Origin of the sequence: Burkholderia sp. MSh2 (genome assembly GCF_000731655.1) — a bacterium.
In the GTDB taxonomy this organism is placed as follows: Bacteria; Pseudomonadota; Gammaproteobacteria; order Burkholderiales; family Burkholderiaceae; genus Burkholderia; species Burkholderia paludis.
This window is the reverse complement of record NZ_JPGM01000042.1, coordinates 1-56,162: the sequence shown is the minus strand read 5'-3', so window position 1 is coordinate 56,162 and position 56,162 is coordinate 1. Positions and strand designations below refer to the sequence as shown.

51 protein-coding genes, 1 pseudogene and 1 riboswitch (1 of these 53 running past the window's edge) are annotated in these 56,162 nt (G+C 68.1%); of the genes and pseudogenes, 30 read left to right on the top strand and 22 right to left on the bottom strand.

The window, feature by feature from the left end:
• The 18 genes from GQ57_RS25430 to GQ57_RS25345 form a co-directional block, all read left to right on the top strand.
• Window positions 1–519 carry the 3' end of a DUF3683 domain-containing protein gene (locus GQ57_RS25430; RefSeq protein ID WP_034199373.1) on the top strand. Its footprint begins 3,507 nt before the window's first position, so only the last 519 of its 4,026 coding nucleotides appear in the window; its start codon lies beyond the left edge, outside the window; the stop codon is at window positions 517–519.
• 85 nt (window positions 520–604) lie between these two features.
• Window positions 605–1,048 carry an HIT family protein gene (locus tag GQ57_RS25425; protein WP_031401111.1) on the top strand — a complete coding sequence of 148 codons (444 nt, stop codon included), beginning with the start codon at window positions 605–607 and terminating at the stop codon, window positions 1,046–1,048.
• On the top strand, window positions 1,045–1,458 hold the full coding sequence (locus tag GQ57_RS25420) for a gamma-butyrobetaine hydroxylase-like domain-containing protein (protein WP_034199372.1): 414 nt from the start codon (window positions 1,045–1,047) through the stop codon (window positions 1,456–1,458). Before GQ57_RS25425 ends, GQ57_RS25420 begins: the two co-directional genes overlap by 4 nt.
• A 52-nt stretch (window positions 1,459–1,510) precedes the next feature.
• Window positions 1,511–2,242, top strand: a complete 732-nt coding sequence (ubiE, locus tag GQ57_RS25415; RefSeq protein ID WP_031401109.1) for a bifunctional demethylmenaquinone methyltransferase/2-methoxy-6-polyprenyl-1,4-benzoquinol methylase UbiE — start codon at window positions 1,511–1,513, stop codon at window positions 2,240–2,242.
• 41 nt (window positions 2,243–2,283) lie between these two features.
• Window positions 2,284–3,315 carry a Tim44 domain-containing protein gene (locus GQ57_RS25410; protein ID WP_034199371.1) on the top strand — a complete coding sequence of 344 codons (1,032 nt, stop codon included), beginning with the start codon at window positions 2,284–2,286 and terminating at the stop codon, window positions 3,313–3,315.
• Between the two features lie 164 nt (window positions 3,316–3,479).
• Window positions 3,480–4,106 (top strand): ubiquinone biosynthesis accessory factor UbiJ, encoded by a 627-nt coding sequence (locus GQ57_RS25405; protein WP_031401107.1) that lies wholly within the window; start codon window positions 3,480–3,482, stop codon window positions 4,104–4,106.
• Between the two features lie 12 nt (window positions 4,107–4,118).
• Window positions 4,119–5,696 carry a ubiquinone biosynthesis regulatory protein kinase UbiB gene (gene ubiB, locus GQ57_RS25400; protein WP_034199370.1) on the top strand — a complete coding sequence of 526 codons (1,578 nt, stop codon included), beginning with the start codon at window positions 4,119–4,121 and terminating at the stop codon, window positions 5,694–5,696.
• Window positions 5,697–5,713: 17 nt separating this feature from the next.
• Window positions 5,714–6,340 carry a methyltransferase domain-containing protein gene (locus tag GQ57_RS25395; RefSeq protein ID WP_031401105.1) on the top strand — a complete coding sequence of 209 codons (627 nt, stop codon included), beginning with the start codon at window positions 5,714–5,716 and terminating at the stop codon, window positions 6,338–6,340.
• A 95-nt stretch (window positions 6,341–6,435) separates the two neighbouring features.
• A complete protein-coding gene (locus tag GQ57_RS25390) occupies window positions 6,436–6,783 on the top strand; it encodes an FmdB family zinc ribbon protein (RefSeq protein ID WP_031401104.1) in 348 nt (115 codons plus the stop codon).
• A gap of 61 nt (window positions 6,784–6,844) precedes the next feature.
• Entirely contained in the window at window positions 6,845–7,495 is a 651-nt protein-coding gene (locus tag GQ57_RS25385) for a DUF502 domain-containing protein (protein WP_011353157.1), read from the top strand.
• A 67-nt stretch (window positions 7,496–7,562) separates the two neighbouring features.
• Window positions 7,563–9,365 (top strand): aspartate--tRNA ligase, encoded by a 1,803-nt coding sequence (gene aspS / locus GQ57_RS25380; RefSeq protein ID WP_031401103.1) that lies wholly within the window; start codon window positions 7,563–7,565, stop codon window positions 9,363–9,365.
• A gap of 160 nt (window positions 9,366–9,525) precedes the next feature.
• A complete protein-coding gene (gene nudB / locus GQ57_RS25375) occupies window positions 9,526–10,020 on the top strand; it encodes a dihydroneopterin triphosphate diphosphatase (protein WP_031401102.1) in 495 nt (164 codons plus the stop codon).
• Window positions 10,017–11,291 carry a cardiolipin synthase ClsB gene (gene clsB / locus GQ57_RS25370; RefSeq protein ID WP_034199369.1) on the top strand — a complete coding sequence of 425 codons (1,275 nt, stop codon included), beginning with the start codon at window positions 10,017–10,019 and terminating at the stop codon, window positions 11,289–11,291. Before nudB ends, clsB begins: the two co-directional genes overlap by 4 nt.
• 200 nt (window positions 11,292–11,491) lie before the next feature.
• Window positions 11,492–12,091 (top strand): TetR/AcrR family transcriptional regulator, encoded by a 600-nt coding sequence (locus tag GQ57_RS25365; RefSeq protein WP_031401100.1) that lies wholly within the window; start codon window positions 11,492–11,494, stop codon window positions 12,089–12,091.
• A 58-nt stretch (window positions 12,092–12,149) separates the two neighbouring features.
• A complete protein-coding gene (locus tag GQ57_RS25360; RefSeq protein ID WP_031401099.1) occupies window positions 12,150–13,937 on the top strand; it encodes an acyl-CoA dehydrogenase C-terminal domain-containing protein in 1,788 nt (595 codons plus the stop codon).
• Between the two features lie 113 nt (window positions 13,938–14,050).
• Window positions 14,051–16,486: a 3-hydroxyacyl-CoA dehydrogenase/enoyl-CoA hydratase family protein gene (locus GQ57_RS25355; RefSeq protein ID WP_031401098.1), complete on the top strand. Its 2,436-nt coding sequence runs from the start codon at window positions 14,051–14,053 to the stop codon at window positions 16,484–16,486.
• A 70-nt stretch (window positions 16,487–16,556) separates the two neighbouring features.
• Window positions 16,557–17,756, top strand: a complete 1,200-nt coding sequence (locus GQ57_RS25350) for an acetyl-CoA C-acyltransferase (protein ID WP_031401097.1) — start codon at window positions 16,557–16,559, stop codon at window positions 17,754–17,756.
• A 92-nt stretch (window positions 17,757–17,848) separates the two neighbouring features.
• Window positions 17,849–18,616 (top strand): enoyl-CoA hydratase, encoded by a 768-nt coding sequence (locus tag GQ57_RS25345; RefSeq protein WP_034199368.1) that lies wholly within the window; start codon window positions 17,849–17,851, stop codon window positions 18,614–18,616.
• Window positions 18,617–18,636: 20 nt separating this feature from the next.
• Here the strand turns inward: GQ57_RS25345 and fdhD are convergent, their stop codons facing one another.
• Complete coding sequence (gene fdhD / locus GQ57_RS25340; protein ID WP_407638602.1) at window positions 18,637–19,449, bottom strand: formate dehydrogenase accessory sulfurtransferase FdhD; 813 nt, start codon at window positions 19,447–19,449, stop codon at window positions 18,637–18,639.
• A gap of 145 nt (window positions 19,450–19,594) precedes the next feature.
• Here fdhD and GQ57_RS25335 point away from each other — a divergent pair, with 145 nt between their 5' ends.
• Window positions 19,595–20,077, top strand: coding sequence for a nitrate reductase associated protein (locus GQ57_RS25335; protein ID WP_034199367.1), 483 nt, complete (start codon window positions 19,595–19,597; stop codon window positions 20,075–20,077).
• Between the two features lie 27 nt (window positions 20,078–20,104).
• Here the strand turns inward: GQ57_RS25335 and GQ57_RS25330 are convergent, their stop codons facing one another.
• Window positions 20,105–20,500: an acyl-CoA thioesterase gene (locus tag GQ57_RS25330; protein WP_031401093.1), complete on the bottom strand. Its 396-nt coding sequence runs from the start codon at window positions 20,498–20,500 to the stop codon at window positions 20,105–20,107.
• Between the two features lie 175 nt (window positions 20,501–20,675).
• Between GQ57_RS25330 and GQ57_RS25325 the strand changes: the two genes are divergently transcribed.
• The gene (locus tag GQ57_RS25325) at window positions 20,676–22,547 is read left to right on the top strand and encodes an ABCB family ABC transporter ATP-binding protein/permease (protein WP_031401092.1); all 1,872 of its coding nucleotides are present in this window, start codon (window positions 20,676–20,678) and stop codon (window positions 22,545–22,547) included.
• 118 nt (window positions 22,548–22,665) lie between these two features.
• Here GQ57_RS25325 and murU read toward each other — a convergent pair whose 3' ends face one another.
• Together murU and GQ57_RS25315 are read right to left on the bottom strand one after the other, a co-directional pair.
• Entirely contained in the window at window positions 22,666–23,385 is a 720-nt protein-coding gene (gene murU / locus GQ57_RS25320) for an N-acetylmuramate alpha-1-phosphate uridylyltransferase MurU (protein WP_031401091.1), read from the bottom strand.
• A 31-nt stretch (window positions 23,386–23,416) separates the two neighbouring features.
• Entirely contained in the window at window positions 23,417–24,466 is a 1,050-nt protein-coding gene (locus GQ57_RS25315) for an aminoglycoside phosphotransferase family protein (RefSeq protein ID WP_034199366.1), read from the bottom strand.
• Window positions 24,467–24,691: 225 nt separating this feature from the next.
• Here GQ57_RS25315 and GQ57_RS25310 point away from each other — a divergent pair, with 225 nt between their 5' ends.
• The 4 genes from GQ57_RS25310 to rsmA are packed head-to-tail and all read left to right on the top strand — an operon-like array spanning window position 24,692 to window position 30,340.
• Window positions 24,692–27,052 carry an LPS-assembly protein LptD gene (locus GQ57_RS25310; protein ID WP_031401089.1) on the top strand — a complete coding sequence of 787 codons (2,361 nt, stop codon included), beginning with the start codon at window positions 24,692–24,694 and terminating at the stop codon, window positions 27,050–27,052.
• A 51-nt stretch (window positions 27,053–27,103) separates the two neighbouring features.
• A complete protein-coding gene (locus GQ57_RS25305) occupies window positions 27,104–28,462 on the top strand; it encodes a peptidylprolyl isomerase (protein WP_031401088.1) in 1,359 nt (452 codons plus the stop codon).
• An 11-nt stretch (window positions 28,463–28,473) separates the two neighbouring features.
• Complete coding sequence (pdxA, locus tag GQ57_RS25300) at window positions 28,474–29,463, top strand: 4-hydroxythreonine-4-phosphate dehydrogenase PdxA (protein ID WP_034199365.1); 990 nt, start codon at window positions 28,474–28,476, stop codon at window positions 29,461–29,463.
• A 49-nt stretch (window positions 29,464–29,512) separates the two neighbouring features.
• On the top strand, window positions 29,513–30,340 hold the full coding sequence (gene rsmA / locus GQ57_RS25295) for a 16S rRNA (adenine(1518)-N(6)/adenine(1519)-N(6))-dimethyltransferase RsmA (protein ID WP_031401086.1): 828 nt from the start codon (window positions 29,513–29,515) through the stop codon (window positions 30,338–30,340).
• Between the two features lie 76 nt (window positions 30,341–30,416).
• On the opposite strand, the gene GQ57_RS25290 is transcribed toward rsmA, so the two are convergent.
• Window positions 30,417–31,352, bottom strand: a complete 936-nt coding sequence (locus tag GQ57_RS25290) for a DMT family transporter (protein WP_034199364.1) — start codon at window positions 31,350–31,352, stop codon at window positions 30,417–30,419.
• Between the two features lie 326 nt (window positions 31,353–31,678).
• Between GQ57_RS25290 and gloA the strand changes: the two genes are divergently transcribed.
• Window positions 31,679–32,068: a lactoylglutathione lyase gene (gene gloA, locus GQ57_RS25285; protein WP_031401084.1), complete on the top strand. Its 390-nt coding sequence runs from the start codon at window positions 31,679–31,681 to the stop codon at window positions 32,066–32,068.
• Window positions 32,069–32,169: 101 nt separating this feature from the next.
• Here gloA and GQ57_RS25280 read toward each other — a convergent pair whose 3' ends face one another.
• Genes GQ57_RS25280 through glyQ form a run of 5 tightly spaced genes read right to left on the bottom strand, consistent with a single transcriptional unit; the run spans window position 32,170 to window position 37,612 of the window.
• Window positions 32,170–33,057 (bottom strand): M48 family metallopeptidase, encoded by an 888-nt coding sequence (locus GQ57_RS25280; RefSeq protein WP_034199363.1) that lies wholly within the window; start codon window positions 33,055–33,057, stop codon window positions 32,170–32,172.
• A gap of 46 nt (window positions 33,058–33,103) precedes the next feature.
• Window positions 33,104–33,868 carry a lysophospholipid acyltransferase family protein gene (locus GQ57_RS25275; RefSeq protein WP_031401082.1) on the bottom strand — a complete coding sequence of 255 codons (765 nt, stop codon included), beginning with the start codon at window positions 33,866–33,868 and terminating at the stop codon, window positions 33,104–33,106.
• Window positions 33,869–33,911: 43 nt separating this feature from the next.
• On the bottom strand, window positions 33,912–34,475 hold the full coding sequence (gene gmhB / locus GQ57_RS25270; RefSeq protein WP_031401081.1) for a D-glycero-beta-D-manno-heptose 1,7-bisphosphate 7-phosphatase: 564 nt from the start codon (window positions 34,473–34,475) through the stop codon (window positions 33,912–33,914).
• 10 nt (window positions 34,476–34,485) lie between these two features.
• Window positions 34,486–36,585, bottom strand: coding sequence for a glycine--tRNA ligase subunit beta (gene glyS, locus GQ57_RS25265; protein ID WP_034199362.1), 2,100 nt, complete (start codon window positions 36,583–36,585; stop codon window positions 34,486–34,488).
• 22 nt (window positions 36,586–36,607) lie between these two features.
• A complete protein-coding gene (gene glyQ, locus GQ57_RS25260) occupies window positions 36,608–37,612 on the bottom strand; it encodes a glycine--tRNA ligase subunit alpha (RefSeq protein ID WP_081896768.1) in 1,005 nt (334 codons plus the stop codon).
• A 317-nt stretch (window positions 37,613–37,929) separates the two neighbouring features.
• On the opposite strand from glyQ, the gene GQ57_RS25255 reads away from it, so the two are divergent.
• Window positions 37,930–39,570 (top strand): tetratricopeptide repeat protein, encoded by a 1,641-nt coding sequence (locus GQ57_RS25255; RefSeq protein ID WP_034199361.1) that lies wholly within the window; start codon window positions 37,930–37,932, stop codon window positions 39,568–39,570.
• Between the two features lie 203 nt (window positions 39,571–39,773).
• Here GQ57_RS25255 and lnt read toward each other — a convergent pair whose 3' ends face one another.
• The 8 genes from lnt to GQ57_RS25220 form a co-directional block, all read right to left on the bottom strand.
• Window positions 39,774–41,435 carry an apolipoprotein N-acyltransferase gene (lnt, locus tag GQ57_RS25250; RefSeq protein WP_034199360.1) on the bottom strand — a complete coding sequence of 554 codons (1,662 nt, stop codon included), beginning with the start codon at window positions 41,433–41,435 and terminating at the stop codon, window positions 39,774–39,776.
• A gap of 52 nt (window positions 41,436–41,487) precedes the next feature.
• Window positions 41,488–42,375 (bottom strand): HlyC/CorC family transporter, encoded by an 888-nt coding sequence (locus GQ57_RS25245; protein ID WP_031401076.1) that lies wholly within the window; start codon window positions 42,373–42,375, stop codon window positions 41,488–41,490.
• A gap of 305 nt (window positions 42,376–42,680) precedes the next feature.
• Window positions 42,681–42,830 (bottom strand): hypothetical protein, encoded by a 150-nt coding sequence (locus GQ57_RS43435; protein WP_162836107.1) that lies wholly within the window; start codon window positions 42,828–42,830, stop codon window positions 42,681–42,683.
• Window positions 42,831–42,900: 70 nt separating this feature from the next.
• A complete protein-coding gene (locus tag GQ57_RS25240; RefSeq protein ID WP_034199359.1) occupies window positions 42,901–43,533 on the bottom strand; it encodes a gamma-glutamylcyclotransferase in 633 nt (210 codons plus the stop codon).
• A gap of 12 nt (window positions 43,534–43,545) precedes the next feature.
• On the bottom strand, window positions 43,546–44,322 hold the full coding sequence (gene ybeY / locus GQ57_RS25235) for an rRNA maturation RNase YbeY (RefSeq protein WP_031401074.1): 777 nt from the start codon (window positions 44,320–44,322) through the stop codon (window positions 43,546–43,548).
• A gap of 137 nt (window positions 44,323–44,459) precedes the next feature.
• On the bottom strand, window positions 44,460–45,506 hold the full coding sequence (locus tag GQ57_RS25230) for a PhoH family protein (RefSeq protein WP_031401073.1): 1,047 nt from the start codon (window positions 45,504–45,506) through the stop codon (window positions 44,460–44,462).
• A gap of 25 nt (window positions 45,507–45,531) precedes the next feature.
• Window positions 45,532–46,905: a tRNA (N6-isopentenyl adenosine(37)-C2)-methylthiotransferase MiaB gene (gene miaB / locus GQ57_RS25225; RefSeq protein ID WP_031401072.1), complete on the bottom strand. Its 1,374-nt coding sequence runs from the start codon at window positions 46,903–46,905 to the stop codon at window positions 45,532–45,534.
• A gap of 213 nt (window positions 46,906–47,118) precedes the next feature.
• Window positions 47,119–48,051, bottom strand: coding sequence for a LysR family transcriptional regulator (locus tag GQ57_RS25220; RefSeq protein ID WP_031401071.1), 933 nt, complete (start codon window positions 48,049–48,051; stop codon window positions 47,119–47,121).
• A gap of 143 nt (window positions 48,052–48,194) precedes the next feature.
• On the opposite strand from GQ57_RS25220, the pseudogene GQ57_RS25215 reads away from it, so the two are divergent.
• From GQ57_RS25215 to GQ57_RS25200, 4 genes and pseudogenes are all read left to right on the top strand, one after another.
• Window positions 48,195–49,375 (top strand): annotated as a pseudogene (locus GQ57_RS25215) (MFS transporter).
• Window positions 49,376–49,611: 236 nt separating this feature from the next.
• Complete coding sequence (locus tag GQ57_RS25210) at window positions 49,612–50,298, top strand: helix-turn-helix domain-containing protein (RefSeq protein ID WP_031401069.1); 687 nt, start codon at window positions 49,612–49,614, stop codon at window positions 50,296–50,298.
• 184 nt (window positions 50,299–50,482) lie between these two features.
• Window positions 50,483–50,631, top strand: a riboswitch (FMN riboswitch).
• A 118-nt stretch (window positions 50,632–50,749) separates the two neighbouring features.
• Window positions 50,750–51,463: a 3,4-dihydroxy-2-butanone-4-phosphate synthase gene (gene ribB / locus GQ57_RS25205; RefSeq protein WP_034199358.1), complete on the top strand. Its 714-nt coding sequence runs from the start codon at window positions 50,750–50,752 to the stop codon at window positions 51,461–51,463.
• Window positions 51,464–51,627: 164 nt separating this feature from the next.
• Entirely contained in the window at window positions 51,628–51,852 is a 225-nt protein-coding gene (locus tag GQ57_RS25200) for a hypothetical protein (protein ID WP_031401067.1), read from the top strand.
• A 98-nt stretch (window positions 51,853–51,950) separates the two neighbouring features.
• On the opposite strand, the gene GQ57_RS25195 is transcribed toward GQ57_RS25200, so the two are convergent.
• From GQ57_RS25195 to GQ57_RS25180, 4 genes are all read right to left on the bottom strand, one after another.
• Window positions 51,951–52,637: an HAD family hydrolase gene (locus GQ57_RS25195; protein WP_031401066.1), complete on the bottom strand. Its 687-nt coding sequence runs from the start codon at window positions 52,635–52,637 to the stop codon at window positions 51,951–51,953.
• A gap of 199 nt (window positions 52,638–52,836) precedes the next feature.
• Window positions 52,837–53,823 carry an inositol 2-dehydrogenase gene (gene iolG / locus GQ57_RS25190; RefSeq protein WP_034199357.1) on the bottom strand — a complete coding sequence of 329 codons (987 nt, stop codon included), beginning with the start codon at window positions 53,821–53,823 and terminating at the stop codon, window positions 52,837–52,839.
• 68 nt (window positions 53,824–53,891) lie between these two features.
• Window positions 53,892–54,719 carry a TIM barrel protein gene (locus tag GQ57_RS25185; RefSeq protein ID WP_034199356.1) on the bottom strand — a complete coding sequence of 276 codons (828 nt, stop codon included), beginning with the start codon at window positions 54,717–54,719 and terminating at the stop codon, window positions 53,892–53,894.
• 245 nt (window positions 54,720–54,964) lie between these two features.
• The gene (locus GQ57_RS25180; RefSeq protein ID WP_034199355.1) at window positions 54,965–56,032 is read right to left on the bottom strand and encodes a LacI family DNA-binding transcriptional regulator; all 1,068 of its coding nucleotides are present in this window, start codon (window positions 56,030–56,032) and stop codon (window positions 54,965–54,967) included.
• Window positions 56,033–56,162: the final 130 nt, after the last annotated feature.

Below are 56,162 nucleotides of genomic sequence, written 5' to 3'. Positions count from 1 at the left end.
ATCCACGAGTTCCTGCTCGAGAAAGGGATGAAGCTCGATGGCGTGACGGGCACGCGCTACATGTATCACGACCCGTGCCACACGCCGATCAAGACGATCGACCCGGTCAAGCTCGTCAACGAGCTGATGGGCGCGGAGAAGGACGGCTACAAGATCGAGAAGAACGAGCGCTGCTGCGGCGAATCGGGCACGCTCGCGGTCACGCGCCCGGACATATCGACGCAGGTTCGCTTCCGCAAGGAAGAGGAGATCCGCAAGGGTGCCGCGAAGCTGCGCAGCATCCCGGTCGTGGCCGGCAACGCGCCGGCGCCGGCTGCCGCGGCCGCGAACGGCCCGGACGTGAAGATCCTGACGAGCTGCCCGTCGTGCCTGCAGGGCCTGTCGCGCTACGGCGAGGACGCGAACCTCGAGGCCGACTACATCGTGGTCGAGATCGCGCGCCAGGTGCTCGGCGAGAACTGGATGGCCGACTATGTCGCACGTGCGAACCATGGCGGGATCGAGCGCGTGCTGGTCTAATGCGGGCATGACGACCGCCCGACCGGGCTGGGGATGAGCGGGCGCCGGCGCAATCGCGCCGGCGCCCGTCCACATGGGAGCGACGATGGAATGCGTGTTTTGCCGTGAAGACGGCGGCGAGGTGCTCTGGCAGGACGACGCGCTGCGTGTCGTCCTGGCGACGGGCGAGCACGAGTACCCGGGCTTCTGCCGGGTGATCTGGGGCGCGCACGTGGCCGAATTCTCCGATCTCGGCGAGCCTGAGCGGGAACACCTGATGCGCGTGGTGTATGCGGTCGAGCGGGCCGTGCGCCGCGTGATGCAGCCGAACAAGGTGAATCTCGCGAGCCTCGGCAACATGGTGCCGCACGTGCACTGGCACGTGATTCCGCGCTTCTCGAACGACGCCCATTTTCCGCAGCCCGTATGGGCGCCCCGCCAGCGCAGCGTGTCCGAGGCGCTGCTGCGCTCGCGCGCCGCGCAGGCCTCGCTGCTGCACAATGCGGTGCGCGAGGAAATTCAACGCCTGACCGATTCGAGGCAGCCATGAGCGGTTTGACTTCCACGACGCCGATTCCGTCCGGCGTCGTCGTGCACGCGGTGTCGCGCGTGCTCGAATTGCAGTACCCGAACGGCGACAGCTACCGGATTCCGTTCGAGCTGATGCGCGTCTATTCGCCGTCGGCCGAGGTGCGCGGCCACGGGCCCGGCCAGGAGACGCTGCAGACGGGCAAGCGCGAGGTGACGATCACCGCGCTCGAGGGCGTGGGCAACTACGCGCTGCAGCCGACGTTTTCCGACGGTCATTCGACCGGCATCTATTCGTGGGACCTGCTGTTCGAGCTGGCGACGCAGCAGGACGCGCTGTGGCGCGACTATTTCGACAAATTGAAGGCGGCGGGCGTCGAGCGTGACGCCCCGATGCCGGCGGCGAGTGCGTCGCACGGCCACTGCCACTGAAATCGACGGCGCCCGTTCGGCGCCGTCTTGCCATTTACTGAGGATCAACGCGATGAGCAAAACCCACTTCGGCTTCGAAAGCGTCGAGGAAAACGAAAAAGCGAAGAAAGTGGCGGGGGTGTTCCATTCGGTCGCGAGCAACTACGATCTGATGAACGACCTGATGTCGGCGGGCATGCACCGCGCGTGGAAGGCGTTCACGATCGCGCAGGCGAACGTGCGCCCCGGCTTCAAGGTGCTCGACATCGCGGCCGGCACCGGCGACCTGACCCGGTCGTTCGCGAAGGCGGCCGGGCCGACGGGCGAGGTCTGGCACACGGACATCAACGAATCGATGCTGCGCGTCGGCCGCGACCGGCTGATCGACAAGGGGATCGTGACGCCGTCGCTGCTGTGCGACGCCGAGAAAATTCCCTTTCCGGACAACTACTTCGACATCGTCACGGTTGCGTTCGGGCTGCGCAACATGACGCACAAGGATGCCGCGCTGGCCGAAATGCGCCGCGTGACGAAGCCCGGCGGCCGCGTGATGGTGCTGGAATTCTCGAAAGTCTGGGATCCGCTGAAAAAAGCGTACGATCTGTATTCTTTCAAAGTATTACCGTGGCTTGGCGACAAGTTCGCGAAAGATGCTGAAAGTTACCGGTATCTTGCTGAATCTATCCGGATGCACCCCGATCAGGACACGCTGAAGACGATGATGGAACAAGCGGGCCTCGACGCTGTCAAATATTACAATTTGTCAGGTGGCGTGGTAGCTTTACACCTCGGAACCAAGTACTAAGGGGTTCTTTCCATACATTTGTCTTACATCTGGAGAAGCTGATGTCCGAAACGCGTTCGTTGTTCAACCGTAGCAAGCCGTCGAAGCCGTGGGCTCGACGGGTCGGCACGTTGCTGATGGTCGGCCTGCTCACGGCCGGCACGTTCGCATCGCTCGACGCCGAAGCCAAGCGCGTGGGCGGCGGGCGCAGCATCGGCCGCCAGAATTCCACGGTCACGCAGCGCCAGGCCACGCCGCCCGCGCAGCAGCCGATGCAGCAGGCCGCGCCGTCGCAGGCGCAGCGTGCGAATCCGGCCGCACCCGCACCGGCCGCGCAGCCCAACCGCTCGCGCTGGCTCGGGCCGATCGCCGGCCTCGCGGCCGGTCTCGGCATCGCGGCGCTGCTGTCGCACTTCGGCCTCGGCGAGGCGTTCGCCGGCATGATGTCGAACATCATCGTGATCGCGCTGCTCGCGATGGTCGGCATCTGGCTGGTCCGCAAGTTCATGAATCGCCGTCGTCCGCAGGAGCCGGCTTACTCGGTCGGCGGCTCGGCATCGTCGTCGGGCAGCTATTCGCAAGGCCCGTCGTTCCAGCAGGGCGGCTCCGGCGGCAACTACGCGGGCAGCGGCAGCAGCTACGCGAACGAGGCGCAAGGCGTGTTCGGCGGCGGTGCCGCTGCCGCCGGCGCGGCTGCTGCTGCGGCAGCGCCGCTCCAGGTGCCGGCCGGCTTCGACACCGAGGCGTTCCTGCGCAGCGCGAAAGTCTATTTCGTGCGCCTGCAGGCCGCATGGGACCAGGGCAACCTGACCGACATCCGCGAGTTCACGACGCCCGAAATGTTCGCCGAGATCAAGATCGACCTCGATTCGCGCGGCGCCGAATCGAACCAGACCGACGTCGTGCAGCTCGAAGCGGAACTGGTCGCGATCGAGGACCGCGGCATCGAGCAGTCGGCGAGTGTACGTTTCCACGGCCTGATCCGCGAATCGGCGAATGCGTCGGCCGCGCCGTTCGACGAAGTGTGGAACCTGTCGAAGTCGGGCAGTCAGGGCTGGCTGCTCGCGGGCATCCAGCAGATCAGCACGCACTGAGCGTAAGCGGCGGTTCGCGCCGCCGCTCACCCGGGCGACGGCCGCCGCACTGCGACCGCTTGCCGCCCGGGTGTACGGTCAGGCACGGTCTACCGACGATCCGACGTTACAATAGAAACCCGCGTAGGCGCCCGGCCTGTGCGGGTTTTTTCTTTCCCAGCCCGATGACCTTTGCCGCCAAGCCTTTTGCTGCTGCCGTCAATCACCTGCTCGCCCGCGAATCGTGGGCGCGCGACCGCCTGATTCCCTATGCGGGCAAGACTGCCCGGATCGACGTGCCTCCCGTTACACTCACGCTGCTGGTGCAGCCCGACGGCTATCTCGCGGCCGTCGACGCGCATGACGCGCAACAGGTCGACGTGTCGATCGCGCTTGCGGGCGACACGGTCGCCGCGTTCCTGCAGGGCGGCCAGGCGGCGGTGATGAAGCACGTGAAGATCGAGGGCGACGCCGAGTTCGCGACGCAGATCGCAAAGCTGGCCGAGCATTTGCGCTGGGAACCCGAAGAAGATCTCGCGAAGCTGGTGGGCGACGCGGCGGCATACCGGATCGCGACCGTCGTGCGCGATGCCGGCGCGCGCGCGCGACGTACCGGCCGCAACGTGCTCGATTCCGTCGTCGAATACTGGCTCGACGAGAACCCGCAAGTCGTCCGGCGCGCGTCGCTCGGCGGCTTCGACGCCGAACTGGCGCGCGCGCGCGATGCGCTCGCGCGGGTCGAAAAGCGGGTCGAGCGACTCGAACAAAAAATCGGCGCGCGCGCGGGCTCCGGCTCGCGCGGCGCGCACTGAGGGCCGCAGGGCATGCGCATTTTCCGTTTCATCAAGATTGTCTACACCGTCATCCGCTTTGGTCTCGACGAAGTGATGCTGTCCCGGATCGACGACCGGCGCGTGAAGCTGCTGCTGCGCATCACGACGATCGGCCGCCGTTTTTCCGATCCGCCGGCCGTGCGGTTGCGCCACGCGCTCGAAAGCCTCGGCCCGATCTTCGTGAAGTTCGGCCAGGTGCTGTCGACGCGCCGCGACCTGCTGTCGGTCGATTTCGCGAACGAACTCGCGAAGCTTCAGGACCAGGTGCCGCCGTTCGAATCGGCCGTGGCGATCGGGATCATCGAGAAATCGCTCGGCGCACCGGTCGACGAGCTGTTCGACGAATTCGAGCGCGAGCCGATCGCGAGCGCGTCGATCGCGCAGGTGCATTTCGCGAAGCTCAAGCAGGGCCCGCACGCGGGCAAGTCCGTCGCGGTCAAGGTGCTGCGCCCGAACATGCTGCCGGTGATCGACTCCGATCTCGCGCTGATGCGCGACATCGCGACGTGGACGGAGCGGATGTGGGCCGACGGCCGGCGCCTGAAGCCGCGCGAGGTCGTGGCCGAATTCGACAAGTACCTGCACGACGAGCTCGACCTGATGCGCGAGGCCGCCAACGGCAGCCAGCTGCGCCGCAACTTCGCGGGCCTCGACCTGCTGCTCGTGCCCGAGATGTTCTGGGATTTCTCGACGTCGCAGGTGCTCGTGATGGAGCGCATGACCGGCGTGCCGATCAGCCAGGTCGAGACGCTGCGCTCGGCCGGCGTCGACATCAAGAAGCTCGCGCGCGAAGGCGTCGAGATCTTCTTCACGCAGGTGTTCCGCGACGGCTTCTTCCACGCGGACATGCATCCCGGCAACATCCAGGTGAGCCTCGACCCGAACACGTTCGGCCGCTACATCGCGCTCGATTTCGGGATCGTCGGCGCGCTGTCCGATTTCGACAAGAACTACCTCGCGCAGAACTTCCTCGCGTTCTTCAAGCGCGACTACCATCGTGTCGCGACGCTCCACCTCGAATCGGGCTGGGTACCGCCCGAGACGCGCGTCGAGGAACTCGAAAGCGCGATTCGCGCGGTGTGCGAGCCGTATTTCGACCGTGCGCTGAAGGACATCTCGCTCGGCCAGGTGCTGATGCGCCTGTTCTCGACGTCGCGCCGCTTCAACGTCGAGATTCAGCCGCAACTCGTGCTGCTGCAGAAGACGATGCTGAACGTCGAGGGTCTCGGCCGCTCGCTCGACCCCGAACTCGATCTGTGGAAGACCGCGAAGCCCTACCTCGAGCGCTGGATGACCGAGCAGATCGGCCTGCGCGGCTGGTACGAGCGCTTCAAGGTCGAGGCGCCGCAGTGGAGCAAGACGCTGCCGCAGTTGCCGCGCCTGATCCATCACGCGATGGCGGCGCGCCACGACGCGCCGCGCGCGGCGAGCGAGGACCTGATGCGCCAGATCCTGGTCGAGCAGAAACGGACGAACCGCCTGCTGCAGGCGTTGCTGATCTTCGGCCTCGCCGTTGGCGTCGGCGCGCTCGTCGCGCGCGTGCTGATCGTGCTTGCATACGGCACATGACCGACAGGAGCGGGGCGATGTCCGATCCGAAGCACCCGGCCGCACCGTCGGCCGCCGATTTCACGACGCGCGACCCCGGCGACGCGTCGTTCTGGGACGAGCGCTTCGAGCGCGGCGTGACGCCTTGGGAGTTCGGCGGCGTGCCCGAGGGCTTCCGCGCGTTTGCGCACCGGCGCGCGCCGTGCGCGGTGCTGATTCCGGGCTGCGGCAGCGCGCAGGAGGCCGGGTGGCTCGCGCAGGCGGGCTGGCCCGTGCGCGCGATCGATTTCGCCGCGCAGGCGGTGGCCGTCGCGAAGGCGCAGCTCGGCGCGCAAGCCGGCGTGGTCGAGCAGGCCGATTTCTTTGCGTACCGGCCGCCGTTCGACGTGCAGTGGGTGTACGAGCGCGCGTTCCTGTGCGCGCTGCCGCCCGCGATGCGCGCCGACTACGCTGCGCGCATGGCCGAGCTGCTGCCCGCGGGCGGATGGCTGGCCGGCTACTTCTTCCTGATGGCGAAACCGAAGGGGCCGCCGTTCGGAATCGAGCGGGCCGAACTCGATGCGCTGCTCGCGCCGCATTTCGAGCTGATCGAGGATCTGCCTGTGACCGATTCTCTGCCGGTGTTCGAAGGGCACGAGCGCTGGCTCACGTGGCGCCGCCGCTGATGCGCGGGCGTCGCGGCCATTGCCGGAGCGCGCCGGGGTTTCGGCTATAATTCAAGGTTTTGCAAGCCGTTTCCAGTTTCCGCGGGAAAAATATCATGCCGATCTACGCCTATCGATGCGAAGCGTGTGGTTTCGCGAAGGACGTGCTCCAGAAGATGAGCGACGCGCCGCTGTCCCAGTGCCCGGAGTGCGGGAAGGACGCGTTTCGCAAGCAGGTCACCGCTGCGGGCTTTCAGCTGAAGGGCTCGGGGTGGTATGTCACCGATTTCCGGGGCGGCTCGGGCGGCACCAGCGCCCCGGCGACGGCGGCAGGCGACGCGGCGCCGGCAGGCGCGGCGGACGCCTCGCCCGCAGCGGCCGCGCCGGCTGCTACGAGCAGTTCCGAAAGCACGACGACGAGCGCCGCGCCCGCCCCGGCTGCAGCGCCCGCCGCCGGCAGTTGACCGTCGCGGCCCGGCCGGGCCGCGACCAACCCGCGCCGCCGGCGCGGTTCATTGACGGCAGATGATGAAAAAGACGACCCTGAAATCGGTGTTTCTGACCGGCCTGCTGGTTCTCGTCCCGCTTGCGATCACGCTGTGGGTGCTGGGTCTCATCATCGGGACGATGGACCAGACGCTGCTGCTTCTGCCCGAATCGTGGCAGCCCGAGCGGATGCTCGGCTTCCACCTGCCGGGGATCGGCGCGGTGCTGACGCTCGCGTTCATCTTCGTCGTCGGGCTGGCCACGCGGAACTTCATCGGCCAGAAGCTCGTCACGTGGTGGAATGCGGTCGTGCGCCACATCCCGGTGGTCGGGCCGATCTACACCAGCGTCAAGCAGGTGTCGGACACGCTGCTGTCGAGCAGCGGCAATGCGTTTCGCAAGGCGTTGCTGATCGAATATCCGCGTCGCGGCTCGTATACGATCGCGTTTCTGACCGGTACGCCGGGCGGCGACGTGCTCAATCATCTGACGGAAGAGTATGTGAGCGTCTACATTCCGACGACGCCGAACCCGACGTCGGGCTTCTTCCTGATGCTGCCCAAGAGCGAAGTCATCGAACTCGACATGTCGGTCGATGCCGCGCTCAAGTACATCGTCTCGATGGGCGTGGTGGCGCCCCCGGCGCCGGCTCCTGCGCCTGCCCGCCGCCCCGTCGAGCCGCCGCTGTAAGTAACGAATCATCGCCCGGGCCGCGCGTTGCGGCGCCCGTTGATCAAACCGAACGAAAGCAAACATCATGTCGATGCGTACTGAATACTGCGGTCTCGTGACCGAACACCTGCTGGGCCAAACCGTGTCGCTGTGCGGCTGGGTGCAGCGCCGCCGCGATCACGGCGGTGTGATCTTCATCGACCTGCGCGATCGTGAAGGCCTCGTGCAGGTGGTGTGCGACCCGGATCGCGCGGAAATGTTCGCTACCGCCGAAGGCGTGCGCAACGAGTTCTGCGTGCAGATCAAGGGCCTCGTGCGCAACCGTCCGGAAGGCACGGTCAACGCCGGCCTGAAGAGCGGCAAGATCGAGGTGCTGTGCCACGAACTGAACGTGCTGAACGCATCGGTCACGCCGCCGTTCCAGCTCGACGACGACAACCTGTCGGAAACGACGCGCCTCACGCACCGCGTGCTCGACCTGCGCCGCCCGCAGATGCAGCACAACCTGCGCCTGCGTTACCGCGTCGCGATCGAGGCGCGCAAGTACCTCGACGAGCAGGGCTTCATCGACATCGAAACGCCGATGCTGACGAAGAGCACGCCGGAAGGCGCGCGCGACTATCTCGTGCCGTCGCGCGTGAACGCGGGCCAGTTCTTCGCGCTGCCGCAGTCGCCGCAGCTGTTCAAGCAGCTGCTGATGGTCGCGAACTTCGACCGCTACTACCAGATCACCAAGTGCTTCCGCGACGAAGACCTCCGGGCCGACCGTCAGCCGGAATTCACGCAGATCGACTGCGAAACGTCGTTCCTCGGCGAGCAGGAAATCCGTGACCTGTTCGAGGACATGATCCGTCATATCTTCAAGACGACGATCGACGTCGAGCTCGATGCGACGTTCCCGGTGATGCCGTACTCGGAAGCGATGGCGCGTTTCGGTTCGGACAAGCCCGACCTGCGCGTGCAGCTCGAATTCACCGAGCTGACCGACGCGATGAAGGACGTCGACTTCAAGGTGTTCAGCACGCCGGCCAATGCGAAGGACGGTCGCGTCGCGGCGCTGCGCGTGCCGAAGGGCGGCGAGCTGACGCGCGGCGACATCGACGGCTACACGGAATTCGTGCGCATCTACGGCGCGAAGGGCCTCGCATGGATCAAGGTCAACGAGAAGGCGAAGGGCCGTGACGGCCTGCAGAGCCCGATCGTCAAGAACCTGCACGACGCGTCGATCGCGGCGATCCTCGAGCGCACCGGTGCGGAAGACGGCGACATCATCTTCTTCGCGGCCGATCGCGCGAAGGTCGTCAACGACAGCCTCGGCGCGCTGCGCCTGAAGATCGGTCATTCGGAATTCGGCAAGGCGAACGGTCTGGTCCAGGCCGGCTGGAAGCCGCTGTGGGTCGTCGACTTCCCGATGTTCGAGTACGACGACGAGGATGCGCGCTACGTCGCCGCGCACCACCCGTTCACGAGCCCGAAGGACGAGCACCTCGAGTACCTCGAGACCGATCCGGGCCGTTGCCTCGCGAAGGCCTACGACATGGTGCTGAACGGCTGGGAAATCGGCGGCGGCTCGGTGCGTATCCATCGCGAGGAAGTGCAGAGCAAGGTGTTCCGCGCGCTGAAGATCGGTGCGGAAGAAGCGCAACTGAAATTCGGCTTCCTGCTGGACGCGCTGCAGTACGGCGCGCCGCCGCACGGCGGCATCGCATTCGGCCTCGACCGCATCGTCACGATGATGGCCGGCGCCGACTCGATCCGCGACGTGATCGCCTTCCCGAAGACGCAGCGTGCGCAGGATCTGCTCACGCAGGCGCCGAGCCCGGTCGACGAGCGTCAGCTGCGCGAGCTGCACATCCGTCTGCGTCAGCCGGAGCAGCCGAAGGCGTAACGCGCCGGCACCCCCGGCCGTGTGTGCGGCGACGCGCACACGACGCACATGAAAAAGGCGCTGCGATGCGCCTTTTTCGTTTTTTGCGGTACAGTCGCAGCACTTGCCGCACGTTCGGCGCAGATGCCCCGCGCGCGGCCCCGTGCCGCATGAAACCAAGATGACGAAGCCGCCGAAAATCCCCGAATCCGTTCTCGTCGTGATCTACACGCCCGACCTCGATGTGCTCGTGATCAAGCGTGCCGACCAGCCCGACTTCTGGCAATCGGTGACCGGATCGAAGGACGCTATCGACGAGCCGCTCGCGGTGACCGCCGCGCGCGAAGTGGCCGAGGAAACCGGCATCGCGGTCGGCACGCCGGACCTGCCCGCCGCGGCGCTCGTCGACTGGCGCCACCGGATCGAATACGCGATCTATCCGCAATACCTGCACCGCTATGCACCGGGCGTCACGCGCAACACCGAACACTGGTTCGGCCTGTGCGTGCCGCGTCGCGTCGACGTGACGCTGTCGCCGCGCGAGCATGTCGATCATGCGTGGCTGCCGTTTCGCGAGGCGGCCGCGCGCTGCTTCTCGCCGTCGAACGCCGAGGCGATCCTGCAACTGCCGGTGCGCACGGCACTCGCGCGCGCGCCGCACGGCTCGTCCGCATGACGGCGGAAGCCCGCAAGCGCTTTGCGCAATTGCGGCAGATGTTCCTGCAGGAACGCGGCTCGGCGTCGCGGCTCGCCTTCACGTCGGGCAATACCGTGCGGCTGTGCGAGGGCGGCGGCGAATTCTTCCGCGCATTGATCGAACGGATCGACGCGGCCCGCGAGCAGGTGATGCTCGAAACCTACATCTTCTGTGACGACGCGGCCGGCCGGCCGGTGTCGGACGCGTTGATCCGCGCGGCGCGGCGCGGTGTGCGCGTGCGCGTGATTACCGACGGCATCGGCACCGCGCGCCTGCCGCTGTTCGACACGTGGGAGGGAGCCGGCGTCGAGCACGCCATCTACAACCGCTTCCTGTTCGGCCGCTTCGGCTTCTCGCGCACGCACCGCAAGCTCGCGGTGATCGATCATGCAACCGCGTTCTGCGGCGGCATCAATCTCGTCGACGACTATGCGCAGAACGGCACGACGCTGCCGTTTCCGCGCTGGGACTTCGCGGTCGAGATGTCGGGGCCCGCGGTGTCCGACGTGCGCGCGGCGTTCGAGCTGCAGTGGCACCGGATCCGGTTCGGGCACAAGCCGTATGCGCAGTACGCGGCCGGCCTGCACGGCGGCGAGGCGTTTCCCGACATGTTCCGGCGCTGGATGCGCAGCCATCGCTGGATCAAGGCCGGCGCGCTGCGTGTCGTGACCGAGCCCAGCGTGGCATTCGTCGCGCGCGACAACGTCGTGAACCGCCGCGCGATCGAGAAGGCCTATCTCGCCGCGATCGGCCAGGCGCGCCAGCGGATCCTGCTCGCGAATCCGTACTTCATGCCGGGCCGCAAGCTGCGGCGCGCGCTGACGGGCGCGGCGCGGCGCGGCGTCGACGTGCGGATCCTGATCGGCCGCAATGAATTCGCCGCGCTCGATACGGCCGTGCCGTTCCTCTATCACGCGCTGCTGCGCGCGGGCGTGCGCGTGGCCGAGTACGACAGGACGATGCTGCACGGCAAGGTGGCCGTGATCGACGACAACTGGGCGACGGTCGGCTCGTCGAATCTGGACGCGCTGAGCCTGATGCTGAACAATGAGGCGAACGTCGTGCTGGTGCGCTACGATGCGGTCACGAACGAGCTGCGCGACGCGATCGCGGCGGCGTTCGCCGACGGCCGGGAGATCGACCCCGCCCGCTTCGCCGCGCGCCCGCGCATCGAGCGCATGCTGAACTGGCTCGCCTATACGGCATATCGCGTCGTGATGAAGGCGCTGACGGTCGGCGGTTACGACTGATACCGACTCAGCACTCGCTTCAAAAAATCTGTCCGCACGTTCGTGCGGAAAAGCCGCTCCGGTCCCGCCGGAATCGCGCAAAATAGCGGCTCGGTTAGACACCGGTTTCTAATAATTTCCTTGTTTCGCGAGCGGCCGCACTCAATAATAGTACGGCCGTTCGATTTTATTCGAACCCCCGAACGGTTACAGAAATAGCTATGCGAAAAGGCGAACAGACGCGTGCCGCGATACTTGAAGCTGCTTTGGATCTCGCCAGCCGTGACGGGCTGGAGGGGCTGACGATCGGCCTGCTGGCCGAGCGCATGCAGATGAGCAAGAGCGGCGTGTTCGCGCACTTCGGATCGCGCGAGGACCTGCAGGTCGAGGTCGTCCGCGAGTATCACCATCGTTTCGAAAACGAGGTGTTCTTTCCGAGCCTGCGCGAGCCGCGCGGCTTGCCGCGCCTCCGGGCGATGCTGTCCCGCTGGACGGAGAAGCGCATCCAGGAGGTGACGACGGGATGCATCTACATCAGCGGCGCCGTCGAATACGACGACCGGCCTGACAGCCCCGTGCGCGAGCAGTTGATCGCGAGCGTGACGGCCTGGCGTGCCGCGATGCTGCGTGCCATTTCGCAGGCGAAGGAAGAAGGCCATCTGCGTGCGGATACCGATCCGGACCTGATGCTCTTCGAGTTGTACAGCTTCACGCTCGGCCTGCATCACGACGCCCGCTTCCTGCATTCGCCGGACGCCGTGCGCCTCACGTGGGCCGCGCTGGAAAAGACGATTGTTTCGTATCAGAGCGAGAGCCGTTAGCGGCGCGTGACCCGCCCGCCAGGAGCTCGAGCCGTTTTGCCCACCTTTGGAGAGAGTCATGGGACAGTACGCCGCGCCGCTGCGCGACATGCAATTCGTGTTGCACGAGCTTCTGAACGTCGAAGCCGAAGTCAAGCAAATGCCCAAGCATGCGGACCTCGACGCCGACACGATCAACCAGGTCCTCGAGGAAGCGGGCAAGTTCTGCTCCGAGGTACTGTTCCCGCTGAACCAGGTCGGCGACCGCGAAGGCTGCACGTATGAAGGCGACGGCGTCGTGAAGACCCCGACCGGCTTCAAGGAGGCCTACCGGCAATACGTCGAGGCCGGCTGGCCGGCACTGGGCTGCGATCCGGACTACGGCGGCCAGGGCCTGCCCGCGTTCGTGAACAACGCGCTCTACGAAATGCTGAACTCGGCGAACCAGGCATGGACGATGTATCCGGGCCTGTCGCACGGCGCCTACGAATGCCTGCACGCGCACGGCGCGCCGGAACTCCAGAAGCAGTACCTGCCGAAGCTCGTGTCGGGCGAATGGACGGGCACGATGTGCCTGACCGAGCCGCACTGCGGCACCGACCTCGGCATCCTGCGCACCAAGGCCGAACCGAACGGCGACGGCTCGTACTCGATCAGCGGCACGAAGATCTTCATCTCGAGCGGCGAGCACGACATGTCGAAGAACATCATCCACCTCGTGCTCGCGCGCCTGCCGGACGCGCCGCAGGGCACGAAGGGGATCTCGCTGTTCATCGTGCCGAAATTCGTCCCCGATGCAGCGGGCGAGCCGGGCGAGCGCAACGGCATCAAGTGCGGCTCGATCGAGCACAAGATGGGCATCCACGGCAACTCGACGTGCGTGATGAACCTCGACGGCGCGAAGGGCTGGATGGTCGGCGAGCCGAACAAGGGTCTCAACGCGATGTTCGTGATGATGAATGCCGCGCGCCTCGGCGTCGGCATGCAGGGCCTCGGCCTCACGGAAGTCGCCTACCAGAACTCGCTTACGTACGCGAAGGAGCGCCTGCAGATGCGCTCGCTGACGGGCCCGAAGGCACCGGACAAGCCGGCCGACCCGATCATCGTGCACCCGGACGTGCGTCGCATGCTGCTCACGCAGAAGGCCTATGCCGAAGGCGCGCGCGCATTCACGTACTGGTCCGCGCTGCAGATCGACAAGGAGCTGTCGCACGGTGACGAAGCGGTGCGCAAGGAGGCGGCCGACCTCGTCGCGCTGCTCACGCCGATCATCAAGGCCTTCCTGACCGACAACGCGTTCGAGTCGACCAACCACGCGATGCAGATCTACGGCGGCCACGGCTTCATCTCCGAGTGGGGCATGGAGCAGTACGTGCGCGACGCGCGGATCAACATGATCTACGAAGGCACGAACTCGATCCAGTCGCTCGACCTGCTGGGCCGCAAGGTGCTCGGCGACATGGGCGCGAAGCTGAAGAAGTTCGGCAAGCTCGTCACGGAATTCGCCGAAGCCGAAGGCGTGAAGCCGGAGATGGCCGAGTTCATCAACCCGCTCGCCGACATCGGCGACAAGGTGCAGAAGCTGACGATGGAAATCGGCATGAAGGCGATGCAGAACCCGGACGAAGTCGGCGCCGCCGCCGTGCCGTACCTGCGCACCGTCGGCCACCTGGTGTTCTCGTACTTCTGGGCGCGCATGGCACGCCTCGCACTCGACAACGAAGCGTCGGGCGATCCGTTCTACAAGTCGAAGCTCGCGACGGCCCGCTTCTACTTCGCACGCCTGCTGCCCGAGACGGCATCGACGATCCGCGCCGCGCGCGCCGGTTCGAAGACGCTGATGGAAGTCGACGAATCGCTGTTCTGACGCGCGTTCGGGCGGCGTGCGCCGCGCGCCGCCCGAGCCCAACGGTTCCTGGTACTCACTTCGCCGTGCAGCCCTTACCTCCCGCGCTGCACGACACTATCCGGAGACATCCCGTGAGCAATTTCCTGATTCGCAAGGTCGCCGTGCTGGGCGCCGGCGTGATGGGCGCGCAGATCGCCGCGCACCTCATCAACGCACGCGTGCCGGTGCTGCTGTTCGACCTGCCGGCCAAGGAAGGCCCGAAAAACGCGATCGCGCTGAAGGCGATCGAGAACCTGAAGAAGCTGTCGCCCGCGCCGTTCGGCGTGAAGGACGACGCGAAGTACCTCGAGGCGGCAAACTACGAAGACGACATCGCGAAGCTCGCCGAATGCGACGTCGTGATCGAGGCGATCGCCGAGCGGATGGACTGGAAGCACGACCTGTACAAGAAGGTCGCACCGCACATCGCGCCGAACGCGATCTTCGCGACCAACACGTCGGGCCTGTCGATCACGAAGCTGTCCGAAGGTTTCTCGGACGAGCTGAAGGCGCGTTTCTGCGGCGTGCACTTCTTCAACCCGCCGCGCTACATGCACCTGGTCGAACTGATTCCGACCGGGCATACGCGCCCGGACATCCTCGACCAGCTCGAAACGTTCCTGACCAGCATCGTCGGCAAGGGCGTCGTGCGCGCGAAGGACACGCCGAACTTCATCGCGAACCGCGTCGGCATCTTCTCGATCCTCGCGGTGATCACCGAGGCCGCGAAGTTCGGCCTGCGCTTCGACGAAGTCGACGACCTGACGGGCAGCCGCCTGGGCCGTGCGAAGTCGGCGACGTTCCGCACCGCGGACGTGGTCGGCCTCGACACGATGGCGCACGTGATCAAGACGATGCAGGACAATCTCGCCGACGATCCGTTCTTCCCGGTCTACCAGACGCCCGCCGTGCTTGCCGAACTGGTGAAGCAGGGCGCGCTGGGCCAGAAGACGGGCGGCGGTTTCTACAAGAAGGAAGGCAAGGCGATCAAGGTGCTCGACGCGAAGACGGGCACCTATGTGGATTCGGGCGCGAAGGCGGACGAAACCGTCGGCCGCATCCTGAAGCGTCCGCCGGCCGAACGCCTGAAGCTGCTGCGTGAAACGGACCATCCGCACGCGCAGTTCCTGTGGTCGATCTTCCGCGACGTGTTCCACTACATCGGCGTGCATCTCGAGTCGATCGCGGACAACGCGCGCGACGTCGACCTCGCGATCCGCTGGGGCTTCGGCTGGAACGAAGGCCCGTTCGAAGGCTGGCAGGCCGCCGGCTGGAAGCAGGTCGCCGAGTGGGTGCAGGAAGACATCGCGGCCGGCAAGGCGCTCGCGAACGTGCCGCTGCCGTCGTGGGTGCTCGAGGGCGCGGTTGCCGAGAAGGGCGGCGTGCACACGGCCGAAGGCTCGTGGGCGCCGGCGGCGAAGCGTTTCGTGCCGCGTTCGGACCTCGCGGTCTACGGCAAGCAGGTGTTCCGCGCGCCGCTGCTCGGCGAAGCGGGCGCCGATCCGAAGACGTACGGCAAGACGCTGTTCGAGACCGACGCCGTGCGCGCATGGGTCGACGACCGTGCGGGTGAGGACGACGTCGTGATCGTGTCGTTCAAGTCGAAGATGAACACGATCGGACCGAGCGTGATCGACGGCCTGGTGCAGGCGATCGAAGTCGCGGAGAAGGACTACAAGGGCGTGGTGATCTGGCAGCCGACGTCGCTGAAGCTCGGCACGCCGGGCGGCCCGTTCTCGGCCGGCGCGAACCTCGAAGAGGCGATGCCCGCGTTCATGATGGGCGGTGCGAAGGGTATCGAGCCGTTCGTGAAGAAGTTCCAGGAAGGCATGCTGCGCGTGAAGTACGCGAACGTGCCGGTGGTCGCAGCCGTGTCGGGCATCGCGCTCGGCGGCGGGTGCGAACTGATGCTGCACAGCGCGAAGCGCGTCGTGCACGTCGAGAGCTACATCGGCCTCGTCGAAGTGGGCGTCGGCCTCGTGCCGGCAGGCGGCGGCCTGAAGGAAGCGGCGCTGCGCGCGGCGGACGCCGCCACGGCCGCGAACGCGACCACCGACATCCTGAAGTTCGTCACGAAGTCGTTCGAGAACGCGGCGATGGCGAAGGTCTCGGCGTCCGCGCACGATGCGCGTGCGATGGGCTACGTGAAGCCGTCCGACACGATCGTCTTCAACGTGTTCGAACTGCTCGACACCGCGAAGAAGGAGGCGCGTGCGCTGGCTGCGACCGGCTACCGCGCACCGCTGCGCGCGAAGGACGTGCCGGTGGCGGGCCGTTCGGCAATCGCGACGATCAAGGCATCGCTCGTCAACATGCGCGACGGCCGCTTCATCAGCGACCACGACTACCTGATCGCGAGCCGCATCGCCGAGGCCGTGTGCGGCGGCGACGTCGAAGCCGGCAGCCTGGTCGACGAGCAGTGGCTGCTCGCGCTGGAGCGTCGTGCGTTCGTCGAGCTGCTCGGCACGCAGAAGACGCAGGAGCGGATCATGGGCATGTTGCAGACCGGCAAACCGGTGCGCAACTGAGCGAGCGGATAACTTTGTATGGGGCCCGGGGCGGCGCTGAAGCGGCGGCCCGGGCCGACAGGAGTCTGAAATGAGCAAACAACTGCAAGACGCATACATCGTCGCCGCCAGCCGCACGCCGATCGGCAAGGCCCCGCGCGGTGTCTTCAAGAATACGCGCCCGGACGAGCTGCTGGTCCACGCGATCAGGTCGGCGGTCGCGCAGGTGCCCGGCCTCGACACGAAGGTGATCGAGGACGCGATCATCGGCTGTGCGATTCCGGAAGCCGAGCAGGGCCTGAACGTCGCGCGCATGGGCGCGCTGCTCGCGGGCCTGCCGCAGACGGTCGGCGGCGTGACGGTCAACCGCTTCTGCGCGTCGGGCATCACGGCGCTGGCGATGGCGGCCGACCGTATCCGTGTCGGCGAGTCGGACGCGTTGTTCGCGGGCGGTTGCGAATCGATGAGCATGGTGCCGATGATGGGCAACAAGCCGTCGATGTCGCCGCACATCTTCGATCGCAGCGAGGATTTCGGCATCGCGTACGGGATGGGCCTGACGGCCGAGCGGGTCGCCGACCAGTGGAAGGTGAGCCGTGAAGACCAGGACGCGTTCTCGGTCGAGTCGCACCGCAAGGCGCTGGCCGCGCAACAGGCCGGCGAATTCAACGACGAGATCGCCGCATACACGCTCACCGAGCGTTTCCCGAACCTCGCGACCGGCGAAATCGACGTGAAGACGCGCGAGATCGCGCTCGACGAAGGTCCGCGCGCGGATACGTCGATCGAAGGCCTCGCGAAGCTGCGCACGGTGTTCGCGAACAAGGGTTCGGTCACGGCCGGCAACAGCTCGCAGACGTCGGACGGCGCGGGTGCGCTGCTCGTCGTGTCGGAGAAGGTGCTCAAGGAATTCAACCTGACGCCGCTCGCGCGCTTCGTGAGCTTCGCGGTGCGCGGCGTGCCGCCGGAAATCATGGGGATCGGCCCGAAGGAAGCGATTCCGGCCGCGCTGAAGGCCGCGGGCCTGAAGCAGGACGATCTCGACTGGATCGAACTGAACGAGGCGTTCGCCGCGCAATCGCTGGCGGTGATCCGCGATCTCGGCCTCGACCCGTCGAAGGTCAACCCGATGGGCGGCGCGATCGCTCTCGGTCACCCGCTCGGCGCGACCGGTGCGATCCGCGCGGCGACCGTCGTGCACGGCCTGCGCCGCCGCAACCTGAAGTACGGGATGGTCACGATGTGCGTCGGCACCGGCATGGGCGCCGCGGGCATCATCGAACGCCTGTAAGCGGGACGCGACGAAAAGCGACGACGGTGTGCGGGCCACGAGCTCGCGCACCGTTTTTTCATTCCGGTAGGGGACACTCAAAGGAGACGGTTGTGGCCGAAATTCAAGTGGAACGCGCCGACGGCGTGTTGACGATCGCGATCGCGCGCCCGGCGAAGAAGAATGCGCTGACGGCGGCGATGTACCAGACGATGGCCGATGCGCTCGCCGAAGCCCAGGAAGACAAGGCGGTCCGCGTGATCCTGCTGCGCGGCAGCGACGGCAATTTCAGCTCGGGGAACGATCTCGAGGATTTCCTGAAGTCGCCGCCGAAGGACGACAACGCGCCGGTATTCCAGTTTCTCGCGCGGATCAGCGGCGCGCAGAAGCCGATCGTGGCGGCGGTGCCGGGCGTCGCGGTCGGCGTCGGCGTGACGATGCTGCTGCACTGCGATCTGGTCTACGCGGCCGATACCGCGATGTTCTCGCTGCCGTTCGTGCAGCTCGGGCTGTGCCCGGAAGCGGCGTCGAGCGTGTTGCTGCCGCGCCTGGCCGGCCATCAGGTCGCGGCCGAGAAGCTGTTGCTCGGCGAGGCGTTCGATGCGCTGGAAGCGCACCGCATCGGCATCGTCAACCGGGTGCTGCCGGCCGCGGAGCTCGATGCGTTCGCGGCGAAGCAGGCGGCGAAGCTCGCGGCGCTGCCGGCGTCGTCGCTGCGCGTGACGAAGGCACTGCTGAAGGATACGGGCGGTGCGGCAACGCCCGCGCGGATGGCCGAGGAGGCGCGTCACTTCTCCGCGATGCTGCGCGCGCCGGAAGCGCGCGAGGCGATGACGGCGTTCTTCGAGAAGCGCAAGCCGGATTTCCGTCAGTTCGACTGACGGAGCGGCGCGAGGCACGCTCAGGCCGTGCCGTAGTCGACGTGGCCGGTCTCGCGGCAGAAGCTGACGAGCCGCAGGCCGGCCGCCTTCGCGATGTCGATCGCGAGCGACGACGGTGCGGAGATCGTCGCGACCAGCGGGATGCCGACGCGGGCGGCCTTGCGCACGAGCTCGTAGCTCGCGCGGCTCGACAGGAATACGAAGCCGTCGGTCGCGTCGGCGCGAGACAGCACGAGCGAGCCGATCAGCTTGTCCAGCGCGTTGTGGCGGCCGACGTCCTCGAAGGCCGTCCGGATCGCGCCGGTTGCATCGCACCATGCGGCCGCATGCAGGCCGCCCGTGAGCTGCGTGAGCGCCTGATGGGCCGGCAGCGTGCGCGCGGCGCGCGCGAGCGCGTCGGGCGCGAGGCGCGCGAGAAAGCCCGTATCGGGCACGCGTTCGGGCGCGAGGTCGAGCAGGTCGATGCTTTCGATCCCGCATACGCCGCAGCCGGTGCGTCCCGCGAGCGCGCGGCGGCGGTCCTTCAGCGCGGCGAACGCCTGCTGGACGACTTCCAGATGGACTTCCGCGTGCGGCAGCGGCGCGTCGGCGTGCAGGATCACCTCGATGTCCTTGATGTCGCTGCCGCGCGCGACGATGCCTTCCGAGATCGCGAAGCCGACCGCGAACGCCTCGAGGTCGCACGGCGTACACATCATCACCGCATGCGAGATGCCGTTGAAGACGAGCGCAACGGGCCATTCCTGGCCCACGTAGTCGTACGCGGTCTCGACGGTGCCGCCGCGCGTGCGGCGCACGGACAGTTCGACCGCGCCGCGCGGTTCGTCGTGCATTGCACCGGATTCGGTCGGATTCACGAGTACTCCCGTTGATTCGACGCGCGGCCGGCGACAATCGGGGCCGCCGCCTGCGCGCACAGGTTCTAAAATACCTCAGGCAAGCCGGCCGCGCCGGCATCCGCCACATCAGGTAACGACCATGGGACTCAGCGACGCTCCACTGCTATTCGATTTCGAACACGAATCGTCGGAAAACTTCACCTACATTCCGATGATCGTGCGTTTCAATCTCGACCGCTTCGGTCTGCGGATCTCGCTCGAGCAGTGGCAGCTGCTGCCGCTCGAGGACCGCAAGCTGCTCGCGCGCTTTCCGGCCGACGACGACACCACGATCGAGCCCAACTTCGATCATGCGCTGTTCGAAATGCTGCGCACGCACGCCGATCTGGAACCGTCATGGTTCCAGCCGGACGAGCGGCCGACCTGGCGCGCCGTCGATACGGTGCCGGAGTCGCTCGTGCAGCAGAGCGCGCTGGCCGGGCTGACCGCGCCCGAGCTTGCGCAATGGCGGCGGCTCGCGCCGTTCCAGCGCTATGTGCTGGTGAAGCTGTCGCGCAAGCCGAAACTGAATCACGATTTCCTGCCCGCGATGCGGGAGTTCGGGCTGACCGCCACGCACTGACGGGCGGCCGGCCGCGTCGCCCGCCGGTCAGAGCGGCGGCAGCTGGCGCGGCTTGCGATCCTGGCCGGTCGCGACGTAGGTGAGCGTCGCTTCGGTAACCTTGACGATTTCGCCCATCAGGCGCATGCGTTGCGCGTACACCTCGACGTCGACCGTGATCGACGTGTTGCCGGTGCGCGTGATGGTCGCGTAGAAACTCAGGAGATCGCCGACGAACACCGGCTGCTTGAACAGGAACGAGTTGACCGCGACCGTCGCCACGCGGCCGTTCGCGCGCTGGCTCGCGGGAATCGAGCCGGCGATGTCGACCTGCGACATGATCCAGCCGCCGAACACGTCGCCGTGGACGTTCGCGTCATGCGGCTGCGGGACGACGCGCAGGGCGGGTTGCTTTTGCGGGAGTTCGAGGGTCGAATCGGTCATGGCGGGGGCTTTCATCCTGTAATCAATACGCCGCCGCGCGCAGGCTGGCCGGCGGAAGCGCCGGCAGCGGCGCGAAGCGGCTTCTGCGACAATACAACGTTCGCAAATTGTACGAGAAAGTGAGCGAGCCGGCCGCCGATGCATGCGCCCGGCGGCGCCGCCGACCCTTCCCCCCATGCGCCGATTTCCCGCTTCCGGCGAGCCTGCACAGGCTTCGACCGGGCCCCGCAACGACTGGCAGACCATCCGGTCGCTGCTGCCGTACCTGACCACCTACAAATGGCGCGTCGCGCTCGCGCTCGGCTGCCTGATCGCGGCGAAGGTCGCGAATCTCGGCGTGCCGATCGTGATGAAGCGCATCGTCGACCACCTGTCCTACGTCCAGCAGATCACCGCGCTCGGCCGTGCCGAACAGTCGGCCGGCATCGTGCTCGCGGGCGGGGTGGGGCTGCTGGTCGTCGCCTATGCGTTCGTGCGGCTGTCGACGTCGCTGTTTACCGAGCTGCGCGAGATCCTGTTCTCGAAGGTCACCGAGAGCGCGGTGCGCCGGCTCGCGCTGCAGGTGTTCCGGCACCTGCACGGACTGTCGCTGCGGTTTCATCTGGAGCGCCAGACGGGCGGCATGTCGCGCGACATCGAGCGCGGCACGCGCGGCATCCAGCAACTGATCTCGTATTCGCTGTACAGCATCCTGCCGACGCTCGTCGAGGTCGGGCTCGTGCTCGGCTTCTTCGTGGTCAAGTACGAGGCCTATTACGCTTACGTGACGTTCGCGGCGCTGATCACGTACATCGTGTTCACGGTGAAAGTCACCAACTGGCGCACGCATTTCCGCCGCACGATGAACGAGCTCGATTCGCGTGCGAACTCGCGGGCGATCGATTCGCTGATCAACTACGAGACGGTGAAGTATTTCGGCAACGAGGCGTGGGAAGCGCAGCGCTACGACGAGAACCTGAAGCGCTACCGCAAGGCCGCGATCCGCTCGCAGAACTCGCTGTCGGTGCTGAACTTCGGCCAGCAGGCGATCATCGGCACGGGGCTCGTGTTCATCCTGTGGCGCGCGACGCAGGGCGTGCTCGCGGGCAAGCTGACGCTCGGCGATCTCGTGCTGATCAACACGTTCATGCTGCAGCTCTACATTCCGCTGAACTTTCTCGGCGTCGTCTATCGCGAACTGAAGCAGAGCCTGACCGACATGGACCGAATGTTCGGGTTGCTGTCGGCCGCGAAGGAAGTGGCCGACCGCCCCGATGCGCGGCCGCTCGAGGTGGCCGGTGCGCAGGTGCGCTTCGAGCATGTGAACTTCGCGTACGAGCCGGCGCGGCCGATCCTGCACGACGTGACGTTCACGATCGACGCGGGCACGACGACCGCGGTGGTCGGCCATAGCGGCTCCGGGAAGTCGACGCTGTCGCGGCTGCTGTTCCGCTTCTACGATCTCGACCGGCAGGCCGGCGGCACGATCCGGATCGACGGGCAGGACATCCGCGACGTCACGCAGGATTCGCTGCGCGCGTCGATCGGGATCGTGCCGCAGGACACCGTGCTGTTCAACGACTCGATCTACTACAACATCGCGTACGGTCGGCCCACCGCGAGCCGCGACGAGGTGATCGCGGCCGCGCGCGCCGCGCACATCCACGATTTCATCGAAAGCTTGCCGAAAGGCTATGACACGCCGGTCGGCGAGCGCGGGCTGAAGCTGTCGGGCGGCGAGAAGCAGCGCGTCGCGATCGCGCGCACGCTGCTGAAGGATCCGCCGGTGCTGCTGTTCGACGAAGCGACGTCGGCGCTCGATTCGCGCTCGGAGCGCGCGATCCAGCACGAACTCGACCAGATCGCGCGGCATCGCACGACGCTCGTGATCGCGCACCGGCTGTCGACGGTCGTGCACGCGCAGCAGATCCTCGTGATGGACCACGGGCGGATCGTCGAGCGCGGTACGCACGACGAGCTGGTGCGGGCCGGCGGCCTGTATGCGCAGATGTGGGCGCTGCAGCAGCAGCGCGCGGCGGCGGGCGGGGAAGCGGCCGAGGCCGCATGAGCGGCGCTGCCGCGCCGCGCTGAACGCAGCGGCAAGGCGGTCGGCGGGAACGGCGCGCGGAAGGTGCGCCGGCGCGTTGCCGGGCGCTCGTCGTTCGATGAATCGTCCGGTCGTCCGGTCAGCCCGCGGCGCGCAGCCGCGCGTCGAGCTCGCCGAGCTGCGCGGGCGTGCCGACGTTCTCCCAGATGCCTTCGTACAGTTCGCCGCTCGCGCGGCCGGCCTCGATCGCGGCGCGATAGTACGGCGTCAGCGGGCGGCGCGTGCCGGCCGCGAGATCGCGGAACATCCGTGTGTCGTACAGGCCGATGTTGCCGAACGTGAAGCGCGCGGCGCCGTCGAGCGCGAGGCGGCCGTCGTTGCCGAGCGCGAAGTCGCCGGCGGGGTGGAACGGCGGGTTGGGCACCATCACGAGGTGCATCGCCGGCGCGTCGAGCGCGGCCATCCGGGCGGCGCGCGGCGCGAGCGTACGGTAGTCGAACGCGCAATAGACGTCGCCGCTGACCGCCGCGAACACGGCGGGCTGGCCGTCGCGCGCCAGCAGCGGCAGCGCCTGCGCGATGCCGCCCGCCGTTTCCAGCGCCTCGCCCTCGGCCGAGTACGCGAGCCGCACGCCCCAGCGCGAACCGTCGCCGAGCGCGGCCTCGATCTGTTCGCCGAGCCACGCGTGGTTGATCACGATCGTCTCGATGCCCGCGCGCGCGAGCGCTTCGATCTGCCACACGATCAGCGGCTTGCCGCCTGCTTCGAGCAGCGGCTTCGGGCGGGTGTCGGTCAGCGGGCGCATCCGTTCGCCGCGCCCGGCGGCGAAGATCATCGCCGTGGTCAGGGTGTTGCTCATGTTCGGCCGGGTTTCAGGAGGGTCGGGGCGATCAGAATGTATAACCGACGTCGGCCGCCGCCTTGCCCTCGAGTTCGTCGAGCAGCTTCGCGAATGGCACGAGCGGGCGGTAGCGCAGCGCAACCTTGCGCGCATACGCGAAGAAGCGCGGCAGGTCGTTCAGGTAGTGCGGCTTGCCGTCGCGGTAATGGATGCGCGCGAACAGGCCGAGGACCTTGATGTGGCGCTGCAGCCCGATCCATTCGAGCTGGCGGTAGAACTCGCCGAAATCGGGGTCGACCGGCAGGCCGGCCTTTTTCGCCTTTTCCCAGTAGTACGCGAACAAGTCGAGTTCGAACGCTTCGTCCCAGGTGATGAAGGCGTCGCGCAGCAGCGACACGACGTCGTACGTCAGCGGCCCGTAGACGGCGTCCTGGAAGTCGAGCACGCCCGGGTTCGGCTCGCAGACCATCAGGTTGCGCGGCATGAAGTCGCGCAGCATGAAACCCTGCGGCTGCGCCTGCGCGCTGGCGACCAGCAGCGCGAACGTGCGGTCGAGCGTGCCGCGTATCGCGTCGGTGACGGGTTTGCCGAGGTGGCGGCCGATGAACCATTCGGGCAGCAGCTCCATTTCGCGGCGCAGGAACGCTTCGTCGAACGGCGGCAGCACGTCGGGCTTCGACGTGAGCTGGAAGCGGATCAGCGCGTCGAGCGCGTCGCGCATCAGCGGCCGTGCGTCGGCCGGGGCGGCCGGATCGAGCACCGAGATGTACGACGTGCGGCCGAGATCGGTCACGAGCATGAAACCCGCGTCGAAATCGTGGGCCAGCACGTCCGGCACGTGATCGCCGGCCGCGGCAAGCAACTGCGCGACCTGGACGAATTCGCGGCACTTCTCGGGCGGCGGCGCGTCGACGGCGATCAGCGTGCCGCCGGCGCTGGTGGCCGATGCCACGCGGAAATATCGGCGGAAACTGGCGTCCGACGACGCGGGCGCGAGGGTCGACAGGTCGAGCGCGTAGCGCTCGGCGAGCGGGTGCAGCCACTTGGTGAGCGCTTCGAGGCGGGCGTCGGGCTGGGATGCGGCGGATGGGGGCGTCATGAAACTCGGCGGAGGGGGGAACGTCTTGCCATATAATACCCCACGACTTTTTTGACGCGCCCTGCGTCAGCTTTCCGCCGTGCAGGCTCGCCGCCTGTCGCGCCGGCGCCCGAGATCGCCTCCCCGGTTTGCGCTCAGCCGCAGTCGCGGTGCGACGGCGCGGCCCGTCGCGCGCGAATGTGCCGCGACGGCGCGGTTGACAAGGGGCGATTCGCCAAACGATAGATGCCGCCCAAACCGCTATTCCCGAATGTTTTCCCCGGTGACGGGGCGCCGCGCAAACGGCGGCTCGCGCTCGCGCTGCTGGCCGTGCCCGGCCTCGTGCCGGCGGTGTCGTACGCGCAGCTGTCGGGCGCGGCCGCGCAGCCGCAACCGCTCGACTCGCCGTGGGATTTGCGTCTCGCACCCCAGCTCGAGGATCATCCGCTGAAGGACGGCGAGAAGCCGGCCGCCTTCGTGATCGCCGACCACACGAGCGGCACGGCCGAGCAGGACATGGCCGCGAAAGGCTCCGCCGAGCTGCGGCGCGGCGAAACCGTCGTGAAGGCCGATGCGATCCACTACGATCAGGATACCGACATGGCCAATGCGTACGGCCAGGTCAGGGTGATCAATTCCGGCACGGCGTTCGCGGGCCCCGAGGCGCACCTGAAGATCGAGGCCAACCAGGGCTTCATGACGGCGCCGAAGTACCACTTCAACATGACGGGCGGATCGGGCAGCGCGGAGCGGGTCGACATGGTCGACGACGAGCGCTCGGTGTTCATCAATGGCACCTATACGGCGTGCCAGTGCGCGACGAACCCCGCGTGGTACATCAAGGGCAGCCGCTTCGACTTCGATACGGGCGCCGACGAAGGCACCGTGCGCAACAGCGTGCTGTTCTTCCAGGGCGTGCCGATCTTCGCGAGCCCGTGGATGACGTTCCCGCTGTCGGGCGAGCGGCGCAGCGGCCTGCTGCCGCCGACGTTCTCGATGAACTCAAGCAACGGCTTCGAGCTGACGCTGCCGTACTACTTCAACATCGCGCCGAACCGCGACCTGACGCTCACGCCGCGCATCATCTCGCGGCGCGGCGTGATGGCCGAGGCGACGTTCCGCTACCTGTCGCCGACGTATTCGGGCACGTTTACGGCCAATTACCTGCCGGACGACCGGCTTGCGCACCGTAGCCGCTATGCGATCTACTGGCAGCACCAGCAGAACTTCGGCGGCGGTTTCGGCGGCTACGTCTACTACAACAAGGTCTCGGACAACACGTATCCCGAGGACCTCGGCTCGACGAACCAGTTCATCAACGGCACGCAGGCGCTGTACCAGCAGGAAGCGGGCCTCACGTACAACAACGGCCCGTGGTCGGTACTCGCGCGCTACCAGCACTGGCAGACGCTGCCGCCGTCGACCGCGCCGTACAGCCGCGAGCCGCAGTTGAACGTGAAGTACACGAAGTACAACGTCGGCGGTTTCGATTTCGGCGCGGAAGCCGACTATTCGCGGTTCCGCATCACGACGGCCGATATGACCCAAGGCGACCGGGTCGTATTCAATCCGTACATCGCTTACGGCGTATACGGCCCCGGCTACTTCGTCGTGCCGAAGATCCAGTATCACTTTGCGTCGTACGACCTGAACTACATGTCGTCGACCACGCCGAACAGCCCGAAGCGTTTCACCGAGTCGATCCCGACCGTGAGCTTCGACTCGGGGCTGATCTTTGATCGCTCGGTGCGCCTGTTCGGCCAGGATTTCATCCAGACCCTCGAGCCGCGCCTGTACTACGTGTACACGCCGTATCGCGACCAGTCGAACGCACCGCTGTTCGACACCGCTGAATCGGACTTCGGGCTCGCGGAGATCTACCAGCCGAACACGTTCGTCGGCAACGACCGGATCGCCGACGCGAACCGGATCACGGCCGGCCTGACGTCGCGCTTCATCGATCCGGGCACCGGCGACGAGCGCGCACGGTTCGTGATCGCGCAGCAGTACTACTTCGCCGATCAGCGCGTCACGTTCAATTCCACGCAGCCCGCAGCGCTGGCACGCCACTCGGACCTGATCGTCGGCGCAGCGCTGAAGTTCGGCTCGGGCTTCATGTCCGAGACGGCGTTCCAGTACAACCAGAACAACAACCAGCTCGTGAAGTCGAGCGTCGGTTTCGGCTACAGCCCGGGCGAGCGCCAGGTGATCAACGTCGGCTACCGCTATACGCGCGCGAACACCACGCTCGACGGCCAGCCGATCAACCAGTTCCTGATCTCGGCGCAATGGCCGCTCACGCGCCGCCTGTATGCGATCGGCCGCTTCAATTACGATCTGGCCGGCGATCGCGTGGTCGACGGTCTGCTCGGCTTACAATACGACGCGGATTGCTGGGCGCTCGGGGTCGGCGTGCAGCGGGCCGCGAACGGCGTGAATTCGTCGGGACAGCAGAGCTCGTCGACGCGATTCATGATGCAGCTGACGCTCAAGGGCTTGTCGACGGTCGACAACGGCCTCGTGTCAGCGTTCCGCGCCGGGGTGCCGGGCTATACGCCGCTGCCGCCGCCGCCGCCGCCGATGTCCCGCTTCAGCAACTACGAGTAACGCCGGCGTGTTTGTACCGGTCAGCACGATTTCAATGGAGTTCCAGTGGCAATGAAGAAAACCCTTCGTTTCGCGGCAGTCGTGTCCAGCCTTGCCGCGTCCGCTGCGCTGCTCGCCGCCGCGCCGGCCGCGGCGCAGGCGCTTGGTTCGCAAGGCGCGCAGCTTGCCGACGAAGTCGTCGCTGTCGTCAACAACGACGTGATCACGAGCCGCGAACTCGACCAGCGCGCGGGCCTGATCGCGCGCCGGCTGAAGCAGCAGAACGCACCGGTGCCGCCGGATGACCAGCTGCGCGCGCAGGTGCTGAACCAGATGGTGCTCGAGCGTATCCAGGTGCAGAAGGCCAAGGACGACGGGATTCGCGTCGACGACGCGACCGTGCAGTCCACGCTGCAGCGTCTCGCGCAGGCGAACGGGATGACGCTCGATCAGTATCGCTCGCGTCTCGAGGCGCAGGGCGTGCCCTGGAGCATCTTCACGAGCGACGCGCGTACCGAGCTGATGCTGTCGAAGCTGCGCGAGCGCGAGGTCGACGGCAAGATCACCGTGTCGGACGCCGAGGTCGCGAACTACATCGCTAGCCAGCGCGGGCCGAACGCGTCGCAGCAGCAGGATCTGCGCTTCCAGCACATCTTCATCAAGGCGCCGACCAACGCGCCGCAGGCCGATATCGACGTCGCGCAGAAGAAGGCCGAGGCGCTGCTGCAGCAGGCGAAGTCGGGCGCCGATTTCGAAAAGCTCGCGAAGAACAATTCGGAGGCGAGCGACGCGAAGAAGGGCGGCGACCTCGGCTTCAAGGCGCCGAGCGCGCTGCCGGCCGACGTCGTCAGCGCCGCCTCGACGCTGCGTCCGGGCGAGGTCAACCCGACGCTGATCCGCGTGCCGGACGGTTTCGAGATCGTGCGTCTCGTCGACCGTCGCCAGAGCCAGGGCGCGAGCGCCGCGGCGCCGAAGATCGTCCAGACGCACGTGCGCCATATCCTGCTGCGCGTGGGCGAGGGCAAGTCGGAAGGCCAGGCGCGCCAGCAACTGCTCGACATCCGCAACCAGGTCGAGGCCGGCGGCGATTTCGCGAAGTTCGCGCGTACCTACTCGCAGGACGGTTCGGCGTCGCAGGGCGGCGATCTCGGCTGGATCAGCCCGGGCGAGACCGTGCCGGAATTCGAGCGCGCGATGAACAACCTGCAGGACGGCCAGATCAGCCAGCCGATTCGTACCGAGTACGGCTACCACCTGATCCAGGTGCTGGACCGCCGCGAGGCGGAAGGCTCGGTGCAGCAGCAGATGGATATCGCGCGTCAGGCGATCGGCCAGCGCAAGGCCGAGCAGGCTTATGCCGACTGGCTGCGCGAGCTGCGCGATTCGTCGTACGTGCAGTACAAGATCGGCGGCATCGGCCCGGCGAACTGAGCGAGCATCGGATGACCACGCCCGCGCTGCAGATCGCGATCACGACCGGCGAACCCGCAGGGGTCGGCCCGGAACTGACCGTGCTGGCGCTGCGTGACGCCGCGCAGCGCTGGCCCGACGCGCATTTCACCGTGCTCGGCGACGCGGCGCTGCTCGACGCGCGGGCGGCGGCCGTCGGTGCCGACCGGGCCGCGCTGGCCGGCGGCGGGCCGGTGTCGATCGTGCATCGCGCGCTCGCGGTGCCCGCGCGGGCGGGCGAGCTGGATGTGGCGAACGGCCGGTACGTGCTCGAACTGCTCGACGCAGCGATCGACGGCGCGCTGGCAGGCCGCTACGACGCGATCGTGACCGCGCCGCTGCAGAAGAGCACGATCAACGATGCGGGCGTGCCGTTCACCGGCCATACCGAATACCTGGCGGAACGCACGCATACGCCGCGTGTCGTGATGATGCTGGCGGGCACCGGCGAGCGGCCGCTGCGCGTCGCGCTCGCGACCACGCACCTGCCGCTGAAGGACGTGTCGGCCGCGCTGACGGTCGACGGGCTCGTCGAGACGCTCGCGATCATCGATCGCGACCTGCGGCGCGACTTCGGCCTTGCGGCACCACGCATTCTCGTGACTGGCTTGAATCCGCATGCGGGCGAGAACGGTTATCTCGGCCGCGAGGAGATCGACGTGATCTCGCCGGCGCTGGCCCGCGCGAAAGCGCAGGGCATCGACGCGCGCGGCCCGTATCCGGCCGACACGCTGTTCCAGCCGCGCCACCTCGCCGACGCCGATTGCGTGCTCGCGATGTTCCATGACCAGGGCCTGCCCGTGCTGAAGTATGCGACGTTCGGCGAGGGCATCAACGTGACGCTCGGGCTGCCGATCATCCGTACGTCGGTCGATCACGGCACCGCGCTCGATCTGGCCGGTACGGGCCGCGCCGATCCGGGCAGCATGATCGCCGCGCTCGACACGGCCGTCACGATGGCGCGTCACCGCCGCAGGGCCTGACGCGGCCCGGCCTCACCTCATTCGTCGCATTTTTCGTTTTACTCAGTCGATGTCGAACAGCAGACAGCACCAAGGCCACTTCGCGCGCAAGCGCTTCGGGCAGAACTTCCTCGTCGATCACGGCGTGATCGACTCGATCGTCTCGACGATCGGTCCCGCGCGCGGCCAGCGCATGGTCGAGATCGGCCCCGGCCTCGGCGCGCTGACCGAGCCGCTGATCGAGCGCCTCGCGACGCCCGAGTCGCCGCTGCACGCGGTCGAGCTCGACCGCGATCTGATCGGGCGTCTGCAGCAGCGCTTCGGCGCGCTGCTCGAGCTGCACGCGGGCGACGCGCTCGCGTTCGACTTCCGGTCGCTCGCGGCGCCCGGCGACAAGCCGTCGCTGCGGATCGTCGGCAACCTGCCGTACAACATCTCCAGCCCGCTGCTGTTTCACCTGATGACGTTCGCCGATGCGGTCATCGACCAGCATTTCATGCTGCAGAACGAGGTCGTCGAGCGGATGGTCGCGGAGCCGGGCACGAAGGCGTTCTCGCGTCTGTCGGTGATGCTGCAGTACCGCTACGTGATGGAAAAGATGCTCGACGTGCCGCCGGAATCGTTCCAGCCGCCGCCGAAGGTCGATTCTGCGATCGTCCGGATGATTCCGTACGAGCCGCACGAACTGCCGGACGTCGATCCCGCCTTGCTCGGCGAAATCGTCACCGCGGCCTTCTCGCAGCGTCGCAAGATGTTGCGCAACACGCTCGGCGACTATCGCGAGACGATCGATTTCGACGCGCTCGGCTTCGATCTCGCGCGCCGGGCGGAAGACGTGAGCGTGGCCGAATACGTGGGCGTGGCGCAGGCGCTCGCGACGGTGCGCAAGGCCGGATGACGCGCGCGGCATGCGCCGCGCCGCTCGTGTCGAAGAGGCTGCCCGACGAGGCAGCCTTTTTGTTGCGTGCGCGCCGTCACGCCCGCCTGCGTGGCGGTGCGTTGACGAGCGCGATGCCGGCGAGCACGAGCGCGGCGGCCGACAGGAAGCGCCAGCCGACCGATTCGCCGAGGAGCAGCACGCCGAATGCGACGCCGAACAGCGGCGACAGGAACGTGAAGACGGACAGCCGCGACGCGCTGTAGCGCGTCAGCAGCCAGAACCACGACAGGTAGCTCACGAACGCGACGATCGCCGACTGGTATGCGAGGCTCGCCAGCGCGAGCGGCGTGACGCGTGCGAACGACATCTGGCCGGACAGCGCGGCGAGCGCGATCAGCACGACCGCCGACACCGCGAGCTGGTAGAACAGCGTCTTGCTTGCGCTCGCCCGCGCGAGCGCCGTCGAGCGCACGACGACGGTCGTCGCGGCCCACATCGCGCCGCCGAGTATCCCGAGCGCGTCGCCGGCCAGCCCCGCGAGCACGGACGCGCCCGGCGCGCGCGGCGTCAGGAAGCCGTCCGCGAACGCGAGCGCGATCCCGGCGAACGCGAGGCCGATGCCGGCCCATTGCATGCGCTGCAGCCGTTCGCCCGGTGCGAACAGGTGCAGGCCGAGCGCGGTGAAGCACGGCGCGGTGTACAGGAAGATCGCCATGTGCGACGCGCTCGTCAGCGTCAGCCCGAAAAACACGCAGATGAATTCGCCGGCGAACAGCGCGCCGGCCGCGAGGCCCGCGCCGAACGTACCGTCCGCCTGGAACAGCGGCGTGCCGCGCGTGCGGGCCCAGCCCCACAGCAGTACCGCGGCGATCGCCGAACGCAGCCCGGCCTGGAACATCGGCGCGATCGCCGCGTTCGTGCTCTTGATGGCGACTTGCTGGAAGCCCCAGATCGCGCACAGCAGCAGCATCAGGCCGGCGGCGCGCATGTCGGGCGCGCGGCGCGCGGGGGCGGCGGCGAGCGTGCTCATCGGCGGGCCTCGCCGGTTCGGTACGATGGCGGGGAGACCGGAAGGACGGCGCGCTCGAATCGACGGTTTCGCACGGCAGGGTGGCGGTATCGGAGAGTGGAGGGTCGCGTTCGGGGCGGATGACATGCCCGCTTTTGGTGCGAGGTGGAAGGATGTTACCCGATCGGCGGGACGGCCGGGCAAGCCGGATCGCGCTGTTTCCGGTCGCCGGGCTCGCGCCGGTGCGGCTCGATCCGATCCGCCGCATCGGCCGGGCGCCTCCGGCGGAGTTCCCCCGACTCTGGTAGAGTTTCCGGTTCTGGAAAGTCCCCACAGGAGTACAACACATGCGTTTGCTGCATACGATGCTGCGAGTCGGCGATCTCGACCGCTCGATCAAGTTCTACACCGAATTGCTCGGCATGAAGCTGCTGCGTCGCGAGGATTATCCGGAAGGCAAGTTCACGCTCGCATTCGTCGGCTACGAAGACGAAAGCACGGGCACCGTGATCGAGCTGACCCATAACTGGGATACGCCGTCCTACGATCTCGGCAACGGTTTCGGCCATCTGGCGGTGGCGGTCGAGGATGCCTACGCGGCCTGCGAGAAGATCAAGGCGCAGGGCGGCAAGGTCACGCGAGAAGCGGGCCCGATGAAGCACGGTACGACCGTGATCGCGTTCGTCGAGGATCCTGACGGCTACAAGATCGAGTTCATCCAGAAGAAGGCGCACTGAGCGCGGGATGAACGGGCCGTGGCGGCGTGCCGCGGCGGAACGGACGGGCGGTGCGGGGCGACCTGCACCGCCCGTCCGCGTTTACGGTGCGGCCGCGCGCGTCACAACGACGGCAGCAGCTCGGGCGGGTGATGCTTGAGCGTGTGCCGCGCCTCGCGAAACTCGGGGAAGATCGATTCGACGGTCTGCCAGAACGCCGGGCTGTGGTTCATCTCGCGCAGGTGCGACAGTTCGTGCGCGACGACGTAGTCGATGATCGACATCGGGAAATGGATCAGCCGCCAGTTCAGGCGGATCTTGCCGTCGCTCGAGCAACTGCCCCAGCGCGTCGCGGCCGACGACAGCGCGTACATCGAATACGTGACGCCGAGCTTTTCCGCATAGACCGCAAGGCGTTCGCCGAAGATGCGTTTCGCCTCGCCCTGCAACCAGCCCTGCACGCGATCCTTGATCTGCTGCATGTCGGCCTGCACGGGCAGCGGCAGCGACAGCCGCAGCGCGTCGGCATCGAACGCGACGGCGCCCGCGCCGAGCGCGATCGTCACCGTCTTGCCGAGATACGGGAGCTGCGCGCCGTCGCGCCAGTCGATCTGCGGCAGCGCGCGTTGCTCGGTGCGCGTCTTCCATTCCGCGAGCTTCGCGAAGATCCAGCGCTGCTTCTCGGCGATCGCAGCTTCGATGTCGGCGAGCGTGACCCAGCGCGGCGCGGTGATCGACAGCCCGCTGCCGTCGATCGTGAAGCCGATCGTGCGGCGCGCCGAGCGCTTCAGGCGGTATTCGAGCACACGGCTGTCGAGTGCGAACGTGCGCACTCGGGAGCGGTCGGGCGCCGGACCAGGATCGAGGGGGGCGGCGGGCGACGCGTCGGGCGGCGCCGGCGGCGTGGCGGGCACCGACGGCGCGGCGGCCGGCCCGTCGAAGAGCGGCAGGTCCATCTGGCGATGATCGAGGGCCACGACGGCTGGCCGTGGCCGCGGACGCTGTTTCATCAGTTCGCTTCTTTTTGTCGTACGCAACGGCGGCAACCTGCGGGATTCAGACACGCGCGGCATCGCGCGTGCCGGCATTGCCCGCCGGGCGATACGAATCCGGATCGATCCGGCGCATTTCCGCTTCGATCCATGCTTCGACCTGCGAATTCAATGCATCGGGCGTCATGCCGTCGACGGGGATCGGCTTGCCGATCGACACGGTGACGACGCCCGGGAATTTCGTGAACGAGTTGCGCGGCCATACCCTGCCCGCATTGTGCGCGATCGGCACGACGGGCGCGCCGGTTTCGATCGCGAAGCGCGCGCCGCCCGTCTTGTATTTGCCCTGCTTGCCGACCGGCGTGCGCGTGCCTTCCGGGAACATGATCATCCATGCGCCTTCCGACAGGCGCTTCTTGCCCTGGCGGATCACCGAATTGAACGCGTTCTTGCCTTCCTTGCGGTTGATGTTGACCATGTGCAGCAGCCCGAGCGCCCAGCCGAAGAACGGCACGTACAGCAGCTCGCGCTTGAACACATAGCAGAGCGGCTTCGGCATCAGCGCCGGAAACGCGAGCGTCTCCCACGCGGACTGGTGCTTCGACAGCAGCACGGCCGGACCGTCGGGCAGGTTCTCGAATCCTTCGATCCGGTAACGGATGCCGTTCAGCCAGCGCACGACCCACAGCGTCGACTTGCACCAGCCGGCCGCCATCCAGTAGCGGGCGTCGGGGCGCATGAACGGGAATGCGATGAAGCACGCGGTGGCGTACGGCACCGTGTACGCGATGAAGTAGATCAGCAGCAGCAGGGAGCGAACGAAGCGCATCGGCGTGGGTCTGGCGTGAGGGAGGATGCGCGCGGCGGCTGCATCACTCGTAATCGTGTGAAAGGAAATCGAGCGCGAAGGCGCGCAGATCGTCGTGGACCTTCGTGCCAGGCGGCAGGTTGCCGGCGGCGAGCGTCTTCTTGCCCTTGCCGGTCAGCACGAGGTGCGGCCGGAAGCCGACCGCGACGCCGGCCTGCAGGTCGCGCAGCGAATCGCCGACGACCGGCGTGTGATCGGGATCGAGTTCGAAGCGCTCCGCGATCATCTGCATCATGCCGGGTTTCGGCTTGCGGCAGTCGCAGTGATCCTCGGCCGTGTGCGGGCAGAAGAACACGGCGTCGATGCGCGCGCCGACCGCGGCCGCCGCGCGATGCATCTTCAGATGCATCTCGTTGAGCGTGGCCATGTCGAACAGCCCGCGACCGATGCCGGACTGGTTGGTCGCGACAACCACGCGGTAGCCCGCGTGATTGAGCCGGGCGATCGCCTCGAGGGCGCCGGGCAGCGCGATCCATTCGTCGGGCGTCTTGACGAACGCATCCGAATCGACGTTGATCACGCCGTCCCGGTCGAGGACGACGAGCTTGCGGTTGGGGCTGGTCGGCATCGTGCGGCCCTTATGCGGCGAGCTTCGAGATGTCGGCGACGCAGTTCATCTGCTGATGAAGCGCGGACAGCAACGCGAGACGGTTCGCACGCAGCGCAGGATCTTCCGCGTTGACCATCACGTCGTTGAAGAACGTGTCGACCGGCGCACGCAGCGCGGCGAGCGCCGACAGCGCGCCCGTGTAGGCGCGTGCCGCGAGCTGCGACTGCACGTGCGGCGTCACGGCCTCGAGCTGTTCGTGCAGCGCCTTCTCGGCGGCCTCGACGAGCAGCGTCGGCTGCACCGTGCCGTTCGCGCCGCCTTCCGACTTCTTCAGGATGTTCGAGATCCGCTTGTTCGCGGCCGCGAGCGCCTCGGCTTCCGCGAGGCGCGCGAACTCGCGCACCGCGTCGAGACGCGCGACGAGATCGTCGACGCGCGTCGGGTTCAGGCTCAGCACCGCGTCGATTTCGCCGGCCGAGTAGCCGCGCTCGCGCAGCAGGCCGCGCAGGCGATCCATGAAGAACGCGAGGATCGCATCGGTCGACTCGGCCACGCCCGGCACGCCTTCGAAGCGGGCGTGGGCCGTGCGCAGCAGCGACACGAGATCGAGCGGCAACTGCTTCTCGAGCAGCAGGCGCAGCACGCCGAGCGCGTGGCGGCGCAGCGCGAACGGATCCTTCTCGCCGGTCGGCGCGAGGCCGATGCCCCAGATGCCGACGATCGTCTCGAGCTTGTCGGCGAGCGCGACGGCGGTCGAGACGGGCGTGGTCGGCAGCGCGTCGCCGGAGAAGCGCGGCTGGTAGTGTTCGGCGCAGGCGAGTGCGACGTCGTCGGCTTCGCCGTCGTGGCGCGCGTAGTACGTGCCCATCGTGCCCTGCAGCTCGGGGAACTCGCCGACCATGTCGGTCAGCAGGTCGGCCTTCGCGAGACGCGCTGCGCGCTTCGCGTGCACGGCGTCGGCGCCGATCGCGGGCGCGATTTCACCGGCCAGCGCCTCGAGGCGCTCGACGCGTGCGAGCGCCGAACCGAGCTTGTTGTGATACACGACGTTCGCGAGCTGCGGCACGCGGTCGGCGAGCGGCTTCTTCTTGTCCTGCTCGAAGAAGAACTTCGCGTCGGCGAGGCGCGGGCGCACGACGCGCTCGTTGCCTTCGATGATCTCGCCCGGCGTCTTCGTCTCGATGTTCGACACGATCAGGAAGCGCGAGCGCAGCTTGCCGGCGACGTCGGTCAGCGCGAAATACTTCTGGTTCGTCTGCATCGTGAGGATCAGGCATTCCTGCGGGACCTGCAGGAATTCGTCCTCGAAACGGCACGGATAGACGACCGGCCATTCGACCAGCGACGTCACTTCGTCGAGCAGCGCTTCGGGCATCACGACGGTGTCGCCGTTCGCGTGCTCGTTCAGCTGCGTGCGGATCGTTTCGCGGCGATCGGCGAAGTGCGCGATCACGCGGCCCTTGTCGCGCAGCGTGTCGGCGTACGCGCGCGCATGCTGGATCGCGACGAGGCCGTCGGACAGGAAGCGGTGGCCGAGCGTGGTGTCGCCGGCGTCGACGCCGAACGCGGTGACCGGCACGACGCGATCGTCGTGCAGCACCGTCAGGCGGTGTACCGGGCGCACGAACTTCACGTCGGAGCCGTCCGGGCGCTGGTACGTCATGAATTTCGGGATCGGCAGCTTCGCGAGCGCTTCGTCGAGCGCCGCCTGCAGGCCTTCGGCGAGCGTGGCGCCGGCCGCCGAATAGTTGATGAAGAACGCTTCGGCCTTGCCGTCCTGCGCGCGCTCGAGATCGGCGATCGACAGGTTCGGGTGGCCGAGCGCCGCGAGCTTCTTCGCGAGCGGGGCCGTCGGCTTGCCTTCGGCGTCGAGCGCGACCGACACGGGCAGGACTTTTTCTCGGACCTGCCTGTCGGGTGCGACGGCGCTGACGTTCTGCACGACGACCGCGAGGCGGCGCGGCGTGGCGTAGCGCTCGAACACGAGTTCGCCTTCGACGAGGTCGCGCGCCGCGAGGCGTTGCGCGAGACCTTCGGCGAATGCGTCGCCGAGGCGCGCGAGGGCCTTCGGCGGCAGCTCTTCGGTCAGCAGTTCGACGAGCAGGGGGGCGGGATGATTGTGCGTCATGGTTGGAATGAATCTCGTCTCGTCAGTCCTGATCGATCTTGCGTTCGACCTTGAGCGGCGGCGCCCATGCCGGCTGCGCGGCGTCCTGGGCGTCGGTGGTGAGGCCCGGCACGCCCGGCGGGTTGCCGAGCATCGGGAAGCCGAGCTTCTCGCGCGAGTCGTAGTAAGCCTGCGCGACGAGGCGCGACAGTGCGCGGATGCGGCCGATGTACGCCGCCCGCTCGGTCACCGAGATCGCGCCGCGCGCGTCGAGCAGGTTGAACGTGTGGCCGGCCTTCAGCACGAGCTCGTACGCGGGCAGCGCGAGCCTTGCGTCGATCATCTTCTTCGCTTCGGCTTCGTAGCTGTTGAAGAACGTGAACAGCAGGTCGACGTTCGCGTGCTCGAAGTTGTAGGTCGACTGCTCGACCTCGTTCTGGTGGTATACGTCGCCGTACGACAGGCGGCGCAGCTCGGGGCCGTTCGGGCCCTGTTCCTCCCACTCGGTCCACACGAGGTCGTACACGTTCTCGACCTTCTGCAGGTACATCGCCAGGCGCTCGAGGCCGTACGTGATCTCGCCGAGCACCGGCTTGCATTCGAGGCCGCCGACTTCCTGGAAATACGTGAACTGCGTGACTTCCATCCCGTTCAGCCACACTTCCCAGCCAAGGCCCCACGCGCCGAGCGTCGGGTTTTCCCAGTCGTCCTCGACGAAGCGCACGTCGTTCTGCTTCAGGTCGAAGCCGAGCGCCTCGAGCGAGCCGAGGTACAGGTCGAGGATGTTTTCCGGCGCCGGCTTGAGCACGACCTGGTACTGGTAGTAGTGCTGCAGGCGGTTCGGGTTCTCGCCGTAGCGGCCGTCCTTCGGGCGGCGCGACGGCTGGACGTACGCGGCGCGCCACGGCTCGGGACCGACCGCGCGCAGGAACGTGTGGACGTGCGACGTGCCCGCGCCGACTTCCATGTCGATGGGCTGGAGCAGAGCGCAACCCTGCTTGTCCCAATAGGACTGCAGCGTCAGGATGATTTGCTGAAACGTAAGCATGAAGAGCCTTCGTGGCGCTGGCGCTCCGTTGCGGGCGGCGCTCCGGGCGGGGCCCGGAGGGTCGGCTCGCGCGGCGGCGCGGCTTGTTAGTGTGCTGAAACGCGTAATTTTACCGGATCGGCGACCGGATGCGCCGGAACGCGGGCGGGTGCACCGCCGGCACCGTTCCGGCGGCCCGCGCAGGGGCGGCCGGCGCATATCGTACGGCCGCGCGATGCGCGCCGCGGCACGCGTGCTCGCCGCTTCGCGCGGGCGTTAAGATGCGCATATTGCGGCACACGACGCGTGCCGCGCCAACGCTTGCCGCTGCCGACCGCATGGACGATCCGAACGACATCCTCATTCCGCTGCTGCCCCCCTTTCTCGCGCTGCTCGGGCAGGCGGCCGACGCGCAGGCGCGCGGCGAGCACGCCGCGCACGATCTGTGGCTTGCCGCCGCCGCGCATCTGCATGCGACCGACGCCGACGCGCTCACGCAGCTTACCGGCGCGCTCGTCGCGCGGCAGCGCACGGCCGATGCGATCGCGCTCGCCGAATGCGCGGTGCGCGTGCAGCCGGGCGCCGCGGCGTACTTCAATCACGGCTACGCACTGCAGATGGCCGGGCGTCACGCGGATGCCGTCGCACCGTATCGCGCGGCGCTGGCGCTCGATGCCGACCGGCCGTCGCTGCGCAACAACCTCGCGATCGCGCTGCGGCTGTCGGGCAGCCCTCGCGCGGAGGAGATCGCGCTGCTCGATGCGGCGGTAGGCGCCGATCCGAGCGACGTGCAGGCATGGACCAACCTCGTCGTCGCGCGGATCGCGACGCAGGACCTGGACGGCGCGCTCGCGTGCGCCGCCCGGCTCGTCGAGCTCGCACCCGACAACGCGCTGGCGATGAACAACGCCGCGATGGCGATGAAGGAGGCACAACGCTGGGACGACGCCGAGCGCTACGCGGCGCGCGCGTGCGAACTGGCGCCCGACGACGCGTCGTTCCGCTTCAACCTGGCGATCATCCAGCTCGTGCGCGGCAACTACGCGGCCGGCTGGCGCGGCCACGAGGCGCGCTGGGACGGCGCGGGCGAGTTGCGCGGCCGCCGGCCGGTGCTGCCGGGCCCGCGCTGGCAGGGCGAGCCGCTCGCCGGCAAGACGCTGCTCGTGTGGGGCGAGCAGGGGCTCGGCGACGTGCTGCAGTTCTGCCGGTTCGTCGAGCCGCTCGCCGAACGCGTACATCGCGAGGGCGGCCGGCTGGTGTGGAATACGTTCCCGGCGGTCGGCGCGCTGATGCAGCGCAGCCTCGGCGCGCACGCGGACGTGTTCGGCGCGGGCGGCGGCGTCGACGTGCTGCCGGCGTTCGATTACGAGGTGCCGCTGATCGGCCTGCCGCTGATGCTCGGCATGGAAATGTCGACGCTCGCGTCGTCGGTGCCGTACCTGCGGGCCGATCCGGAGGCGCGCGACGCGTGGCGCGCGCGGCTCGCGGGCGACAGGCGTCTGAAGGTCGGGCTCGTGTGGACGGGCAGCGTGGGGCACCAGCGCAACCCGTTCCGGCGCGTCGGGCTCGAGCGCTACGCCGACGCGTTTCGCGGGCTCGACGGCGTCGCGTTCCATTCGCTGCAGCCGGGTGCGCACGCGGATGTCGCGGAGGCGCGCGCGGCCGGCTTCGCGATCGAGGATTTCACCGCGGAATTGACGAGCTTCGACGACACGGCTGCGTATATCGGTGCACTGGATCTCGTGATCACCGTGTGCACGTCGGTCGCGCATCTGGCGGGCGCGCTCGGCGCGCGCACGTGGGTGCTGCTCGACGTGAATCCGCACTGGCCGTGGTTGCTCGAACGCAAGGACAGCCCGTGGTATCCGACCGCGACGCTGTACCGGCAGCCGACGTTCGGCGCATGGGAGCCGGTGATGGCGGGCGTGAGCCGCGATTTGCGGAGCCTGCTGGCCGGGCATGCGCAGCCGCGGGGCTGAGCGGTCATCCGTCGCGTCGATCGGGCTCGCTGCGATTGCTTTCCCCGGGCGCCTGCGGTGCATGGCAGTGCCGGATCCTTACCCGATCGAATCGAGGGCGGTCGGCCGTTCTTCGTCTCGTAGCAAGGATGCCTGTCGTTCGCGGTGCGTTCGACCTGGTGGCGTGCATGCCGGCATGCACGCCCCGTGTCCGCGAACCGGCATCACCGCCGGCGCAGCCTCGGCCCGAACGCGAACCCGAACCCGAACGCGAGCAGCACCAACGACACAGCGAGCACGATGTTGTTGCCGCTCGTCACGTACGGCGTGAAGCCGCTCGTGCCTTCGATCCGCACGTCGAGCGAGCCGATCGTGAACGGCTTCAGCTGGCCGAGCACGCGCCCGTGCGCGTCGATCGCGGCCGTCATCCCGGTGTTGGTCGAGCGCAGCATCGGCCGGCCCGTTTCGAGCGAGCGCATCCGCGCGATCTGCAGGTGCTGGTCGAGCGCGATCGTGTCGCCGAACCACGCGAGGTTCGTCACGTTGACGAGCACGCCGGGCGGCTGCGGATTGTCGCGGATCGTTGCGGCGATTTCCTCGCCGAACAGATCCTCGTAGCAGATGTCGGCCATCACCGGCTGGTTGTGTACCAGGAACGGCTTCTGCACCGGCGCGCCGCGCGCGAAGTCGCCGAGCGGCATCTTCATCAGGTCGACGAACCACCGGAAGCCCCACGGGATGAATTCGCCGAAGGGCACGAGGTGGTGCTTGTCGTAGTGATAGATGTCGCGCGAATTCGGCGTCACGCCGTACAGGCTGTTCGTATAGTCGACGTAGTGCCCGTCCTCGGTCACTGAGGCGCCGACCGCGCCGAACAACACGGCCGAGCCGGTCGTGTCGCTGAACTTGCGGATCGCGACGGCGAACGGTTCGGGCAGTTCCTGGATCATCACCGCGATCGCGGTCTCGGGCGTCACGATCAGGTCGGCCGGCTTCTCGACGATCATCTGCGTGTACATCTTGATCGCTGCGTCGATGCCGGCTTCCTCGAACTTGATGTCCTGCTTCACGTTGCCCTGCAGCAGCCGCACGGTGAGCGGCGCGTTCGCGGGCACGGTCCACGCGACCTGCGACAGCCCGAGGCCGGCCGCGACGAGCGCGACCGCGATGGCGGCGGGTGCGGCGATGCGCACGCGCGCATTGCCGGCGCGCGGCTCGGCGAGCGGCGACGGCCGGGCGGCGGCGAATGCCTGCACGACGAGCGCGGCGAACAGTGCGAGCACCCACGCAATGCCGTATACGCCGGCGACCGGCGCGAAGCCCGCGAACGGGCCGTCGACCTGCGGATAGCCGCTCGCGAGCCACGGGAAGCCGGTGAACACGGTGCCACGCAGCCATTCGCCGAGGGCCCACGCGCTCGCGAACGCGAATGCGCCGTGCCAGGTCGGCGTGAACGGCCGCGGGTCGGGCGTGCGGCGATGCCACGCGTGGCCCGCGCAGAACGACCACAGCCCGGCGGAGAGCGCCGGATACAGCGACAGGTACAGCGAGAACAGCACGAGCGCGCCGCCCGCGAGCGGCGCGGCCATCTCGCCGTACACGTGCATGCTGATGTAGAGCCACCAGATGCCGCTGATGAAGTTGCCGAAGCCGAACGCGCCGCCGGTGAGCGCGGCGCTGCGCCAGCTCGCGGTGCGCGTGAGCTGCGCGAAAAACCAGACGAACACGACGAGCTGCAACCAGCCGCCGTGCGGGGTCGGTGCGAAGCTGAGCGTATTGGCCGCGCCGGCGAGCAGCGCGGCCGGGTAGTGCCAGCGCGGCAGCGCGCGGCCGGGCGGCGGCGCGAGGAGGCCGCCAGCCGGGCGGGACAGGATCGGATCGTCCATGTGAAGCGGAAGTGGGCGAGCGGTTGAAGGAGGCGCGGCTGGCGCGCGGCGGTCAGTCCTCGTGCGAGGCTTCGGCGCGACGGCTCGTGAGCGGGTTGCGGCGCACCAGCAGTACGTGGACCTGGCGTGCATCGCCGCGCTGGATCTCGAACACGAGGTTGCCGAGCTGCAGCTTCTCGCCGCGATGCGGGACGCGGCCGAAATGATGGGTGATCAGCCCGCCGATCGTGTCGACCTCGTCGTCGGGGAAATCGGTGCCGAACGTCTCGTTGAACTGTTCGATCTCGGTGAGCGCGCGCACGCGGTAGCGGCCGTCCGGCCCCGAGATGATGTTGCCGGCTTCCTCGTCGAAGTCGTATTCGTCCTCGATGTCGCCGACGATCTGCTCGAGCACGTCCTCGATCGTGATCAGGCCCGCGACGCCGCCGTATTCGTCGACGACGATCGCAAGGTGGTTGCGGTTCACGCGGAAGTCGTGCAGCAGCACGTTCAGGCGCTTCGACTCCGGGATGAACACGGCCGGGCGCAGCATCCCGCGCACGTCGAATTCCTCTTCGGCATAGAAGCGCAGCAGATCCTTCGCGAGCAGCACGCCGATCACGTTGTCGCGGTTGTCCTCGTACACCGGGTAGCGCGAGTGCGCTTTTTCCAGGACGAACGGAATGAAATCCTCGGGCTTGTCGGCGATGTTGATCGCGTCCATCTGTGCGCGCGGCACCATGATGTCGCGTGCGCACAGGTCGGATACCTGGAACACGCCTTCGATCATCGACAGCGAATCGGCGTCGATCAGGTTGCGCTCGTGGGCGTCCTGGAGGATTTCCAGCAGCTCGGCCCGAGATTCGGGTTCGGGCGAGATGAAGTCGGTCAGGCGCTCGAGCAGCGAGCGCTTTTCTTGCGGTTTGTCGGTTGGCTTACGACTGGGATACGAATCGTTCATGGTGGTGCGCCCGGGTCATGCCGGAGCGCGCTGTCACGGAGTAGGCAAGGATACACCATGGGCACGACACGACCGTGTCGCCCCGGCCGCACGGCCAGGACGGGCGCTCGCGCGGGCCCCGCTCGCGGACGGCCGCGCCTGGCGCGGCATCGTCCTCGCATCCATCCTATCTCATAAAGGGCCGGCGGGGCAGCGGCGCCAAAAAGCGGCGGCGGCACGGTGCGGCGTGGGGCGGGCGGATCGCGCGGTCGCTGCCGGCGGCAATCTGCCGCATGCCGAAGCCGGCGGCGCCGCCGGGCCGCGGCTCAGAACCGCATGCCGGCCGAGCAGCCGCCGGCGGCCGCGCCGTTGGTCGCGCCGCCGCCGCAGCCGAAGATCCCGCAACCGGACAGCGCGACGCTCGCGGCGACGATCAGTACGGCGACCTTGCAACGCGACCAGCGTGACGGTTTCATCGACAGTGTCCTCGTTCGAAAAGGGGCGTGGCGCGGCCTCGCGCGGCGGCGGGCCGGGCGCCGTGTCGGGTCAGCGGCATCGGGCGAGCAGCCCTTCGAGTGCGCGATCGGGGATGCCGCTCTCGCGCAGCGCGTCGACCGTGCGGCTCACGTAGTCGAGCGTCGTGCCGTAGCGGCCGGCCGCGCAGCCGAACACTTCCTTCACGACGGGGTCGGACAGCTTGCCGGTGTAGGTCGGTGCGTCGCGGCGCATCACGAACGCGAGCGCGTTCACGCGCTCGCCGTTTTCCAGCGAACACGGCAGCCACGCGGGCCGGTACGAGCCCATCGGCATCTCGCGCTTCCACAAGGTTTCGAGATGCGGTTGCGCGGTCGGGCCGGCGAGCCTGAACGCGATGCCCGAGCACGAGCCGCCGCGATCGAGCGCGAACACGAGGCCCGGGCGTTCGGGCGTGCCGCGGTTCACGCGCGACCACAGGCAGAGCCCGCGATGGTAGCCATGCACCTTGCCGCGCACGGCGGCGACGGTCGGCAAGCCCGGGTTCCAGATCAGCGAGCCATAGCCGAACAGCCAGAGATCCTGGCGGCCGTCCCAGTCGCGCATCGTGTGCGCGAGCGAGGCCGCGAGTTCGTCTTCCGTCAGCAGTCGCCCGGCGCCGATCGACGGCGGGTAGGCGGGCGGGAGCGTCGCGACGTTGCGCATCGTGCGGAGCCCTTACCGGTAGGGGTTCGGGAAGCCCAGCTTCGCGAGGATGTCGACTTCGAGCGCTTCCATTTCGGCCGCGTCCTCGTCGCTCGTCTCGTGGTCGTAGCCCTGCGCGTGCAGCGCGCCGTGTACCAGCAGGTGCGCGTAATGGGCCGGGAGCGGCTTGCCCTGGTCGTGCGCTTCCTGCTCGACCACGGGGCAGCACAGCACGAGGTCGCCGATCACGGTGCCGTCGGGCGCCGTGTCGTACGCGAAGGTCAGCACGTTGGTCGGGTAATCCTTGTGACGGTAGCCGGCGTTCAGCGTGCGGCCCTCGTCCGCGCCGACGAAGCGCACGGTGAGCTGCGCGCTGGCGAACAGCGCCGGCTCGATCCATTCGGCGATCAGCTTGCGCTTGGGCAGCGTCTTGCGCACGTCGCTCGTGATTTCGTCGCCGTACTGTACGGACAGGTCGAGCTCCGGCTCGCGCAGTGCGTCTTCGAGTTCGTCTTCGCGCGGCGCGAGCTCGGCGCCCACGTGCAGCGTCACGCTGTCGTAGTGCTCGGGCTGCAGCGCAAGCTTCGCGCGCATCGTCGGGTCGTTGTGCTGCGCGACGATCGCGACGGCCGCGTCGCCCGAACTGCCCGACAGGTCGAACATCAGGCTGCGGCCGTCCGGAAAGTCGATCCGCAGCCCTTGCGCGTCGACGGTGCGGGCCTTGCCCTTCGCATCGAACAGGGAGAGGCGGGGGGAGGCGGGCGCGGCGGACTGGGCGCGCCCCGACTTGCGGGAACGGGAGGATTTCATGACGCGAGCGGCGATTGGAACGCGATGAGGATACACCAAACGGCCGATCGCACCCGAATGCGCGCAGGCGAAAAAAAGCCCGGCGCGCCGTCTGGCGGGCCGGGCCGGCAGGCCGTCGGCGGCGCGGGCGCGGCCGGTCAGCCGTCCTGATGCTGCGCGTGGAACTCGTCGTACGCCTCGACGATGCGCGCGACGAGCGGATGGCGCACGACGTCCGCGCTCGTGAAACGCGTGAGCGCGATGCCGCGCACGCCGCCGAGCACCTGCTGCGCCTCGACGAGGCCGCTCTTGTGGCCGCGCGGCAGGTCGACCTGGCTCGTGTCGCCGGTCACGACCGCCTTCGAGCCGAAACCGATCCGCGTGAGGAACATCTTCATCTGCTCGGGCGTGGTGTTCTGCGCCTCGTCGAGGATGATGAACGCGTGGTTCAGCGTGCGGCCGCGCATGTACGCGAGCGGCGCGATCTCGATCATCTGGCGCTCGAACATCTTCGCCGTCTTGTCGAAGCCGAGCAGGTCGTACAGCGCGTCGTACAGCGGCCGCAGGTAAGGATCGACCTTCTGCGCGAGGTCGCCCGGCAGGAAGCCGAGCCGCTCGCCGGCCTCGACGGCCGGGCGCGTCAGCACGATCCGCTTGACCTGGTCGCGCTCGAGCGCGTCGACCGCGCATGCCACCGCGAGGTAGGTCTTGCCGGTGCCGGCCGGCCCGATGCCGAACGTCACGTCGTGCGACAGGATCTGCTTCAGGTATTCGCGCTGCGCCGGCGTGCGGCCGCGCAGGTCGGCGCGCCGCGTGTAGAGCTTCGGCGCGGGCTCTTCGTCCGGCGCCTCGTCGTCGAGCTGGACGACGGGGTCGTCGAACGGATGGTCGGGGTCGCCGCGAAAGCGTACGTCGATCGTGTCCTGGCGACCGTTGCCGGCCGTGTGGCGCACCTCGACGAGCGCGAGCTGGATGTCGTCGACCGACAGCGCATCGCGCGCGCGGTTGTAGAAGTTCTCGAGTGCGGCGAGCGCGAGCTTGGCGCCGCGCCCGCGGATCGCGATCCGGTGGCCGCGGCGCGCGAGCGTGACGTCGAGCGCCTGTTCGATCTGCCGCAGGTTCTCGTCGAGCGGGCCGCAGAGGTTGGCGAGGCGTGCATTGTCGTCGCGCGGCGCGACGAATTCCAGTGCTTGGGTCGGCTTCAAAGTGGCGTCGGGCTCCAGTGGAACGTCAGTGCGTGGCCGCGCTCGCGTCGTCGCTCACGAGCACGAGCTCGCCGCGCAGCGAGTGCGGGTACGCATGGTTGATCTTCACGTCGATCATCTGGCCGATCAGGCGCGGGTGCGACGCAAGCGGCGCCGGGAAATTCACGACCCGGTTGTTCTCGGTGCGGCCCGCGAGTTCGTTCGGGTCCTTGCGCGACGGGCCCTCGACGAGGATCCGCTCGACCTTCCCGACCATCGACTGGCTGATGCGCGCGACGTTTTCCTCGATGGTCGCCTGCAGATGTTGCAGGCGTTTGAGCTTCACTTCGCGCGGCGTGTCGTCGTGCAGGTTCGCGGCCGGCGTGCCGGGGCGCGGGCTGTAGATGAACGAGAAGCTCGTGTCGTAGCTCATCTCGTGGACGAGCGCCATCATCTTGTCGAAATCGTCCTCGGTCTCGCCGGGGAAGCCGACGATCATGTCGGTCGACAGCGACAGGTCGGGGCGGATCGCGCGCAGCTTGCGGATCACCGACTTGTATTCGAGCACCGTGTAGCCGCGCTTCATCGCCATCAGGATGCGGTCGGAGCCGTGCTGGACGGGCAGGTGCAGGTGGCTCACGAGCTTCGGCACCTTCGCGTAGGTGTCGATCAGGCGCTGTGTGAACTCCTTCGGATGCGACGTCGTGTAGCGGATCCGTTCGATGCCGGGGATGTCGGCGACGTATTCGATCAGCGTCGCGAAATCGGCGATCTCGGCCGAGCCCGCGGCCAGCGCGCCGCGATAGGCGTTCACGTTCTGGCCGAGCAGCGTGACTTCGCGCACGCCCTGGTCGGCAAGGCCGGCCACTTCGGTCAGCACGTCGTCGAGCGGGCGCGATACCTCGTCGCCGCGCGTGTACGGCACCACGCAGTAGCTGCAGTACTTCGAGCAGCCTTCCATGATCGAGACGAACGCGCTCGGCCCCTCGACGCGCGCGGGCGGCAGATGGTCGAACTTCTCGATTTCGGGGAACGAGATGTCGACCTGCGCGCGCCCGCTCTCGCGGCGCGCGTCGATCATCTGCGGCAGGCGGTGCAGCGTCTGCGGGCCGAACACCAGGTCGACGTACGGCGCGCGCGATACGATCGACGCGCCTTCCTGGCTCGCGACGCAGCCTCCGACGCCGATCAGCAGGCCGGGCTTCGCTTCCTTCAGCTCGCGCACGCGGCCGAGATCGGAGAACACCTTTTCCTGCGCCTTTTCACGCACCGAGCACGTGTTGAACAGGATGATGTCCGCGTCTTCCGGCGTATCGGTCTTTTCGAGGCCTTCGGCCGCATTCAGCACGTCCACCATCTTGTCCGAGTCGTACTCGTTCATCTGGCAGCCGAAGGTCTTTACGTAAACTTTCTTGGTCATGGGGATTCGCCGTTCGCAGTGGTTGACCTGGGGGCGTCGTCAAGGGTGAATCGGGACGGCCGTGCGCGGCACGCGGATCGCGCGCGGCACGCATGAAAGGCCGTCGGGAAAGCCTTCCATTATAGCTTTTCACGCCGCCCCGGACGGGCAGCGGGTTGCGGCCGCGCGACGCCGTCTGTCGGGTTCGGACCCCTGAATGGCAAGGGCAGGCCGTCAACGGCACGTGTTCAGCAGGTCGTCGAGCGCGGCTTCCTCGCGTGCGAAGCGTTCGACGAGAAAGTCGAGCAGCACACGCACGCGCGGCGCCATGTAACGCTTGCCGGGGTAGATCGCATGCAGCGGCGCGCCCTGGTGCCGCCAGTCGGGCAGCAGGACCTTGAGGCGTCCGGCGCGCAGGTCGTCGGCGACGTCCCAGATCGAGTTCAGCACGATGCCGTGCCCGCGCAGCGCCCACTCGCGGGCGAGGCCGCCGTCGTTGGTCTCGAACGCGGTGGCGAGCGGCACCGTGCAGGTCTGCGTGTCGCCGCCGCGCGTAAAGCGCCACGTGTTCATCGGCCCGGACGCGACCGTGATCACGTTGCATGGAAAGCGGGCCAGATCGTGCGGGTCGCGCGGCGCGCCGTGGCGGGCGAGGAACGACGGCGCCGCGCACGGCACGCGCCGGTCCGCGGCGAGCCGGCGGGCGATCAGCGCGCCGTCGGGCGGCGCGGCGAAGCGGATTGCCAGATCGATCTCGTCCTGCCAGAGATTCACCGTCGAGTCGGACGCCGTCAGCGAGAAGGTGACGTCCGGGTAGCGCACGGTGAATTCGTCGAGCCAGTCGAGCAGCCGGCGGCGGCCGAAATCGGACGTCGCCGACAGCCGCACGCGGCCGCCGACGACATTGCGGCCGGCCTGCAGCAGGGCGTTTGCATCGTCGAGCGCCTGCAGCGCCTGCCGGCATCCGTTCAGGTACAGGCGGCCCTCGTCGGTGAGCCGCAACTGCCGGGTCGACCGGTCGAACAGCCGGGTCGCGACGGCCGCCTCGAGTTTCGCGAGGCGCGCGCTCGCCGCGGCCGGCGTGAGGTTCAGCTTGCGCCCGGCGGCCGACAGGCTGCCCAGTTCGGCCGCCTCGACGAACAGCCGGATATCGCCCAGTCGGTCCATGCGATTTTCCAGAATTTTTTGAAAATGGTTCAAATACCGAGCCAATTATCAAATATGGGCGTCTTCGGGACAATGCGCACATCCCGCTTCTTGTGCGGTGCGGCACCGATCGGGCGCCGCACCGCCGCCCTCTGGAGAACGTCATGCCCATCCCGTTACTGGCGCTAGCGATCAGCGCCTTCGCCATCGGCACCACCGAATTCGTCATCATGGGCCTGCTGCCCGAAGTCGCGCACGACCTCGCCGTGTCGCTGCCGTCCGCCGGCCTGCTGGTTACCGGCTACGCGCTCGGCGTGGCGGCCGGGGCGCCGCTTCTCGCGGTCCTGACCAGCCGCATGCCGCGCAAGGCCGCGCTGCAGCTGCTGATGGCGATCTTCATCGTCGGCAACGTCCTCTGCGCGACCGCGTCCGGCTACGCGACGCTGATGGTCGCGCGGGTGGTCACGTCGTTCGCGCACGGATCGTTCTTCGGGATCGGCGCGGTGGTCGCGGCGTCGCTCGTGCCGGCCGACAAGCGCGCGAGCGCGATCGCGCTGATGTTCACGGGGCTCACGCTGGCGAACGTGCTCGGCGTGCCGTTCGGCACGTTCGTCGGCCAGCTGCTCGGCTGGCGCGCGTCGTTCTGGATCGTCGCCGCGCTCGGCGTGCTGGCGCTCGGCGGCGTTGCCGCGCTGGTGCCGAACCGCCACGACAGCGGGCCGGTCGGCCTCGGTCGCGAAGTGCGCGTGCTGAGGGAGCCGCAGGTGTGGCTCGCGCTGCTGATGACCGTGCTCGGCTTCGGCGGCGTGTTCGTCGTGTTCACCTACATCGCGCCGATTCTCGAGACCGTTTCGGGGTATTCGCCGCGCTCGGTCGCGCTGATCCTGGTGCTGTTCGGCGCGGGCCTGACCGTCGGGTCGGCAACACGCTCGGCGGCAGGCTGGCCGACCGCGCGCTGATGCCGTCGCTGATCGCGATCCTGGTCGCGCTGATGGCCGTGATGGCCGTGTTCGCGAAGACGAGCCACCTGCCGGTCGCGGCGGCCGTCACCGTGTTCGTGTGGGGGATCGCCGCGTTCGCGACGGTGCCGCCGCTGCAGGCGCGCGTGGTCGAGAAGGCCGCGAGCGCGCCGCATCTGGCCTCGACGCTGAATATCGGCGCATTCAACGTCGGCAACGCAGGCGGCGCGTGGCTCGGCGGCCTTGCACTCGCGCACGGCTTCGCGCTCGATGCGCTGCCGTGGGTCGCCGTCGCGGTGACGTTCGCCGCGCTCGTCGTCACGTGGTTCGCGATGCGGCTCGATGCGCGGGCCCCGGCGCGGGGCGCCGCGCCGGCCGTGAGGTGAGCGGCACGCCGCCGACGGGGCGCCGCCGCACGGGCGCGACGGCGACGCGATAGCGGCGGGAACAGGCTCGCGAGAAACGCATTCCTCCGCGATGCTGATAACGGTGTGAAGATAACTTCGTTTGCCCGTGCCAGGCCGGGTGATAGCGTCTCGATACGCGCCGTTGCAGGCGCAACCCGATTCCGATCCCGGCTTACCCCCTACGCAGGGCCGCGTGGCGGCCCGGAGGCAATGCTATGTCTTCACCCCTGGCGCTGGTGCGCGATGTGTCCTCTTTCGAGTCCGGCAATGCCGCCGAAGCGCGGACGTCCGCGTCGCTCGATCTTCTCGAACAGGTCGTCGGCGTGAATCTCGCGCGGTTGCGCGCCGAACGGCAATTGTCGCTCGATGCGCTCGCGCGGCTGTCCGGCGTGTCGCGCGCGATGCTCGCGCAGATCGAGTCGGCGCGCAGCGTGCCGTCGATCAAGGTGCTCTGCAAGATCGCCGCGGCGCTGAAAGTGTCGGTTGCCGCGTTTCTGCGCCGCCATGCGGTGAACGGCTTCGAGCATCTGGCGGCGGAGCGCGCGTCGCGCGTCGTCAGCTCGAACGGCCGCTTCTCGGCCCGTGCGCTGTACCCCGAAGGCGAGCCGGCCGCGGCCGAATTCCACGAGCTGCGGATCGCACCGCTGCATACGGAGCCCGGCACGCGCCGCGCGCCGGGCACGACCGTCAACCTGGTCGTGAGCGAGGGCACGCTCGAAGTCAGCGTGCACGACCGCCGCCAGTTGCTCGCGACCGGCGACGCGATCGTGTTCGACGCCGACCAGCCGTACAACCTGCGCAACCCGGGCGACAGCGAAGCGCGCGCGTTCCGCGTGACGGTGAGCCCCGAGGTGCCGCCGCGCTGGCTCGTGCCCGACGCGGCCGCGCACGCGGCCGGCTGAACGACGCGGCCGCGCACGGCGGTTGCCGCCTGTCCCGGGCGGAGACGCGACGCGGCCGTCGGCCATTCGGACGATGCCGTTAGACGGAGTCGTCAGTAAGGTTTTATGTGTGGCCCGCTGCGCCGCGTGCGCAGCTGATGTATGCTTGGCCCGCCGATGACGGGGCGTCCCCGTCCGGCAAACAGTGCGTCTTCAGGGCGGGGCGAAATTCCCCACCGGCGGTAGGCTGGCGTAAGCCGGCGAGCCCGCGAGCGCCCGCGCCACCGCGCGGGGTCAGCAGATCTGGTCGAATGCCAGAGCCGACGGTCACAGTCCGGATGAGAGAAGATGTGCAGATAGCCATGTCCGCCAGGGCCGCTTCGCGATGCGTGCGAAGCGGGTTGCCGTTCTGTCTGTTTGCAATGCCCTGAAACGTTTTTCGCCCAAATCGTATTTGCGAGGAGCGTTTCACATGTCCTTGATGTCCGTTTCTTCGTCGGCTCCCGCCGACGCCTTTGCCGATCTCCCGTTGCTGGATTCCGAACCGTTGCCGCCGCGCATCGCCGCCGCGCTCGACGCGATGCGCGAGGGTCGCGCCGTCGTGCTGCAGGACGATCACGACCGCGAGAACGAGGCCGACCTGATCGTCGCCGCCGAGCGCATCACGCCCGAGACGATGGCGCTGCTGATCCGCGAGTGCAGCGGCATCGTGTGCCTGTGCCTGACCGACGACACGGTGCGCGCGCTCGACCTGCCGCCGATGGTGCAGACCAACGAGAGCCGCAACGGCACCGCGTTCACCGTCTCGATCGAGGCGCGCGAAGGCGTGCATACGGGCGTTTCGGCGGCCGATCGCGTGACGACCATCCGCGCGGCGATCGCCGACGGCGCGAAGCCGCACGACATCGTGCGCCCCGGGCACGTGTTTCCGTTGCGGGCGCAACCGGGCGGCGTGCTGGCGCGTCGCGGTCACACGGAAGGCACGGTCGACCTGTCGATCCTTGCCGGCCTGAAGCCGGCCGGCGTGCTGTGCGAGCTGATGAATCCGGACGGCACGATGACGCGCGGCGACGACGTCGAGCGTTTTGCGAAACGGCACGGGCTGCCGATGCTGACGATCGCGGAGCTGGTCGAGTTTCGCGAGGCGCTGGCGGCTGCGCGCGAGGGCTGCTTGAGCGACGCGTAGACGCGGTGCCGGGCGGGCCGCAAATCTGGAGAATCGGCGATATTCGGCTTCCGGAGCGCTACCTATACTCGGCCGGGCTTGGCAGCGGTACCGCTGCGCTTGCACCGGAGCCCGCGGCAGTCACGCGCGGGTGTCGATCACGAGTCAACAGAGGTAGGAAAATCATGCGAACAATCAACGCAACGGAACGCGCATGCGTCGGCGGCGGGGCAGGTGTCCCGAACCTGGCCCAGGCGGCTGCGAACAATCCCGATCCGGCAACCGCGGCCGGCAAGGACGCCGCATGGCCGGCCGGGCCGGTCGTCGAAGGCACGCGCCGCCGCTATTTCATCTACTTTTACCCGGAAAGCAGCAGCACGTCCGGGATCCCGCGAGAGTGGCTGCGTTAAGCGCAGATAGCCCGGCCCGGCTGGTCGCGTTCGGCGATTGACCGGCCGGCTTGCGTTCGCGACGGCACGTCGTTCAACGGTGTGCCGTCGCCTGACGTTTACGACTGCACGTCGCCGAATTCGCCGCGCATGCCGGCTTCGACGAGCGCCGGCAGCTCGTCCATTTTGCGCATGATTCGCGTGATGCCCATCGCACGCAGCGCATCCGCGTAGTTGTCGGGAATGTGGCTCGCGCCGACGAACGCGATCGTCTTCATTCCCGCCGAGCGCGCGGCATTCAGCCCCGACACGCTGTCCTCGACGACGACGCAGCGCGCCGGCGCGACACCGAGCGATTGCGCCGCATGCAGGTAGACGTCGGGGTAGGGCTTCGGTCGTGCAACCTGTTCGGAACTGAACACGCGCTCGCCGAAGATCTCGGTGAGCGACGCGCGCTTCAGCGAATTGCGCACGCGCACGAGCCGGCTGTTCGACACGACGGCCGCCGGCAGGCTGACCTTCAGCAGTGCGTCGCGCACGCCGCTGATCGGCGCGAGCGATTGCGCGAGCGCGACCTCGATGTTGTGCTCGATCGTCTCGATGAAGTTGGCCGGCATCTCGATGCCGAAGCGGGATTCGATGCCGTCGAGGAAGCGAGATGTCTGCTGACCGAACGCCGATTTCGCGGCGGCCTCGAAATCGAGGTTCGGGAACGTGGCGGACAGCGTGTCGAGCAGCACGCGGTCGGCGATGACTTCGCTGTCGACGAGCACGCCGTCGCAGTCGCAGATGAGGTGATCGAGCATGGTGGTGAAAAAGCGGGAGATCGGCGACGCAGATCAATTCGCCATCATACGTGCTTTCACGCGCGTGCCGCGTGACGGTCCGGCAAATTTTCCCGACCGGCCGCATCACGGCGTGGCCGCGCGGTCGCCGCGCCGGATCCGGGCAGGCTGCCGATCGGGCGGGGCCTTGCCGGCGGGGCGGGCGGCCGCGCCGCTTGCATTACAGCACGATCACGCGCCCCGTTTTCCACGACGTCAGCGCGGCCTCGGCCAGTTCGAGCGCGGCCAGCCCGTCGTCGATCGTCGTGCGGACCGGCGAGCCGTCGCGCAGCGCGTCGACGAAGTGCGCGATCTCGGCTGCGTAGGCCTGCCGATAGCGCTCGAGGAAGAACGGCTCCGGCGCGTCCGTCGCGATGCCGCCCGGGAGCCACGCGCCCACCTCGGTCGGCCGCACGTTGCCGGCCTGCAGCATCCCGCCGCTGCCGAGCAGTTCGAAACGCTGGTCGTAGCCGTAGGCGGCGCGCCGCGACGTATTGATCTGGCACAGCAGCCCGTGCCGCGTGCGGATCGTCACGGCGGCCGAATCGATGTCGCCCGCGGCGAGTACGGCCGGATCGGTCAGGCAACTGCCGGTCGCGTGCAGCGTCTGCGCTTCGTCGCCGAGAATCCAGCGGAACACGTCGAAATCGTGGATCAGCATGTCCTTGAAGATGCCGCCCGAACTGCGCAGGTAATCGGCGGGCGGTGCGCCCGGGTCGCGGCTCGTGACGACCAGCATTTCCGGCGCGCCGATCTCGCCGCGTTCGACGCGCGCCTTCAGCGCGGCGAACGTCGGGTCGAAGCGGCGCTGGAAGCCGATCATGCAGGTGATGCCGATGCGACGGACGACGTCCGCGCACGCGCGTGCGCGCTCGACGCCCAGGTCGACCGGCTTCTCGCAGAATATGTTCTTGCCGGCATTCGCAGCCGCGACGATGAGGTCCGCATGCGTGTCGGTGCTCGACGCGATGACGATTGCCCGCACGGCCGGGTCGCCGAGCGCGCGCTCGACGTCGGCGACGTGCGCGCCGTGCGCGTGCGCCAGCGCGTCGGCCGACGGCGCATGCCGGTCGACCACGTACCGGAGTGTCGCGCCCGGATGGCGCGCGAGATTGGCCGCGTGGATCCTGCCGATCCGTCCGGCGCCGAACAATGCGAATCCGATCATTCCGTTCTCCTGTCGATCCTGTCGTTGGCCGTCGGCGCGGCTTTGGGCGGCCACGCGCCCGGCCCGGGTCATTGATTCGCCAGCGCGCCGCGCACGTAGTCGATGCTCGCCCGCAGCCGGTCCTCGATGTCGTCGGCTTCGGCGATTTCGTTTGCGAACGGTTCGAACGAGAGTGCGCCGCGGTAGCCGCGCGCGAGCAGTTCGCGCAACTGCCGGATGTTGCCGAGCCGGTCGGCGGCGCCGACCAGCACGCGATGGCCGTCGCGCATCCGGTCGACCGGCAGGTCGTCCTGCTCGACCCCGGAGAGATGCACGAGGCCGGTCAGGTTCGGGAAGAAAATGTCTTCGCCCGACAGGTGATGGTGGAACGTGTCGTGCACGAGCCTGAAGACCTGTTCGCCCGCCGCGTCGTAGATGCCTTTCACCGCGTCCGACTTGCGACGCAGCGCGCATTCCGCGAAGCCCAGCGGCTCGATGAAACCGAGCAGGCCGCGGGTTGCGAGGATCGGCTTGAGCGCCTTCAGCGCCGTCACGAGATCCGTGTGACGCCCGTCCGCGCCGCGCGTGTCGCCGCGGCTGTTGGTCGGGCACAGCACGAGCGCGTGCGCGCCGCATTGCGCCGCGTAGTCGGCCAGCGCGGTCGCCTCGTGCGCACGGTCGGCGTTCCACTGCTCGAAGCGTTGCAGCGCGTTGATCGTCAGGATCGCCACGCCGCCGGCTTCGGCCGTCGAGCGTACGGCGGCGGCGGGCGTGCCGTCGGCGATCTCGACGCCGTCGAGATCGTTGCGGATCTCGATCGCGCCGATGCCGAGGCGCCGGCACAGTGCGACATGGCGGTCGAGCGGCAGGCGCGGGGTGCTCGTCCGGTTCAGCGAAAACGTCAGGGGTGGGGTCATCACGGGGCCTCGGTCGGGGTTCGACGCCGGGACGGCGGGCGAGCGGCCGCCGCGACCGGGGGCCGCCGCCGCGTGCGGGTGCTTGCGGCAATCGGTCCGGCCTTCTGTCCGCTCGTCACGGCGCATGGCCGCCAATGTAAGACGGCGCCGCGCCAACCGCATGCGCTGCGTTGACGAAAAATCGGCAACGCGGCCCGCGACGCCGATGCGAACCGGCCGCGTCCCGCCGCCGGCCCCGCGGGCGTTCACACCGGTTGCAGGTAAGGGCTCGTCCTCACGTTCGCCGAGCAGAACACGCGAAACTCGACCGGCTCGACCGGTGGCGGCGGTTCGACCATGCCGCATGCGTGCATCAGGTGCTGCAACGCGGAGATGGCCTGTCCGTCGGGATCCTGGTCGATCGCGATGTCCATCGTGCCCGCCTCGATGTACGCGCGATGCTGGTCGAGCATTTCGTGACCGACCCAGACCACCCGGCCGGCCGCGCCGAAGCGGTGCAGCGCGGCCTCGATGCCGGCCGAGCCGCCGCCGCTGTTGTAGAGGCCGACCACGTCGCCGGGCGCGCGCAGCGCCTTCGCGACGATCTCGTATGCACGGTCGTCCTCGTCGAACGTTTCGGCCGCCCGGTCGTCGCAGGCCAGTTCGGGAAACGCGCGCGCCAGTTCGGCACGACAGCCGGCGATCCGGTCCTGGTGGACGCGATAGCCCATCCGGCCGCCGAGCAGCAGCACGCGGCCGGCCCGTCTCGCGAGGCGGCCGATGCAGTAGGCGGCCGTGCGGCCCGCGCGTTCGTTGTCGATGCCGGCATAGTGCGTGCGCGCGATCCCGCCGATGTCGGAGACCATCGTCACGACCGATTCGCCGCGCGCGATCGCGCCGGCGAGCGCCTCGCGCACGCGCGGCGTGTCGCCGGCCGTGACGATCAGCGCCGCGCGCCGGTAGGCCGGGCGTTCGATCAACGCGGCGAGCCGCGCGTCGTCGGCGGCGGGGAGGATGGCCCGGTGCACCACGACGCGCCGGTCGAGCATCTGCACCGCGCGTTGCAGCGCCTGTTGCAGCCGCCGGTAGAACGGCGTGTCGGTGTCGGGGAGCAGCACGTCGACGTGAATCAGTCCGTGCCTGACATCGGGCAGGTGGCGCGGCACGCCGAGCTTTTGCGCGGCCGCGACGACGCGTTCGCGCGCGTGCGCCGATACGCTGCCGCGCTCGTTCAGCACGCGATCGACCGTTGCGGTGCTGACGCCCGCGAGTTGCGCGATCTCGACGAAGCGCGCGGTGCGTTTGCGTCGGCGAGGTCCGGTGTCGGCGGCCATCGTCTCGTCTCCTGTCGGCCAAGGTCGGCGCCCGTGCGGGTTCCCCGGCGTTCGTGCGACACGCGGGCGTTGCCGTGATGGGGCGAGGGCTGGCGGTATGCTGGCGCCGCGCTGCGATTTCGTCAACGAC

Bases quoted from the DNA above. Each gene is read 5' to 3' on its own strand.
- GQ57_RS25425 (WP_031401111.1), top strand. From the start codon at position 605: ATGGAATGCGTGTTTTGCCGTGAAGACGGCGGCGAGGTGCTCTGGCAG.
- GQ57_RS25420 (WP_034199372.1), top strand. From the start codon at position 1,045: ATGAGCGGTTTGACTTCCACGACGCCGATTCCGTCCGGCGTCGTCGTG.
- ubiE (WP_031401109.1), top strand. From the start codon at position 1,511: ATGAGCAAAACCCACTTCGGCTTCGAAAGCGTCGAGGAAAACGAAAAA.
- GQ57_RS25410 (WP_034199371.1), top strand. From the start codon at position 2,284: ATGTCCGAAACGCGTTCGTTGTTCAACCGTAGCAAGCCGTCGAAGCCG.
- GQ57_RS25405 (WP_031401107.1), top strand. From the start codon at position 3,480: ATGACCTTTGCCGCCAAGCCTTTTGCTGCTGCCGTCAATCACCTGCTC.
- ubiB (WP_034199370.1), top strand. From the start codon at position 4,119: ATGCGCATTTTCCGTTTCATCAAGATTGTCTACACCGTCATCCGCTTT.
- GQ57_RS25395 (WP_031401105.1), top strand. From the start codon at position 5,714: ATGTCCGATCCGAAGCACCCGGCCGCACCGTCGGCCGCCGATTTCACG.
- GQ57_RS25390 (WP_031401104.1), top strand. From the start codon at position 6,436: ATGCCGATCTACGCCTATCGATGCGAAGCGTGTGGTTTCGCGAAGGAC.
- GQ57_RS25385 (WP_011353157.1), top strand. From the start codon at position 6,845: ATGATGAAAAAGACGACCCTGAAATCGGTGTTTCTGACCGGCCTGCTG.
- aspS (WP_031401103.1), top strand. From the start codon at position 7,563: ATGTCGATGCGTACTGAATACTGCGGTCTCGTGACCGAACACCTGCTG.
- nudB (WP_031401102.1), top strand. From the start codon at position 9,526: ATGACGAAGCCGCCGAAAATCCCCGAATCCGTTCTCGTCGTGATCTAC.
- clsB (WP_034199369.1), top strand. From the start codon at position 10,017: ATGACGGCGGAAGCCCGCAAGCGCTTTGCGCAATTGCGGCAGATGTTC.
- GQ57_RS25365 (WP_031401100.1), top strand. From the start codon at position 11,492: ATGCGAAAAGGCGAACAGACGCGTGCCGCGATACTTGAAGCTGCTTTG.
- GQ57_RS25360 (WP_031401099.1), top strand. From the start codon at position 12,150: ATGGGACAGTACGCCGCGCCGCTGCGCGACATGCAATTCGTGTTGCAC.
- GQ57_RS25350 (WP_031401097.1), top strand. From the start codon at position 16,557: ATGAGCAAACAACTGCAAGACGCATACATCGTCGCCGCCAGCCGCACG.
- fdhD (WP_407638602.1), bottom strand. From the start codon at position 19,449: ATGCACGACGAACCGCGCGGCGCGGTCGAACTGTCCGTGCGCCGCACG.
- GQ57_RS25335 (WP_034199367.1), top strand. From the start codon at position 19,595: ATGGGACTCAGCGACGCTCCACTGCTATTCGATTTCGAACACGAATCG.
- GQ57_RS25330 (WP_031401093.1), bottom strand. From the start codon at position 20,500: ATGACCGATTCGACCCTCGAACTCCCGCAAAAGCAACCCGCCCTGCGC.
- GQ57_RS25325 (WP_031401092.1), top strand. From the start codon at position 20,676: ATGCGCCGATTTCCCGCTTCCGGCGAGCCTGCACAGGCTTCGACCGGG.
- murU (WP_031401091.1), bottom strand. From the start codon at position 23,385: ATGAGCAACACCCTGACCACGGCGATGATCTTCGCCGCCGGGCGCGGC.
- GQ57_RS25315 (WP_034199366.1), bottom strand. From the start codon at position 24,466: ATGACGCCCCCATCCGCCGCATCCCAGCCCGACGCCCGCCTCGAAGCG.
- GQ57_RS25310 (WP_031401089.1), top strand. From the start codon at position 24,692: ATGCCGCCCAAACCGCTATTCCCGAATGTTTTCCCCGGTGACGGGGCG.
- GQ57_RS25305 (WP_031401088.1), top strand. From the start codon at position 27,104: ATGAAGAAAACCCTTCGTTTCGCGGCAGTCGTGTCCAGCCTTGCCGCG.
- pdxA (WP_034199365.1), top strand. From the start codon at position 28,474: ATGACCACGCCCGCGCTGCAGATCGCGATCACGACCGGCGAACCCGCA.
- rsmA (WP_031401086.1), top strand. From the start codon at position 29,513: ATGTCGAACAGCAGACAGCACCAAGGCCACTTCGCGCGCAAGCGCTTC.
- GQ57_RS25290 (WP_034199364.1), bottom strand. From the start codon at position 31,352: ATGAGCACGCTCGCCGCCGCCCCCGCGCGCCGCGCGCCCGACATGCGC.
- gloA (WP_031401084.1), top strand. From the start codon at position 31,679: ATGCGTTTGCTGCATACGATGCTGCGAGTCGGCGATCTCGACCGCTCG.
- GQ57_RS25280 (WP_034199363.1), bottom strand. From the start codon at position 33,057: ATGAAACAGCGTCCGCGGCCACGGCCAGCCGTCGTGGCCCTCGATCAT.
- GQ57_RS25275 (WP_031401082.1), bottom strand. From the start codon at position 33,868: ATGCGCTTCGTTCGCTCCCTGCTGCTGCTGATCTACTTCATCGCGTAC.
- gmhB (WP_031401081.1), bottom strand. From the start codon at position 34,475: ATGCCGACCAGCCCCAACCGCAAGCTCGTCGTCCTCGACCGGGACGGC.
- glyS (WP_034199362.1), bottom strand. From the start codon at position 36,585: ATGACGCACAATCATCCCGCCCCCCTGCTCGTCGAACTGCTGACCGAA.
- glyQ (WP_081896768.1), bottom strand. From the start codon at position 37,612: ATGCTTACGTTTCAGCAAATCATCCTGACGCTGCAGTCCTATTGGGAC.
- GQ57_RS25255 (WP_034199361.1), top strand. From the start codon at position 37,930: ATGGACGATCCGAACGACATCCTCATTCCGCTGCTGCCCCCCTTTCTC.
- lnt (WP_034199360.1), bottom strand. From the start codon at position 41,435: ATGGACGATCCGATCCTGTCCCGCCCGGCTGGCGGCCTCCTCGCGCCG.
- GQ57_RS25245 (WP_031401076.1), bottom strand. From the start codon at position 42,375: ATGAACGATTCGTATCCCAGTCGTAAGCCAACCGACAAACCGCAAGAA.
- GQ57_RS43435 (WP_162836107.1), bottom strand. From the start codon at position 42,830: ATGAAACCGTCACGCTGGTCGCGTTGCAAGGTCGCCGTACTGATCGTC.
- GQ57_RS25240 (WP_034199359.1), bottom strand. From the start codon at position 43,533: ATGCGCAACGTCGCGACGCTCCCGCCCGCCTACCCGCCGTCGATCGGC.
- ybeY (WP_031401074.1), bottom strand. From the start codon at position 44,322: ATGAAATCCTCCCGTTCCCGCAAGTCGGGGCGCGCCCAGTCCGCCGCG.
- miaB (WP_031401072.1), bottom strand. From the start codon at position 46,905: ATGACCAAGAAAGTTTACGTAAAGACCTTCGGCTGCCAGATGAACGAG.
- GQ57_RS25220 (WP_031401071.1), bottom strand. From the start codon at position 48,051: ATGGACCGACTGGGCGATATCCGGCTGTTCGTCGAGGCGGCCGAACTG.
- GQ57_RS25210 (WP_031401069.1), top strand. From the start codon at position 49,612: ATGTCTTCACCCCTGGCGCTGGTGCGCGATGTGTCCTCTTTCGAGTCC.
- ribB (WP_034199358.1), top strand. From the start codon at position 50,750: ATGTCCTTGATGTCCGTTTCTTCGTCGGCTCCCGCCGACGCCTTTGCC.
- GQ57_RS25200 (WP_031401067.1), top strand. From the start codon at position 51,628: ATGCGAACAATCAACGCAACGGAACGCGCATGCGTCGGCGGCGGGGCA.
- GQ57_RS25195 (WP_031401066.1), bottom strand. From the start codon at position 52,637: ATGCTCGATCACCTCATCTGCGACTGCGACGGCGTGCTCGTCGACAGC.
- iolG (WP_034199357.1), bottom strand. From the start codon at position 53,823: ATGATCGGATTCGCATTGTTCGGCGCCGGACGGATCGGCAGGATCCAC.
- GQ57_RS25185 (WP_034199356.1), bottom strand. From the start codon at position 54,719: ATGACCCCACCCCTGACGTTTTCGCTGAACCGGACGAGCACCCCGCGC.
- GQ57_RS25180 (WP_034199355.1), bottom strand. From the start codon at position 56,032: ATGGCCGCCGACACCGGACCTCGCCGACGCAAACGCACCGCGCGCTTC.